Origin of the sequence: Streptomyces sp. NPDC052101, from assembly GCF_040680235.1 — a bacterium.
Taxonomy (GTDB): Bacteria; Actinomycetota; Actinomycetes; order Streptomycetales; family Streptomycetaceae; genus Streptomyces.
Genome location: NZ_JBFAWH010000005.1, coordinates 171,121 through 226,718, shown reverse-complemented (window position 1 = coordinate 226,718; position 55,598 = coordinate 171,121). Strand labels below are relative to the sequence as shown.

The following is a 55,598-nucleotide window of genomic DNA, read 5'->3' as shown; positions in this document are numbered from 1 at the left end:
CAGGACCGCGACCCCGCCCTCGCTCGCGACCGGGTTGCCGCGGGGCCGGATGACGTCGTCGTCGTGCACCCGCGCGCCGTCCAGCTGCTCGCGCAGGCTGTCGTACGACACCGTCGGCCGGTCCAGGTGGAGCAGGTCGGTGATACGGGACAGGAAGCCGGGCAGGCCTCCCGCGAAGTGGAAGTCCTCCATCAGGTACCGCTGTCCGCCGGGGCGGACGTTGGCGAGGACGGGCACGGTCCGGGCGATGCGGTCGAAGTCGTCGAGGGTGAGCTTCACCCGGGCGCGGCCGGCCATGGCGATCAGGTGGATCACCGCGTTGGTGGAGCCGCCGAGGCCGAGCACGGTGGTGACGGCGTCCTCGAAGGCCTCACGGGTGAGGATCTCGGACAGCCGCCGGCCGCGGCGGACCAGTTCGACGACGCTCAGGCCCGCCCTGGCCGCCATCCGGTCGTGTCCCGAGTCGACCGCCGGGATGCTGGACGCGCCCGGCACGGTCACCCCGAGCGCCTCGGCGGCGGCGGTCAGCGTGGACGCCGTACCCATGGTCATGCAGTGGCCGGGCGAGCGGGCCAGGCCGCTCTCCAGCTCGGTCAGCTCGCAGTCGCCGATGAGGCCCGCGCGCCTGTCGTCCCAGTACTTCCACATGTCGGTGCCGGAGCCGAGCACCTCGCCGCGCCAGTGGCCGGGGAGCATGGGACCGGCGGGCACGAAGACGGTCGGCAGGTCCACGGAGGCGGCACCCATGAGCAGCGCCGGGGTCGTCTTGTCGCAGCCGCCCATCAGCACCGCGCCGTCGACGGGGTAGGAGCGCAGCAGTTCCTCGGTCTCCATCGCGAGCAGGTTGCGGTAGAGCATCGGGGTCGGCTTCTGGAAGGTCTCGCTGAGGGTGGAGACCGGGAACTCCAGCGGGAAGCCGCCCGCCTGCCACACCCCGCGCTTGACGGCCTGCGCGCGGTCCCGCAGATGCGCATGGCAGGGGTTGATGTCGGACCAGGTGTTGAGGATCGCGATGACCGGCTTGCCGAGGTGCTCCTCGGGGAGGTAGCCGAGCTGGCGGGTGCGGGCGCGGTGGCTGAAGGAGCGCAGGCCGTCGGTGCCGTACCACTGGTGGCTTCTGAGTTCCTCCGGCCGCTTCATATGGGCCATCCGGCGGCGATGGCGGCGACCTCGGCGCGCTCGTCCTCGGGCAGGGGCCTGCTCGGCGGGCGGACGTCGCGGCGGCAGAGGCCGAGCGCGGCGAGGGCCTCCTTGACGACGGTGACGTTGTTGGCGGAGCCGTGGGCGGCACGCAGTTCCTCGAAGCGGCGGATCTGCTCCCAGACCTTCATGGCGGCCGGGTAGTCGCCGGATCGAAGCGCTTCCATCATGTTCAGCGAAACGGCCGGGGCGACGTTCACGAGCCCGGAGGTGAAGCCGGTGGCGCCCGCCGAGAAGTAGGCGGGGGCGTACGGCTCGGCGAGGCCGGCGACCCAGACGAAGCGGTCGAGGCCCGCGTCCCGTGCGAAGCCCGCGAACCGTGCGGCGTCCGGTACGGCGTACTTCACGCCGAGGACGTTCGGGCAGTGGTCGGCGAGTTCGGCGAGGCGGGCGCCGGGCAGCTGGCTGTTGCGGATGTACGGCACCACGCCCAGCTCGGGGACGGCCTCGGCGATGGCCCGGTGGTAGTCGACCCAGCCGGCGGCCGAGACGTAGGGGTGCACGGGCTGGTGGACCATGACCATAGGGGCGCCGAGGTCGCGGGCGTGCCGGGCGGAGGCGATCGCGGTCGGCAGGTCGTGGCCGACGCCCACGAGGACCGCGGCGCGGTCGCCGGCCTCCTCGATCGTCAACTCGGTGACCAGACGGCGTTCTTCGGGCGTGAGGGCGTAGAACTCCCCGGTGTTGCCGCCCGGGGTGAGGGTCCTGATCCCGCCGTGGAGCAGGCGACGCAGCAGGGCCCGGTGGGCGCCGGTGTCGACGGAGCCGTCCTCGGCGAAGGGAGTCACCGGGATGGCCACCACGTCGGCCAGGGCCGCCCGCCCGGTCTCGAACGTCACACTGCTCATGAACGGCCTTCCGCTGGGTGGGACCGGGTGTCCTCGGTGTCCTCGGTGTCCTCGGTGTCCTCGGTGTCCTCGGTGTCCGAGGGGAAAGCTCGCCGTACGAACGAGGCGATGTGGTCGTGCAGGGCGCTCGCGGCGCCGTCCGCGTCACCGTCGAGCGCGAGCCGCAGGATCTCCCGGTGCTCGGCGGCCTCCCGCTCCCAGGAGGGATCGGCGGCCCAGGCCACGGCGGAGACCAGGGCGGCCTGGTCGCGGACCTCGTCCAGCATCCGGCCGAGCAGCGGGTTGCCGCAGGGCAGATAGAGGGCGCGGTGGAACTCGCGGTTGGCGAGGGAGCGTTCGGCGGTGTCGGTGGCGGCGTCGGCGCGGGTCAGTGCGGAGCGCGCGGCGTCGAGGGACGCGCCTCGCCCGACGGCCCTTCTCAGCGCCTCCGGCTCCAGCAGCAGCCGCACGTCGTAGACCTCGCGTGCCATGTCCGCGTCCACCATGCGCACCGTGACGCCCTTGTACTGGCTCATCACGACGAGTCCGGTCCCGGCGAGTGTCTTCAGCGCCTCGCGCACCGGGGTCTTGGACACCCCGAACTGCGCGGCCAGCTCCGTCTCGACCAGAGCCTGACCAGGCGTCAACTGCCCGGTCAGGATGCGGTGTTTGATCGCGTCCAGCACGAACTGCGTGCGGGACGGGATCGGGGTGGGCACAGAGGTCATGCGGCCCTCTCGGATCTCACAATCGCGTCTCATATATGACGTACGAAGTACGACGCGTTGAAGGTAGGAGGGGGCACGTGGTTCGTCAATGCCTCTGACAAAAGGAAGTCGGCGCGTCAGAAGGTGCGGGTGTCGCCTTCGCGGGCGGTGCCGGTGGGCCGCCCGGAGACGGCGGCGGCGCGGGCGGTGGCCTCCTCACGGGTGAGCGTGGGCCCGACGTGGGCGATGAGCAGCTCCCGGACCCGGGCGGCGCGGGCGGCGCGGCCGGCGTCCTCCGGGGTCAGGTGGACCTGTTCGCCATCGCGATGGGCGTCGATGTCGGCCTCGCACAGGAACAGGTCCGCACGGGCGGCGAGTTCGGTGAGTGCGGGGCACGGCCCGCTGTCCCCCGAGTACGCGAGCACGCTGCCCTGGCACTCGGCGCGCAGCCCGTACGCCTCGGTGTCGTGGGCGACGGCGCGGGCGGTCAGCCGGAGGTTCCAGTGCCGCACGTCGAGGCCGTCGTACAGGGCCCGGAAGTCGAAGACGCCCTTGAGGAAGTCGACGTCCGCCCGCCCGAGGAAACCGGCCAGCCGGCGGGCGCAGTCCTGCGGCGCGTACACCGGGATCGGCGCGGCCGGGGTCATCCCGCCGTACGCGAAGGCGTAGGCGGCACAGAGCAGATCGGCGCTGTGGTCGGCGTGCAGATGCGAGATCCAGATCGCGGTCAGCCGCGCCGGATCCGTGTGCCGCTGCAACTCGGCGAACGTACCGGGCCCGGCGTCCAGCCACACCTCGGCGCCCCCGCCGGACAGCAGATAGCCGGAGCAGGGCCGGCCGGGGCCGGGATGCGGGGAGGCCGTGCCGAGGACGGTGAGGGTGAGCGGCATGGGAGGGAGCGTACGACAGCGCGCGCCCGGTCCAGGGCCGCTCGGGCAAGTGGAACCCGGGGCCTAGGTGCACCGCGTCACGGCGCGGGAAGCGTGAACGCCAGGTACAGCACGGCCAGAGGCGGCAGCAGGGCGCCCAGGGCCACCCAGACCCGCGCTGCCGACCAGCGGCGCTTCCAGGGCAGCAGCCAGGCCGTGAGCAGGGCCGCGGCGGAGACCGGGAAGCCGTAGAAGATCAGCCCGAAGATCCAGGACAGCGCGGTGTTCAGCGCGGCCGAGCAGTCGTCGGGCCCGCAGCTGTCCGTGGCCATCACGGACAGCCCGCCGAACATGACGGCGGCCGGACCGAGCACGACCGCGAGGGCCGTGGCGACGGTCGGGGCCACCCAGGCATGGGGATCCCGGTCCGCCCGGTCGAGCGGTCCCGGGAGCGGCGCGAGGTGCTGTGTGGTCATACGAGCAGTGAACCGGTGCGGAGGGGGCCCGCACACGGGTCCATGTACTCAGCCGCACCCGGTCGGGCTACTCAGTCACCGGCCCCACCCCGGGTCCCGTCCGCTCAGGCCCAGCGCACGGTCCAGCAGCGGGGCGTCCTCCGGGACCGGGACGACGGGGCCGAAGAGCCGGCCGTCGCGGTCCGTGTTCTCGGCGGCCATGAGGAGGAACACATGGGCCGAGTCCAGGGCGGCGGGGTCGGGGTCGTAGGGCCGGCCGACGGCGCGGGCCAGGTCCCAGCCGTGGATGACCAGTTCGTCGGCCACGACGGCACCGGCGACCTCGCCCGGCAGGTCCACCCCGCCCGCGCGGGTCATGCCGGTCCAGGCGTCCGGGTCGCGCCAGGCGTCGGCGAGTTCGTCGAGGGCCTTGGGCAGTTCCTCGCGCCAGCCGGGGCCGATGTCCGGGACGGCAGCGGCCGGATCGCTGTCGGTCGTCGTACCGAGGTCCTTGCGGGCGGCGTCACGGAACGCCATGGAGAGCATCTGGATATGGGCCAGCAGGTTCCGAACCGCGTGCTCCGGGCACGGTGTGCGGGCGGCCAGCTGCTCGTCGGTCACGGACTCGGCGAGCCGCGCCAGGATCCGGGTCTGCGGGCCGAGGTCGACCATGGTCATGTCTCACTCCTCGATGTTGCGCTCCTCGTACGAAGGGCTGACCGGCCGGTGCGCGAAAACTCATCGGTGCCGCGCAGCCGCCGCCGTGATCGCCCGCCGCCGAGGCCGCCGCCGCCGAGGCAGGCGGCGCCCGCGCAGAATCGGGGCGAGGTAGCGCATGCCGCCGGCAGCAGATTCGGGTCGGTGGACGCCCCGGCGGCATTGCCGACAGCTTCCGGCGGATTGCCGCCGCCGGCCCCTCAGCGGGCCGACAGCGCCTCGCGCGCCGCGGCGAGGTCGGCGTCGGAGGCCAGCCCGGCGTGATAGAGCCGCAGTTCCGTCGCGCCTCGCGCACGCGCGCGTGCCGCGTCCGCCGCCAGCGTGCCGGGGCTGCCGCCCATGCCGGAGACGACGGTGAAGTTGGCGGCCAGCACCGTCTCCTCACGGGCCTGCTCGGCGAAGGGCGACAGCAGGGCCGTACCGCCCGCGCAGGGCACCACCACGCCGTCGGCGACGGAGAGGACGCGGGCGGGGTCGACGCCGGCGTTGGCCCCGCAGTGGTAGGAGACCGGGTCGGCGTGCAGCAGGACCTGGAAGCCGGCCGGCGCGGCGGCGCGCACGGCGGCGACGGCCCGTTCCTGGAGGGTGCCGGCGGTGTCGTCGCGCCACGCGCGCGTGCGGACCGCCGCCTCCTCGCCGAGCAGCTCGGCGACCGTCGGCCAGCCCTCGTCGTCCGCCGCGCCCCGCCACAGCGGCCCCAGCGCGGCCCGTACGGAGGCCGCCAACTCATCGGCGTCCAGGCCGCGTTCGCCGTACCCGGCGCGGCAGGAGGGGCAGAAGCACAGGGACATCAGGTACTGCCCGGCCTCGCCGAGAGCGACGCCGGAGATCTTGTCGTGGGCGTGCAGATGCTGGAGCCCGTACCAGCCGAGGGACTCCAGCTCGGTGCCGCGCGCGCCGGGGCGTACGGCGGCCTCGGCGGCCAGGTCGACCAGGTACGCGCGCGTGGCGGGCTGGGCGATGCAGGGCGCCCAGGGGTAGGGGTCGCCGTAGGCGTTGACGACGGAGGTGTCCGGATGTTCGGCGCCCAGGCGGGAGTTGTGGGCGAGGACGACCCAGGTGTGCACCTCCAGACCGGCCTCCGCGAGGGCCCGCGCGGCCTCGCCGTAGGCGTCGCCCGGGGCCCAGTGTCCGGCGGGGTGGGGACGCAGGCCACGGCCCGCCCAGCGGGCGCCCGGCGGGTAGAGGACGGCCGCGTACTCGGGGGTGACGATGCGATGGCGGGGGTGGCGGGGGGTCAGGGCGCGGGTGGAGTGGTAGGCGGCGGCGAGGGTCACCTGCTCCACGCCGAGCCCGGCGATGCGCGCCGGGGCCTCGGGGTCCCCGTTGACGTCCCAGGGATAGACGAACGCCGATGCCTTCACGCACCCTCCTCCAGCAGTGCGTATCCCCGCTCGATCAGCCGGGCGAGCTGTTTGACGTGGTCCTCGGCCGGCTCGTGCAGCGGGGGCCGGACCTCGCCGACGTCCAGGCCGCGCAGCCGTACGCCCGCCTTGACGAGCGAGACGGCGTAGCCGCGGCCTTGGGCGCGCAGCTCGACGAAGGGGCGGTAGAAGCCGTCCAGCAGGCGCCGGACGGTCGCCGTGTCGCCCGCTTCGAGCGCCCTGTGGTACGCGAGGGCGATCTCGGGGGCGAAGCAGAAGACGGCCGAGGAGTACAGGGTGATGCCGAGGGCGCGGTAGGCGAGCTGGGTCTGCTCGGCGGTGGGCAGGCCGTTGAAGTACAGGAAGTCGCCGGGGACCTCGGTGCGGACGGCGCTGACGATCCGCTGCATGAGGTCGAGGTCGCCGAGCCCGTCCTTGAGGCCGATGATGCCGTCGGTGCGGGCGAGTTCGACCACCGTGTGCGGGGTGAAGACGGCGTTGTCGCGCTGGTAGACGATCACGGGAAGAGCGGTGGCCGCGGCCAGCTCCCGGTAGTGGCGCAGCAGCCCCTCCTGGCCGGCCAGCACGAGGTACGGCGGCATGGCGAGGAGGCCGTCGGCGCCGGCCGCCTCGGCGAGACGGGCGTAGCGGACGGCGAGCGCGGTGCCGTAGCCGGCGCCCGCGACGACCGGGACGCGTCCGTCGGCCGCCTCGACGGCCGCCCGGACGCAGGCCTCGAACTCCTCCGGCAGCAGCGCGTGGAACTCCCCGGTGCCGCAGCAGGCGAACACGGCGGCGGCACCGGCGGCGACGCCCCGGCGGACATGGGTGCGGTAGACGTCGAGGTCGGGGGTGCCGCCCTGGCCGTAGGCCGTGACCGGGAAGAAGAGCGGCCCGCGCGGCTCGCGGAGCCGGGCGGCGAGAGGGGCTGGCGTCACGGGCTCTCCCTTGGGACACGCCGGTGCATGTCTCTGATCCATGTCCATATTTCTGAACGCGACCACGCTACGGGCCCTTCTTGTGGCAGGTCAAGCAGGCGAATCCGCAACACCCGGAGCGAATTCACGGAGATCACGCGACACTTGACCGGGCGCGACGAAATCCTTAGCGTGTCCACGTATGTGAATGTCGGCCGCAAGGAGAACCGAGGATGCCCGCTCCCCGCACCGTTCTGCTCACCGGCGCCGCCGGCGGGCTCGGCACCCTGATGCGGTCCCTGCTGCCGGAGTACGGCTACACCCTGCGCCTGTTCGACATGCGCCCCGTCGAGGGCGAGCCGGACGCCATCACCGCCGACCTCGGCGACCGGGAGGCGCTGCGCGAGGCCGTGCGGGGCGTGGACGCGGTCCTCCACCTCGCGGGCATCTCCCTGGAAGCCCCCTTCGAGAAGATCCTGAAGGCGAACATCGAGGGCACCTACAACCTCTACGAGGCCGCCCGCGAGGAGGGCGTCCCCCGGATCGTCTTCGCCTCCTCCAACCACGCCGTCGGCTTCACCCCGGCCCCGCGCGCGGGCGAGCCGCTGATCCCGGTCGACACCCCGCGCCGCCCGGACACCTTCTACGGCCTGTCCAAGTCCTTCGGCGAGGACCTCGCCCAGCTGTACTGGGACAAGCACGGCCTGGAGACCGTGTCCGTGCGCATCGGCTCCTGCTTCCCGGAGCCGACCGGCGTGCGCATGCTCTCGGTGTGGATGAGCCCGACCGACGGCGCCCGTCTCTTCCATGCGGCCCTGACCGCCGAGAACGTCGGGCACACGGTCGTCTACGGCTCCTCCGCCAACACCCGGCTGTGGTGGGACCTGGCGAGCGCGCGGGCGCTCGGCTACGAGCCGCAGGACGACTCCGAGCCGTACGCCGGGAAGCTGATCGCCGAGCAGGGCGAGCTGGACCCGCAGAACCCCGCGCACAGCCACCTCGGCGGGCACTTCGTGAACGATCCGCCCGTCTGGCCGTACTGAGCGCTCCGGACTCCGTACCGGGCGCTTCGGGCGGCGGGTCACTACGGGCGGCGGGAAGATGGCCCTGGGGCGGCCGAAAACGAACCCCCACGCACGCGGGCGGGCACCGAACGGGCCCGCCCGCCGCCGTTTCGGGCATCCGGGACGCCCGCTCCCACCCCGCCCGCCGCGACCGCCGCAGGTCCGCGCCGGGCACCCCACCGGGCATACGGGCACAGACGGGCAGGATCGGACCGCCAGCAGGCCTGGTCAGCGCCGCGGACCCGCTGTAGAAATTTGCCGCGGGGCCCGAACGGGCAGCTCCACGGGAAGGCGGTGACGACATGAGCGTGAGGACGGCCGAAGAACGCCGGCGCGCGATCGTGCTGGCCGCACGTGCGACCGGCTCGGTCGACGTCACCGCGCTGGCCGAGGAGCTGGGCGTGGCCAGGGAGACCATCCGGCGCGATCTGCGCACCCTGGAGGACCACGGCCTGGTGCGGCGTACCCACGGGGGCGCCTGTCCGGTGGAGAGCGCCGGCTTCGAGACGACGCTCGCCTTCCGTGCCACCAGCCATGTCCCCGAGAAGCGCCGGATCGCGGCCGCCGCGGCCGAGCTGCTCGGGGACGCGGAGACGGTCTTCGTGGACGAGGGCTTCACCCCGCAGCTCATCGCCGAGGCGCTGCCGACCGACCGGCCGCTGACCGTGGTCACCGCCTCGCTGCCGGTCGCGGCCGCCCTGGCGGAGGCCGAGCAGGTCTCGGTACTGCTGCTCGGCGGCCGGGTCCGGGCCGGCACGCTGGCCACCGTCGACCACTGGACGACGAAGATGCTGGCGGGCTTCGTCGTCGACCTCGCCTACATCGGCGCCAACGGCATCTCCCGCGAGCACGGCCTGACCACGCCCGACCCGGCGGTCAGCGAGGTCAAGGCGCAGGCGATACGGGCCGCGCGGCGCGCCGTCTTCGCGGGCGTGCACACCAAGTTCGGAGCGGTCAGCTTCTGCCGGTTCGCCGAGGTCGGCGCGCTGGAGGCGATCGTGACGAGCACCCTCCTGCCGACCGCCGAAGCCCATCGCTACTCCCTGCTGGGCCCGCAGGTCATCCGGGTCTGAAAAACAAACTCGCCCCTATAGGGGCCCTTCACACCAATAAGTGCCCCTTATATCCCGATAAATCCAGGAGCGATCCATGCGAACCCAGAGCCGACGGAGGCCACCGCGAGCCACGCTCGCCATGGCCGCCGCAGGGACGCTGCTCGCCCCGCTGCTCTCCGGCTGCTGGGTCGGTGCGGGCGGGTCCGGTTCCGGCGGCGATTCCATCAACGTCCTGATGGTCAACAACCCGCAGATGACCGAGTTGCAGAAGCTGACCGCGGCCCACTTCACCAAGGAGACGGGCATCAAGGTCAATTTCACCGTCCTGCCCGAGAACGACGTCCGCGACAAGATCAGCCAGGACTTCGCCAACCAGGCCGGGCAGTACGACGTGGCCACCCTGTCCAACTACGAGATACCGATCTACGCCCGCAACAGCTGGCTGCACGAGATGAACTCGTATGTGGCGAAGGACCCGTCGTACGACGAACAGGACGTCCTGCGACCCATGCGCCAGTCGCTCACCGCCGACGACGGCAAGCTCTACGGGCAGCCCTTCTACGGCGAGTCGTCCTTCCTGATGTACCGCAAGGACGTGTTCGCGGCGAAGGGCCTGACCATGCCCGCCCATCCCACCTGGCAGCAGGTCGCCGGCCTCGCCGCGAAGGCGGACGGCGCGCAGCCCGGCATGAAGGGCATCTGCCTGCGCGGGCTGCCCGGCTGGGGCGAGCTGATGGCCCCGCTCACCACCGTGGTGAACACCTTCGGCGGCACCTGGTTCGACAAGCGGTGGAAGGCCCGTCTCGACTCCCCCGAGTTCGAGAAGGCGACGAAGTTCTATGTCGACCTCGTCCGTGCGCACGGTGAGTCCGGCGCCGCGCAGTCCGGGTTCGCCGAGTGCCTGAACGACATGACCCAGGGCAAGGTCGCCATGTGGTACGACGCCACCAGCGCCGCCGGCCTGCTGGAGGCCCAGGGCTCCCCGGTCAAGGGCAAGCTCGGCTACGCCCCGGCCCCCGTCGTGCGGACCCCGTCCTCCGGCTGGCTCTACACCTGGGCCTGGGGCATCCAGAAGGCGTCCCGCAACCCCGACAAGGCCTGGAAGTTCGTCTCCTGGGCGTCCAGCAAGGGCTATGAGCAACTGGTCGGCCGGACCAGCGGCTGGCCGGACGTCCCGGCGGGCAAGCGGGCGTCGACGTACACCAACGCCGACTACCGCAGGTCGGCGGCCGCCTTCCAGGAGATGACCAAGGAGGCCATCGAGAGCGCCCGCCCGAACGACCCGGGCGTGCAGCCGCGGCCCGCGCCCGGCATCCAGTTCGTCGGCATCCCCGAGTTCACCGATCTCGGCACCAAGGTCTCCCAGGAGATCAGCGCGGCCATCGCCGGACGCCAGTCCACGGGCTCGGCCCTCAAGAACTCGCAGGCGCTCGCCGAGAAGATCTCCAAGGAGTACGAGGGACGATGACAGCGACGACCACGGCCCGCCTCGCGGCCACCCCCACACGCATGATGAAACCACCCTCGGCCCGGCTGCGCGCCTGGGCCACCCGAGCGCCGCTGCTGCCGGCCCTCGTCTTCATGATCGCGGTGACCCAGCTGCCGTTCGTGGCCACGCTGGTGATCTCCTTCTTCGACTGGAACGCCCTCTACCCCAAGGCCCGCCACTTCACCGGCCTCGACAACTACCGCCAGGTGCTGACCGACGCCGACCTGCGCCACTCGGTGTGGACGACCGTGCTGCTCACGGTGGGGGTGGTGCTGGCCAGCCTGGTCCTCGGGCTGCTGCTCGCCCTGCTGCTGGACCGCAGGTTCCGCGGCCGGGGTGTCGTACGCACCCTGCTCATCGCCCCGTTCCTGGTGGTGCCGGTGGCCGCGGCGCTGCTCTGGAAACATGTGCTCTACAACCCTGAATACGGCCTGCTCAATGGGTTGTTGCACTATGTGGGCGGCCCACAGCCCGACTGGATCTCCCGCACCCCGCTGCTCGCGGTCGAGGCCTCCCTGGTGTGGCAGTGGACGCCGTTCATGATGCTGATCCTGCTCGCCGGGCTGCAGAGCCGGGACCAGCAGCAGATCGAGGCCGCGCGGGTCGACGGCGCGAACGACTGGCAGGTCTTCCGCCATCTGACACTCCCGCACCTGCGCCGCTACCTCGAACTCGGCGCGCTGCTCGGCTCGATCTACATCGTGCAGAACTTCGACGCGGTCTTCACGATCACCTCCGGCGGCCTGGGCACCGCCAACCTGCCCTACACCGTCTACCAGAGCTTCTACCAGGCCCATGAGAACGGCCTCGCCTCGGCCGCCGGCGTCCTGGTCGTCATCGGCTCGATCATCATCGCGACCTTCGCGCTGCGCGTGGTGTCGTCCCTGTTCCGCGAGGAGGTGTCCCGCGCATGAACGCCGTACTGCGCCGCAACGGGCTGGGTCTGATGGCCTGGCTCGCCGGGATCGTGTTCTTCCTGCCGATCGCGTGGATGACCCTGACGTCCTTCCACTCCGAGGCGGACGCGGCGACCAACCCGCCGTCCTTCGCCGCCTCCCTCACCCTGGACGGCTACCGCGAGTTCTTCGGCAGCGGCGGCGGGGCGAGCCCCTGGCCCGCGCTGATCAACTCCACCGTGGCGTCGGTGTTCTCCACACTGTGTGTCCTCCTGCTGGCCCTCCCGGCGGCCTACGCGCTCTCGGTCCGGCCGGTGAAGAAGTGGACGGACGTGCTGTTCTTCTTCCTGTCCACGAAGATGCTGCCGGCCGTGGCGGGCCTGCTGCCGATCTATCTGTTCGCCAAGAACGCCGGGATGCTCGACAACATCTGGCTCCTGGTCATCCTCTACACCTCCATGAACCTGCCGATCGCGGTGTGGATGATGCAGTCCTTCCTCGCCGAGGTCCCGGTGGCGGTGATCGAGGCGGCGCAGATCGACGGCGCCCGGCTGCCGACGATCCTCGCGCGTGTGGTCGCCCCCATCGCCCTGCCCGGCATCGCCGCGACCGCCCTGATCTGCTTCATCTTCAGCTGGAACGAGCTGCTCTTCGCCCGTGTGCTCACGGGCGTGGTCGCCGAGACCGCCCCCGTGTTCCTGACCGGTTTCATCACCAGCCAGGGCCTGTTCCTGGCCAAGGTGTGCGCCGCGTCGCTCGTCATCTCCCTGCCGGTGCTCGCCGCGGGGTTCGCCGCCCAGGACAAGCTGGTCCAGGGCCTGTCGTTGGGAGCCGTGAAATGAAGGCCGCCGTCATCGAGTCCGTGGGCCGCGCCGTCGTCGCCGAGGTGCCGGACCCGACGCCGGGCCCGCGCGAGGTCGTCGTGGAAGTGGCCGCCTGCGGCCTGTGCGGCACCGACCTGCACATCCTCCAGGGCGAGTTCGCGCCCAAGCTGCCGCTGGTTCCCGGGCACGAGTTCGCGGGCGAGGTGGTCGGGGTCGGCAGCCAGGTCACCGAGGTCGCGGTCGGCGACCGGGTGGCCGTCGACCCCTCCCTGTACTGCTACGAGTGCCGTTACTGCCGTACCGGCCACAACAACCTGTGCGAGCGGTGGGCCGCGATCGGCGTCACCACGGCGGGCGGGGCGGCCCAGTACGCACTCGCCCCCGTCGCCAACTGCGTGAAGCTGCCCGAGCATGTGCGCACCGAGGACGCGGCCCTGGTGGAGCCGCTGTCCTGCGCGGTACGCGGCTACGACGTCCTCAGCTCCCGCCTGGGCGCCCATGTGCTGATCTACGGCTCCGGAACCATGGGGCTGATGATGCTGGAGCTGGCCAAGCGGACGGGCGCGGCGAGCGTGGACGTCGTCGACGTGAACCCGGCGCGGCTGGAGACGGCGCGGCAGCTGGGGGTGTCCGCCTCGGCGGCGAGCGCGGACGAGCTGGACCGGCCGCACGGCTGGGACGTGGTCGTGGACGCCACGGGCAACGCGGCGGCGATCCAGGACGGCCTGGACCGGGTGGCGAAGGCCGGAACGTTCCTGCAGTTCGGGGTGGCCGACTACGCGACCCGTGTGACCATCGACCCGTATCGGATCTACAACCAGGAGATCACCATCACTGGCTCCATGGCGGTCCTCCACAGCTTCGAGCGGGCGGCCGAGCTGTTCGCGAACGGGGTACTGGATCCGCAGGTCTTCATCAGCGACCGGATCCCGCTGGAGCGGTACCCGCAGGCGCTGGAGCAGTTCGCGGCGGGGGTGGGGCGGAAGATCGTGGTCGTGCCCTGAGCCGATCGGGGGCTGGGTAAGGGAACGGTAAAGCGGTGTCGTTCGTTCACCCGGCATGACAGCTATGACCCCTGGCTCGAACATCCCTCTCTCCACCGCGCGTGTGACGGTGGACGTCGCCGCCCCCGTGCGACTCGACGTGTCGGGCCTGCTGCTCACCGCCGACGGCAAGGTGCGCTCGGACGAGGACTTCATCTTCTACAACCAGCCGGCGGGACCGGGCGTGGCCTACGCGTCCGGCGGCGGCGCGAAACCGGACGCGATCACGGTCGACACCGCCGCCGTCCCGCCGGACATCGAGAAGATCGTGGTGACGGCCAGCCCGGACGCGGCCGGCCAGACCTTCCAGGGCATCGAGCCGACGGCCACGATCCGCGACGCGGACGCCGGCGCGGTGCTGGCCACGTTCACCCCGCCCCAGCTCGGCGCGGAGACGGCACTGGTCGTCGTGGAGATCTACCGCCGGGGCGGCGCCTGGAAGGCCCGCGCGGTGGGCCAGGGGTACGCCGACGGACTGGCCGGCATCGCCACGGACTTCGGGGTGACGGTGGAGGAGCCGGCCGCCGCGCCCGCCGCCCCGCCGCAGCAGCCGGCGGCCCCGCCGACGCCTCCCGCCCAGGCCCCCGTCACACCGCCCGCACCCGCGATGCAGACCCCGGTCACCCCGCCCGCTCCCCCGGTGCCGCCCGCCCCGGCGCCCGGTGCCGGGAAGGTCAATCTGGACAAGGGCCGGGTCAGCCTGCAGAAGAACCAGACCGTGTCCCTGGTCAAGGGCGGCCGGCCGCTGCTCTCCCAGGTGCGGATGGGGCTCGGCTGGGAGCCCGCCTTCCGCGGCAGGGACATCGACCTGGACGCCTCGGTCATCGCCTACGGCGCGCAGCGCAACCCCATCGACAGCTGCTACTTCGGCAAGCTGACGATCCTGAACGGCGCGATCCGGCACTCCGGGGACAATCTCACCGGTGAGGGCGGAGGCGACGACGAGGTGATCACCGTGGACCTCGGCCGGCTCCCCCAGGAGGTCACCGGCCTGGTCTTCACGGTGAACTCCTTCTCCGGCCAGAAGTTCACGGAGGTGGCCAAGGCGTACTGCCGCCTGGTGGACGCGGCCACCGGCGAGGAACTGGTCCGCTTCGACCTCACCCACGCCGAGCCCCAGACCGGCGTGATGATGGCCAAGCTCATCCGCCAGTTCTCCGGCGAGTGGGACATGACGGCCATGGGCGACTTCGTCAAGGCCCGGACGGTACGGAACATGGTGGAGCCGGGAGCGAGGGCTCTGTAGCCCCTTGAGGTGCGGGCGCGTGGGAGCTGATCGCGCAGTTCCCCGCGCCCCTCCGGGAGGCGGCAGTGCCGCCCGCCTCGTGGAGCCACCGCCTGCCGGGGCACTAGGCCCTGTCGTCAAACTCCCGTCATCCGCCCGGAGGGCGGGGTCGGCGGCGTTTGGTGCGTGCGTGGGGGAGTGCGTGCCAAACGCCGCCGAGCAGGCGGGAGTTTGACGACAGGGCCTAGGCCCGCAGCCCCTCCATCAGCAGCGTCAAGTACCGCCGGATCTCCCGCCCCTGCCCGTCCGCCAGTTCCGACGCCGTCGCCATCCCGTGCGCGAGCCGCAGCACCTCGATCGGCTCCACGTCGGCCCGCAGGGCACCCACCGCCCGGGCCGCCTCCACCAGCCGCTTCGCCGCGCCCTGCACCGATGCGCCGCACGCCGTCCGCGCGACCGAGCCGCCGTCCGCGACCGCCGAGCCCAGCAGCGGCTTCAGGCCCCGCACCTGGATCGTGGCCACGCACAGCTCGCTCAGCCACGCCATGAGCGCCTCGCCCGGCGGCAGTTCCCGCGCCAGCTCGTCGGCCCGCGTCCCCAGCGCCTCGAAGCGGTCCACATACGCGGCCTGCAGCAGTTCCTGCCGGGTCGGGAAGTGCCGGTAGAGCGTGCCCGCGCCGACGCCCGCGCGCTTGGCGATGTCGTCGAGCGACGCGTTCTCCCCATGCTCGGCGAAGGCCTCCGCCGCCGCCTTCAGCAGTCGCTCGTAGTTGCGCCGAGCGTCCGCGCGCATGGGCCTGACCTGCGGCATCCAGATACTCCTTGCCAACCGGGGATCCTCTTCGCAGCTTATCGAGCATCCGTCACGCAGGACCGGGGTGGCGCAGCACGGCGCCGGTGCCCAGGTCGATCGTGGCCCGAGTGCGCATGGGGCCGTCACCGCGGCGGGAGAGCACGTCGATCTCGCTCACGCGCGCGTGCAGCACGCCGAGCCGGGCGGCGCATTCGGCCGCGAGCACGCGCGGGACACGGGTGCGTCCGAGCGAGAGGTGCGGGGTGAACCGCGGGAAGCGCTCCGCGCAGTACGGGAAGGGCTCCGCCAGCGCGCGCCGCAGCTCCGTCCAGGGTTCCAGGCCGGCCGCAGCGGGGTCGAGCCATACGGTGGCGTAGGAGCGGTGGCGGAAGGCGCGGACGCCGCTGAGCCGGATGTCGAACGGCTCGCAGCGGGCGGCCGAGGCGGCCAGCAGCGGGAGCGCCGCCGGGAAGTCCTCCTCCGGGACGAAGCCGTAGACCAGGTTCACATGGGGTGGCCAGCGGCGGATCTGCGGGTCGTGCGCGGCGCGGATGCGCTGGATGGCGGGCCAGAGTTCGGCCGGGGGAAGCCACGCCACTGCGGTCCGGGGCGTGGGGCCCGACTCCAGGCGACCGAGGCCTTCGGCCGGGCCCGGCGACGGGGGATGGCAGGGCGTCGGGGGGCAGGGCACACCGCCATCATGGCCCCGCCCGCCGACAGCCGCCGTCACTCAGTCGAAGTGTTCACGGCGACGCGGACGTCGGAGAAGCGCTTGTGCTCGTGCTCGGCCTTGTGGTGCTTGTGGTGCTCGTGCTCGGCCTTGTGGTGCTTGTGGTGCCTGTGGTGCTTGTGACCCGGCTTCTTCCCGTGGTGCTCGTGACCGGGCTTCTCCTCGTCCTCCTTGTGCCCCGGCTTGGACTCGTCCCCCTTCTGCCCCGGCTTGGACTCGTCCTCCATCTGGCCCGGCTTGGACTCGTCCTCCTCCTGGCCCGGCTTGGACTCGTCCCCCTTCTGCCCGGGCTTGGTCTCGTCCTCCTTGTGACCCGGCTTCGAACCGTCCTCCTTGTGGTCGTGCTTTCCTCCCGGGTGCTTGTGACCATGGTGGTGCTTGTGATCATGCTTCCCCGGCTTCTCGTGGTCGTGGTCCTCCGAGGGGCGTGAATGCTCGTGCTCGTGCGCGTCCGAATGCGGCTCCGCCGTGACCACGGCGGTGGCCACCGCGGCAGCCACTGCGGTGACCTGGTGCGGACCGTCGTTGTCGTCGGCGAAGCCGGTGCCGGCACCGAAGGCGGACAGCCCCGTGACCACTGCGGCCACGAGCGCGGCGCGCTGGAACGTGCGCATGATTTGACCCTTTCTCACCTGACTATGAAGCAGTTTGACTACTCAGAGTGAGAATAGACGCACGGATCGTAAGAATTTGCGATCTGCGGCCGGGCGCGCCCCGTGTCGACCGCGAGACGGGCACAATGGCCCCGCCCGAGCTAGAACAGGGCGCTGTAGGCGTTCAGCGCCGGCTGGCCACCGAGGTGGGCGTAGAGCACGGTGGAGTCCCTGCCGATCTCACCGCGCCGGACGAGGTCGATGAGCCCGGCCATCGACTTCCCCTCGTACACGGGGTCGGTGACCATCCCCTCGGTGCGCGCGGCCAGCCGCATCGCCTCCAGGGTGGACTCGTCGGGGATGCCGTACGTGCCCGCGTGGTACCGCTCGTCCAGCTCGATGTCCGACTCGGCCAACTCGCCCTTGACACCGATGAGTTCAGCGGTGGCGCGGGCGATGCGCGTGATCTGCTCACGGGTGCGGGCCGGTGCGGCGGAGGCGTCGATGCCGAGCACCCGGCGCGGACGCCCGCCCGCCTCCTGAAGGGCCCGGAATCCGGCGACCATGCCCGCCTGCGTGGACCCGGTCACCGAGCACACGATCACCGTGTCGAAGAAGACCCCCGACTCCCGCTCCTGCTGGGCGACTTCGCAGGCCCAGTTGGCGAAGCCGAGCCCGCCGAGCGGATGGTCGGAGGCACCGGCCGGGATGGCGTACGGCTTACCGCCGGCCGCCTCGACGTCTCGCAAGGCCTGTTCCCAGCTCTCCTTGATCCCGATGCCGAACCCGGCCCGCACCAGCCGCACCTCTGCCCCGGCGAGCCGGCTGATCAGGATGTTGCCGACCTTGTCGTACACGGAGTCCGGCCACTCGACCCAACTCTCCTGCATCAGCACGCACTTGAGACCCGCGCGGGCGGCCACGGCCGCGACCTGACGGGTGTGGTTGGACTGCACGCCGCCGATCGAGACGAGCGTGTCGCAGCCCCGGGCGAGCGCGTCGGCGACCAGGTACTCCAGCTTGCGGGTCTTGTTCCCGCCGTAGGCGATCCCGGAGTTGCAGTCCTCCCTCTTGGCCCACAGCGCGGCGCCGCCGAGATGTGCGGTCAGGCGCTCCAGGGGGTGCACCGGGGAGGGGCCGAAGAGGAGGGGGTAGCGGGCGTAGGACGACAGGGACACGGGGCCTCCAGGGTCAGTCGGGGTCGGCCAGGGCGGTGAGCGTGCGCCAGATCTCCTCCGTGATCCGGACCGCGCCGTCCACGTCGCCGTCGACGCAGGCCTCGATCAGCCGCTCGTGCAGCCCGGCTGAGCGGCACGAGCCTCCTTCACCGAAGCGCTGCCGCTCCAGGCGGCGGATGAGCGGGGTGTAGCGGGCGACGGTGGCGGCGGCCGCGCGATTGCCGGCGGCCCGGATCAGTACGTCGTGCAGGTCGTCGTCGGCACGTAGCGCCTCGTCCACATCGCCCGCGCGTACGGCGGCGGCGAAGCGGTCGTTGGCCGCGCGCATCTCCTCGACGTCCGTCCGCCGCAGCCTGGGTACGGCGGTCCGGGTGGCCAGCTCGTGCATCGCGCCGACCACGGCGGCCGCGTCCCGGACGTCGGCCGCGACGAGCGGGGTGACCCGGGTGTAGCTCTGCGGCTTGCTCTCCAGCAGCCCCTCGTCCACCAGCCGGGAGAAGGCCTCGCGCACCGGCGCCCGGGACAGCCCCAGCTGCTCGGCGAGATCGGCGTCGCGCACCACCGCGCCGGGTTCGATCTCCCCGGCCACGATGGCGTCCCGGATGGCGGCGTAGGCGCGGTCCCGCAGGAGGGCGCGGGGAACGGGTCGTAGGGCCTGCATGGACTGAAATGTTAGATGTCAGCTCCTCGCGGCGCCAGGCCCTGTCACGAGGACGGTTTCTGTGCCCTCGCCGTCCTCGGCGGGGTCCCGGTCCACGCCGAGCAGCAGCTTGAGGGTGAGGGTGCGGCGCCCGGTCGGTCGCGGCGAGGGCCTTCGGCGCGCCGACGAGCGCGCCGCCGCTGCCCGCCAGGGCGACCCCGGTACCGGGGAGGGGGGCGGACCTCGGTTCGGTGCACACGCTCTCGCCGCGCCCTGAGCGGGAGTTGAGCGCCGGGCTGCTTCAGAGGCCCATGTTCGAGAATCCGTATGAGCCGACCCATGGCCGGCTCAGGAGACTTTCAACCGGGACCTTCAACCACCGTGCTGGGAGCGGGCCTTGAAGGCCGCCTTCCGTGCCTCCTTCGCCACCTTCTTGTCCGGGTGCAGCCGTCCCATCGCCTCCAGGACGTCCGCCGTCGCCGGGTGCTCCACCCGCCAGGCGGTCGAGAAGAACCCGCTGTGCTGCGCCGCCAGGCCCTCCACCAGCGCCTGCAGTTCCTCGGAGTTGCCCTCGGCGGCCAGCTGCGCGGCCACCGTGTCGACGGTCAGCCAGAACACCAGCTCCTGGGACGGCGCCGGCACCCCGGCGGCGCCCCGTTCGCTCAGCCACACGCGGGCCAGGCCGCCCAGTTCGGGGTCGTCCAGCACCTCCCGCAGGGCCGGCTCGGCCTCCGTGCCGATCAGGGACAGGGCCTGCTGGCAGCGCAGCCGGCGCAGCGGCGCGCCCGCGTCGGCACCCCGTGCCGCGGCCAGCAACTCCCTTGCCGCGTCCAGCGGTTCGCGTCGCGCGAGCCACTGCTCGGTCTCGGCCTGCGCCGCCGCCTGCCCGAACCCGGCCGTGCCGGCGAGCAGCACGTCCGCGCCCTTGTCGGCGAGTTCACCGACGGCCGGCGCCGCGAATCCGGCCTCCAGCAGCCGGGCCCGCAGTCCGTAGGCGCCGAGCGGGGTGAGCCGGACCATGCCGTACCGGGAGACGTCGGTGTCGTCCACCGGCGCGGCGGGCTCCTCGTCGGCGTCGGCCATGAGGGCCTCGTCCACCGGCTGGTAGTCCACGAGCCCGACCGGCTCCAGGGTCCGGAACTGGTCGTCGAGCCGCATCATCGCGTCGGAGACCTGCTCCAGGACGTCGTTGGTGGGCTCGCCCATGTCGTCGGGGACGATCATGGACGCGGCGAGCGCGGGCAGCGGGACGGGGCCGTCACCGGGGCCGTCCTCACTCACGGTCAGCAGATAGAGATTGCCGAGGACGCCGTCCAGGAACTCGGCCTCGGCCTCGGGGTCCCAGTCGAGTGACGAGAAATCGATCTCGCCGCCCTCGCCCAGGGCGCCGACCAGATCATCCAGATCGGGGACGCCCGCATCGGCGATGACGGTCTCCAGCGCGGCGAGCCACACGCCGAGCACCTCGGCCGGCGAGCCCCCGGTGAGCAAATTCAGGTCATCGCCCGCGCGGACGGTCCCGGCCTCCTCGTCGACGATCTCGACCAGTCCCGCGTCCAGGGCGACCCGCCAGGCCTCGCCGGCATACCCCGCGGCGTCGTCGCCGCTCAGTCCGAGCAGTTCGGCGGCGGCCGGAAGCTGCTCCTCGACCAGTTCGCCGCCGGCGTCCACGCGGGTGCCGGGTCCGGCCCAGCGGGCGAGGCGGGCGGCGCGGGAGAGCAATGGCGTGGACAGCGCGGCGCGTGCCAGCTCCGCTTCGGGGTGCAGCCGTACGGGCGGCAGGGGGGAGCTGTCTGACATCGGCTGGTTCTCCTCGGACCGTGAACGGGCTCAGCCGCTCAGCCTAGACGGATTTCCACCCATGCCGCCCGGTTCATCTCCCCGTCGGCCGCCGTACATGGCCGAAACCTTGACAACTCCCGTCGCCAGGCAGGAGATTGACGCGCGTAGAAGTTGGGGGGACAACTGTTCACTCGGCTCTATGCGTGTCACGGAGGGCTACGAGCCCCACACGCTCCCGTTCCGCCCTCGTTCCGGCACTTTGTCATGTCCCTGGAGGGAACCCTTGCCGAGCAGGTCTTCCGCGCGCCTTGCCGCGCTCACCGTCGCCGCCGTCTGCAGCGCGGCGTCCGCCGTCGTCCTCACCTCGCCCGCGCACGCCGACACGGTGCGCATCCACGACATCCAGGGCACGACCCGGATCTCGCCGTACGCCGGGCAGCAGGTGACGGACGTGCCGGGCATCGTCACGGCCACCCGCGCGTACGGCTCCTCCAAGGGCTTCTGGCTCCAGGACCCGAACCCGGACGACGACCCGCGCACCAGCGAGGGCGTGTTCGTCTTCACCGGCTCCGCTCCGAAGGTCGCGGCCGGCGACTCGGTCACGGTGACCGGCACGGTCTCCGAGTACGTCCCCGGCGGCACCTCCTCCGGCAACCAGTCGGTCACGGAGATCACCAAGCCGACGGTCACCACCGTGTCCACCGGCAACGCGGTCCCGGCTCCGGTCGTCATCGACGAGGACTCGGTGCCGGACGAGTACGCCCCGGCGGGTGACACCGCCGCCGGCGGCTCGATCAACGGCCTGACCCTGGACCCGTCGACGTACGCCCTGGACTACTACGAGTCCCTGGAGGGCATGAACGTCCAGGTCGCCGACGCCGGAGTGGTCACCGCGACCGACCCGTACAGCGAGCTGTGGGTGACGGTGAAGCCGTGGGAGCACAGCAACCGCCGCGGCGGCACGGTCTACGGCTCCTACGGCTCGCAGAACACCGGCCGACTGCAGATACAGTCGCTGGGCTCGACCGCCGACTTCCCGAAGGCGAACGTCGGCGACACGCTCGAAGGCACCACCACCGGCCCGCTGGACTTCAACCAGTTCGGCGGCTACTCGCTCGTCGCGAGCCGGCTCGGCACCCTGAAGAGCGGCGGCCTGGAGCGGGAGACCACGCGGAAGCAGTCGGGCCGCGAGCTGGCGATGGCGACCTACAACGTCGAGAACCTCGACCCGTCGGACAGCACCTTCGACAAGCACGCCGCCGCGATCGTGAACAACCTGCAGTCGCCGGACATCGTGTCCCTGGAGGAGATCCAGGACAACAACGGCGTCACGGACGACGGGACGGTCGACGCGAGCGTCACCGTGAACAAGCTGATCGACGCGATCGTCGCGGCGGGCGGCCCGAAGTACGACTGGCGCTCGATCAACCCGGTCAACGACCAGGACGGCGGCCAGCCGGGCGGCAACATCCGCCAGGTGTTCCTGTTCAACCCGCAGCGGGTGTCCTTCGTGGACCGCGCGGGCGGCGACTCCACCACGGCGGTCGGTGTCACCAAGGAGAACGGCAAGGCCGAGCTGACGGTCTCGCCGGGCCGGATCGACCCGGCGAACGCGGCCTGGAAGGACAGCCGCAAGCCGCTGGTGGGCCAGTTCGTCTTCCGCGGCAAGACCGTCTTCGTGATCGCCAACCACCTGGTCTCCAAGGGCGGCGACCAGGGCCTGACCTCGCAGTACCAGCCGCCGACGCGCAGCTCGGAGATCCAGCGCCACGCGCAGGCGACCGAGGTGAACGCCTTCGTCAAGGACATCCTGGCCGTCCAGAAGAACGCGAACGTCGTCGCGCTCGGCGACATGAACGACTTCGAGTTCTCCGGCACCGCGAAGATCCTCGAGGGTGACGGCGAACTGTGGTCGGCGATCAAGTCGCTGCCCAGGAGCGAGCGTTACACCTACGACTACCAGGGCAACGAGCAGGTCCTGGACCAGATCCTGATCAGCCCGGCGATCCGGCGCGGCTGCGACTTCGAGTACGACAGCGTGCACGTCAACGCGGAGTTCAACGACCAGATCAGCGACCACGACCCGCAGGTGCTGCGCTTCCGCCCGTAGCCGGCAGGACGGCAGAGGCGCTCAGGACTGGCTGAACACCCCGTTCAGCCAGTCCTGCCAGGCGCTCTCGTTCCCCTGGGCATCGGCGTCCGGCGCGAAGTCGTGGACGCTGATGCCGAGCGGGGCGCCCCAGTGGCCGCGCCCGAAGAAGCGGATGAGCGCGTTGTCGGTGCGCAGGCCGATGAAGTACGGGTTGCGGTAGTCGAGTACGGCGTCCAGGGCCCGCCCGCCGGGCCCCCGCAGGGCGACCTTCGTGCCGGCGGCCGCGTCGTCCGCCAGGCCGAGGGCGTGGCCGACGGCGGCGAGCGCCTCCCGGGTGCCGGAGGCAGCGGGCCCGTTCAGCTGGGCGAAGGCGACCGGGCGGGGCGCGAAGTGCGTGAGGTACTCGCACAGGGTGTGCAGATAGAAGTTGTTGTGCTTGCTCGCGCCGTCGTACTGGTTGTTCCAGTCCTCGGTGAAGATGCCGCTGTGGACATAACGCACCCAGGCGCGGCGGCCCTCGTCACGGGGCTCGATGGTGTAGTCGAGCTGGTTGAGGGACTGGGTCGGGAATCCGACGTCCTCGCTGCGGTTGGTGTAGCGGTGGGGCGGGTCCCAGGCGGTGACGGTGGATCCGAAGGGGCCCGAGCCGCCCACCCGGGGCTCCGGCGGGTCCATGGGCCACAGATAGCCGCCGGTTCCGGTGGTGATCGCCTCCCAGACCTTCTCCGGAGGGACGTCGACCTCAAACTCGCGGACGATCTCGAATTCCTTGGACATGGCGGGGCTCCTGCTCAGCTTTCGACGGGGGGCTGGTCCTTGACCGCGGGGTGGAGGGCGACGACGATCCGGTGGTCGCGACCGTCCTCGGCGTCGGGGGTGTCGTACTTGCGGATCAGCGCGCTCACGCCCGCCGTCAGCTCCTGGACGAAGGCCGCGCGGTCGGCGGCGCAGGCGAAGCGGACCTGGCCGTCCAGGGCGTAGGTCGCGAGCCGCTTGCGAGCCTTGGCGGCGCCGGTGATCAGCGCGCCGACGTCCCGCACCAGGCGGGCGCCGAGCGCGAGCAGCCAGCGCGCGGAGAGCTGGTCGCGGAAGCGGTCCGGGTCCGGCTGCACGGCGGGCAGGGCGGCCGGCGAGATGACGTACGACGCGGCGGTCGCGCGCATCAGCCGCTCGGTGACATTGCCCTTGCGGCGCTCTCCGGCCAGCTCGACCAGGCCGTGCCGCTCCAGCGTCTTGAGGTGGTAGTTCACCTTCTGCCGGGGCAGTCCGACCTTGCCGGCCAGCATCGCCGCCGAGGCGGGTTCGACGGCCAGCTCGGCGAGCAGCCGGGCCCTGATGGGGTCCAGCGACACGGCCGCCGCCTCGGGGTCCTCGATCACGGTCACGTCCAGCATGCGCCCACCCTCCCACCGAAAACTTTTTTTGTCCAGACGGGCAGAGTTGTCGGCGAGAGGCTGAGCGGGAGGACGGCGCCGTCGTGCGGTGACCTCGGTCAGGGGTGCCGGTGCCGGCGCCGGGCGACGACCGCCGTCACCGCGGCCGCCCCGAGCATGCCGGCGAGGACCTGCCCCGGACGGTGGGCGGCGCTCTCGCGCAGCTGTACGGTCATGGCGCCGGCCTTGTCCCTCAGGTCGGCGGCCCGCACCTGGGCCCGGTCCTTCCATTCGGCCCCGCCCGCGCCGAAGTGACTCCTGGCGCGCTCGAACTGCCGACGCAGCTCGTCGGGGCCCTTGGCACCCGAACCATGCGGATTCCTGTGCGTCATCGGTGTGCCCTTTCCCCGAGGGCGGCGAGGGCCCGGGCCGTCAGCCCTGCCCCGCTCCCCCGGTTCCACGTTCCCCGAGGCGGGCGAGTTGGCTCTGGAACCAGTCGAGGCGAGCCTGCAACAGGGCTGCCTCCGCGACGAGTTCGGGGACACCCGGCTCCGCGCCGCCCGCCGGCGCGCAGGAGGGGAATCCCGTACCGCCGCTCCGCGCCACCACCCGCAGCCCTTCCCCGGCGAGCCGGGCGAAACCGGCGAGCGAGACGGACGTACGGCCGCGCACGCAGCCGACGCAGACCGGCGCGAGGGCCCGCCAGCCGGGTCTGCCCCAGTCGGCGTCGGCCAGCGCGGCGGCGGTGGTGCCGCAGGCGCACGGGCCGGCGGTGGCGGTGCGCACCCGCTGCCGGGCGTAGCGGAAGCCGCGCTCGAAGCGGATGTAGGCGCCGAGCACGGAGACCTCCAGCAGGAGTGCCGTCCGATGCTCGGCGGTGCACAGCATGGCCTCGGCGGCAGCGCGGTCATGGACGCAGTGGAAACCGCAGTCGCACAGCCGCGCGGGCGGGCGGTGCCGTCTGCCGTAGACGCAGGAGGCGTCGTCCAGCACGCCGTACGGCAGCGCGCCGCCGAGCGACACACCGGTGAACCCGGCCCGGGTGCCGTCCTGGGACAGCACCGGGTGGGCGATCTTGTATCCGGTCGGCGGCTCCGTCGGGCGTTCCGCCGGGAGCCGGAGTCTCATCGGACGGCCGGGACCTCTTCGCGGGCCGGCTCGGCCGGTTCGATGCGGGCGGTCTCCCGCGGGAGCAGGGTCTGCTCTTCGTGGCCGATCTCCTCGTGGAGCGGCCGCTCCTCGGCGACTCCGGTGGCCAGTGCCTTGCCGAGCTTCATGGTGCCTCCCATGACGGACGTCGGTGACCCTTGGGCCATAGTGACCCATGAAGGGCCGAGTTGGACACAGGACCTTCGGCCGCCACCCAGACATCTCAGCAATGCTTAGCTATACCACGTAGAAGAATTAAGTAGAGCTTCATCAAGATCGTGTCGAGACTACTCCTATGACGCGTACACGGACCACCGCCCGGCCCTTCGGCCGCACTCTCTGCGCGATGATCACGCCGTTCACCGAGGACGGCGCCCTCGACCTGGACGGCGCCCGGAAGCTGGCGGCGCGGCTGGTGGCCGAGGGCTGCGACGGCCTGGTGCTCAGCGGCACGACCGGTGAGTCGCCCACCACCTCGGACGCGGAGAAGGCGCAGCTGATCGCGGCCGTCCGGGAGGCGGTCGGCGAGCGGGTGCCCCTGGTCGCGGGCGTGGGCACCGCCGACACGCGGCACACCGTCGAGCTGGCCCGCGCGGCGGAGACGGCGGGCGCCGACGGGGTGCTGGTGGTGACGCCGTACTACAGCAGGCCGCCGCAGGAGGCGGTGGAGGCGCACTTCCGCGAGGTCGCCGACGCGAGCGGCCTGCCCCTGATGCTCTACGACATCCCGGGCCGCACCGGCACCCGGATCGAGCCGGAGACGATGATCCGTCTCGCCGCGCATCCTCGGATCGTGGCCGTCAAGGACTGCTCCTACGATTTCCTCGGCACCCAGAAGGTGCTGGCACACACGGACCTGGCGTACTACGCCGGCTGCGACGAGCATGTACTGGCGCTGTACGCGGTCGGCGCGGCGGGCTGTGTCAGCACGGTCGCGAACGCCGTCCCCGGCCGTATCGCCGCCATCCTCGACGCGTTCGACACGGGCGACACCGCTCGGGCGACCGAACTCCAGCTGCGGGCAACGCCGTTGATCGAGGCGATGATGGGCGCGGGCCTGCCGGGCACGGTCACCGCCAAGGCCCTCCTCGCCCGTCTGGGCCTGCCCGGGGGCCCGGTACGCGCACCGCTGCTGCCCGCCGGCCGGGAGCCGGCCGACGAACTGCTGGCCCGGTACGAGACGCTCATGGCCGCTTGATCGGCGGCCGTCGGCCCTGCCGTACGGTGTCCTCGTGAGCCGCCCCCTGCTGTTCCTGGACATCGACTTTACCGACCGCGGGTAGTGCCGCCCGTGATGTCTGTCTGGGCCTGTGACGAAGGCGTCGTGGGCTCGTTTACCGACCGGGACCGGGACGTCTGTCATGTTCCGGAGTCGGTACGGAGGACAAGTGGTACGGCACGTCGTGATCGGAGACCTGAGGGTCCAGCAGATCGAGCGGAAGGACGGGCGGAGATCATGGACGATCGTCTGGCCCGAGGGCACGCTCCACACGGAGGCGGACCGGTTCCTGCGTGAGCACGAGGGCTCGGGCACGCAGAAGACCTACGCGTACTACCTGGTGGATCACCTGCGGTGGCTGGAGCGCGAATGCTTGGCCTTCGAAACGGTCCAACTGCGCGATCTGGAACGGTACATGGGGATTGTCGGCGCCAAGGTGCGCATGCCCCTCGGAGAACCGTGGCGGGTCGGCAAGCGCCCCTACGGCCGCTCGGCACTGTCGACCGCGGCGGCCTGCTTGAAGGGCTTTTACCTGCACCAGGCCTCCCTCGGCGTCAACGGCGAACTCGGCAAGAAGCTCGACAAGTCCCGGCTGCCGTCGCGGGTGGACCGCCGCCGCTCGTTCTTCGGTCACGTGAAGTCGCCACTGTCCACGAACCCGCTGGCGCCGAAGGGGCCGCACCGTCGACACCCGAAGATGCTGCCGGACGGGGCGAGGGAGAGGCTGCTGGAGACAGTGGACGCTGCCCGGGACCGGCTGGTCGTCGACTGGCTCGCCGACGGGGGTCTGCGGATCGGCGAGCTCTGCGGGCTGCACCTGGTCGACCTGCACCTGCGGGACAACGCTGCCTGCGGCGAGTGCCGCACCCCGCACCTCCACGTCTGCCACCGGCCCGGCAACCCGAACCGGGCCGAAGCCAAGACAAAGCACCCGTGGCAGGTCGAGCGCGGGACGGTCACCGGAGGGCTGATCAAGCGAGTCAGCCCGGCGATGGTGCACTCCTACTTCGAGTACATCACCACCGAGTACCCACACGACGCTCGGCACGGCATGCTCCTGGTCCAACTGCACGGCGCCGATACGGGCCAGCCGTGGGCACCGGTCGGCGCCCGCCGGATGCTCGGCCGGGCCGGGAAACGCGCTGGTCTGGGGCTGGTGAAACCTCATGCCTTCCGGCACACCTTCACCTCGGCGGTTCTCGATGCCGCAGAAGGCAACACCCTGATCGCCCGAGACGCAGGCGGCTGGGCCTCGGCCGCGATGGTCGACGAGGTCTACGGTCACGTCGACATCCATGATCCGGTCTTCGACGCCGCTCTGCGCACGGTCTGGGGTGAGAGCCGATGAAGCGCCGGGACGCGTTTCTCCTGCCCTTGCTGACCACGCATCAGAATCACACGCGGATCGGCAGGGATCGCTTGGAGATCCTCACCGCGCTGACAGGCGCGCCCTCCTTCGATCCTCTGTTCCGCGACGACATCGTCCAGATCCCGCCAGGGCACCAGACCTATCGATGGTTTTGCCGGGTCACCGACTGCCAGCGCGCCACTGGCCTCGGCGACTTCTGCCACGCCCATCGCCAGGAGTGGCTCGCGGCCGCGAAAGAAGGTGTCAGCAGGTCAGCCTTCCTCAGCGCTGCTGAACCATTGAGCCAGACAACCGAGCATGACGGGAATCTGACCTGTCTGATCTGCCCCGGGCGACCCGCGCGGGCGGGCCAGTACCGTCTCTGCAAATATCACCTCCAGAAATGGAGTCGGACGCAAGCCGGCCAAGAAGCCACACCGGACTTCGATGGGTGGGCCGCCGAGCAAAGCCCTGCTCCGGGGTTCGGGACCTGCACGGTGCTCGTCTGTCCTCTGCTGGCAGAGTCACGGCTGGGACTGTGCCAGCGACACGCTCACGCCTACCGGAGAGCGGGTTCTCCCGGCGGCGCGTCCATTCCGGGCGGATCGTGGCGTGACGGCCGAGCCGCTGTCAGCTACATCGACCACGTCCAGTTCCGAGCGTGGTGCGACAAGGAGATCGCGGTCTCCGTGCCCGCTCAGCTGAATTTGCGCGGGCTTAGGCCGCTGCCGCGAGCAGAAATCCAGTGGGGGTTGTTCACTCACACACAGCGGTCGCGTCCGGCCCGCTGGGATGTCACCGCGCTCCGCATGGTAGTGAACACCTGCCGCGAGCAGGATGCGACCTCGATTGTCGATCTGGACCTTGCTTGCTTGAGCAAGACCGCCAGCGGGATCGCGAAAGAGATCCTCCATGAGTTGCGCCTGGTCTATTTCACTCCTGAGGAGGCCAAAGAGGCCGGATTCCTTGAAACGAGGCACTTCGGTATCAGCTATGAGAACCGGCTCGGGCACGTCAGCCTCACCGCGATCTCTCAACGATGGCTGCGGGACATCACGTGGGACTACTTCGCCGAACTCCTGCGCTCCCCGCGCTGCCCCAACAGCGCCCACACGCTGGACCACATTCGTCAGGCGATGACCGAGTTGAGCGCTTTCCTCGAGGTCGACGCCCCCGGCGGGGGCCGCGACCCCGCAGTCCTGGCGAAGGGACACGCCGACCGCTTCGTCGCAGATCAGCGACATCGCGAGCGCCATGCACTCCCGTCTCTGGCCACGGTCCGGGTCGACGGGAAGCCGAGCATCGTCACGACCGGCACGCGATCGGTGGTCTTCAACCACACCCGCAAGATCCTCCGCAAGGCGATGGACGATGGCGTTACTGACGCCATCGGCTTGGCCAGGGAGTTCGTCATAGCGTTGCCGAACGCCGGCGGCACCGCCTACCAGAAGCGGCGACGTCCCTTCGCCGACGAGGCGGCACGCGCACTGGCCGACGAACACAATCTCGCCGAGTTCACACGCGTCCACGATCCGGATGACGAGGGCGCTCGGGACATCTGGGAGATCCTCGTGGTCACCGGACGGCGGTTGGGGGAGGTCATCGAGCTCCGCTGGAACTGCATCAGCCGACTCAGCGGACTTGCGTTGCTCTGGCATGACCAGACCAAAGTCGGCAACTACGACGCGGCCATCCGCATCCCCGAGTCGCTCTTCGAGCTCATTGCCGAACGGCAGCGTAAGACGCTCAGCCGGTTCGCCGATGAACACGGCTACACCCCCACGGGCAAGGAACGTGACGGGCTCGCGCTGTTCCCCACCAGCTACCGCAGCACCGATGGGACGATCGCACTGAGCAGACCGTGGTTCTACAGCCGTTTCCGTCCCTGGGTCGACGCCATGGACATCGGCCATTGCGTCCCCCACCAGGCCCGCCACACCCTGGCCACCAGCCTCCTCCGCCAGGGCGCCACCCTCACCCACATCCGCCGCTATCTCGGACACGTCTCGGACCGGATGGCCGAGCACTACGTCCATCTCTCCAACACTGACCTGGAGAACGTGCTCCAGCATGTGTGGGTCGCCGGCCCCGGCACGGCCGCTCCTGGTGAGCTCCTCGCAGGGGACTCGGCCGAGGCGCTCACCAAGGAGCAGGCCCTGGCCATCGCGGTCGACCTGGCCCGCCGCAGCACTCCGGCCGAGGGCGGCTTCTGCACCTTCCAGCCGGTCGTCGACGGTGGTGCCTGTCCCTGGAACCTCGACTGCCACAACTGCGACAAGTTCGTCCTCTCCGGCGCGGACCTCCTCTACTGGCGGCGCAAGCGCGAGCAGTGGCGGCTGCTGGCCGAGGGCGCCCCGGACGACGCCACCGCGGACTACCTCCACCGCTACTTCGAGCCGACCGCCCGCGCCATCGACGGCTTGGAGAAGGCCCTGGCCGGCCTTGGCCTCCTTGATGACGCGCTCGCCCTGGACCTGCGCAAACCACAGGACTACTTCCATCGCGTGTGGTCCACCGCCTTTCGCGCCGTCGATCTCGCCGACGCGGGCAGCAAGGAGCAGGACGAGTACAGCGATGCGTGCACAACAGACGGCGACGATCTCGAACAGGACATCGCATGAAGACCGCCAGCGTTCCAGCACCCCGCACGGCAGCCGCCCTGGCGGCCCGTCGTCACAAGACCGAGAACGCCCTCCAGCGAGTCCACGAGGCCATCGCCCGCCTCCGGCGCGAGAAGGCACAGATCAGCGTCGCCGCCGTCGCCCGACGCGCAGACGTCTCCCGCACCTTCCTCTATGACAACCCCGAGGCGAGGACCGCCATCGCCTCGGCCATGGTCGACGCCGGCGCACGCCGGTCCCGGACGCTCGCCGAGCAGGATGACGAGCGCGAGGCGACCTGGCGCGAACGCGCACTCAACGCGGAGGACGCCCTCAAGGCCGCTCACGCCGAGATCCTCACCCAGCGGACCCGCATCGGTGAACTCATCGGCGAGATCCGGGACTTGCAGGCCGAATGGACCGAGGAGGCCATCCAGCGGATCACCACCGAGAACACCACCCTCAAGCAGCGAGTCCGCCAGCTCAGTGCCGACAACCGCACCCTCGACGAACGGCTCAAGGCTGCCCGCTCCAACCTCCGCTTCCAAGACCGGCGCCTCGCCGACCTCGAAGCACAGATCACCAACCTGGGGCCAGCACACTCCGCGGCAGATGCTGAATCAGCCGCTCCGGGCGAGAAGCGCGGCCCGTGACACCATGCGGACATGCATTTCGAGCTCGCCCCACCCATCGGCGTGGGACCTCTGCAGATTGGCATGTCGCGCCAGGCTGCGAACAGCGCACTGGACTCGCTGCGGGAACCAGCGGCTCTCTCCCCGTCCGATCAGGGCGGTCAGCACATCTTCCGGCCGAGCGGCCTGATGATCAGTATCGGATGCGTGCGTGACCGGCTGGAGGCCGTTGAGCTGGGACGCCCTTCTGGACCGTCTGACGTCGTGTTCTTCCGTGGAATCGACGTCTTCGGCCTGCCGGCCCGCGAGGTCGTGACCCGAATGTCGGAACTCACGGCCATCGTCGCCGACGACGAGGACCCCGCGTCATTCGTTGCGCCAGAGCTGCTGCTCAGCTTCTGGCGCCCCTTCGACGGCGACGATCAACCGGACGACGAGCAGGGCTACTACTTCAACTCCGTGTTGCTGGCCCGGCCCGGCTACTACGACGGCCCCAGCCAGGGCTAAGCCCGGACCAACCATGTGATCTTGCACCGCCGAAACCCTTCACGGCCCGTCCATCGTCCCGGTGGACGGGCCGCCCCATGAGACCACCCGGACGAGCTACAGCAACGTTGCCCAACTCGCCATTGCGGACATGTAGTCTATGAATCGTCGCAGTTCAGAGCCGGTATTCGAGCTCCTGCGGTCGGTAAAATCGACGGCCCCCTCAACCCGTACGCGGCCCAGGCGGAACGCCGGCCCGAGGGCTATACGACGATCCGGGTGCCCCTCGGCTACCGGCGTCCCCTGCGGGTCTGGCTGAACCCGGAGCACGGCCCGGCGCTGCTGCGGCTCGGCTACGAGCTGGTCTGGGCGACGAGCTGGATGGAGGAGGCGAACGTCTGGATCGCGCCGGTCGTCGGCCTGCCCACCGACCTGCCGTACGTCGACTTCGGCAGCGGCCTGTTCGCCGAGCGCCCGGACGGCGTCCACTGGAAGACGGAGGCGATCGTGGCGTACGCCGGGGGCCGCCCGTTCGCCTGGGTGGACGACGAGCAGAGCCCGGCCGACGTCTCCTATGTGGCGGCGCACCATTGCGCCCCCGCTCTCCTGCACCATGTCAACCCGCGCGTCGGCCTGCGCGAGGGCGACTTCACGGCGCTGGCACGGTTCGCCACGACCCTGCCCGCATGACGGAGCGCCCTCCACCGCGCGGTGAAGGGCGCTCCGGGCGTGCGAGACGTCAGTTGTGGCTGTGCAGGATGTCGTTCAGGCCGCCCCAGACCGCGTTGTTCGGGCGGGCCTCGACCTTGCCGGTGACCGAGTTGCGGCGGAAGAGGATGTTGGAGGCGCCGTTCAGCTCGCGGGCCTTGACGATCTGGCCGTCGGGCATGGTGACCCGGGTGCCCGCGGTGATGTACAGGCCGGCCTCGACCACGCACTCGTCGCCGAGCGCGATGCCGACGCCCGCCTCGGCGCCGATCAGGCAGCGCTCGCCGATGGAGATGATCACGTTGCCGCCGCCGGACAGGGTGCCCATGGTGGAGGCGCCGCCACCGATGTCGGAGCCGTCGCCGACCACGACACCCGCGGAGATCCGGCCCTCGACCATCGACGTGCCGAGCGTGCCGGCGTTGAAGTTGACGAAGCCCTCGTGCATGACCGTGGTGCCCTCGGAGAGGTGCGCGCCGAGGCGGACCCGGTCGGCGTCGGCGATGCGCACGCCCTTGGGGGCGACGTAGTCGGTCATCCGCGGGAACTTGTCGATCGAGGTGACCTGCAGATGCAGGCCCTCGGCGCGGGCGTTCAGCCGCACCTTCTCGATGTCGTCCACGGCGACCGGGCCGAGCGAGGTCCAGGCGACGTTGGCGAGGAGGCCGAAGATGCCGTCCAGGCTCTGGCCGTGCGGCTTGACCAGACGGTGCGAGAGCAGGTGCAGACGCAGATAGGCGTCGTGCGCGTCGATCGGCTTCTCGTCCAGCGAGGCGATGACCGTGCGGACCGCGACCACCTCGACGCCCCGGCGGGCGTCCGGGCCGACCGCCTTGGCCGCGCCCTCGCCCAGCAGCTCGGCCGCCTGCTCGGCGGTCAGCCGCTCGGTGCCGGCCGGGCCCGGCTCCCCGGCCAGCTCGGGGGCCGGGAACCAGGTGTCGAGAACGGTGCCGTCGGAGGCGAGGGTGGCGAGGCCGGCGGCGACGGCGCCGGAGGTGCGGGAAGCAGAGTCGGTCATGCGAGCAAACCTAACGTGGGCGAGGTGGTCAGGGCGAACCGCGTCTCACCTGCCGAGCGCGGCTTCAGGGGATCAGCCGAGCGAGCGCGGCGCGGGCGTACTCCTCGTCGTACGAACCGCCCGTCAGCAGCACCTGCAGACAGATCCCGTCCATCAGCGCGAGCAGGGCGCGGGCCGTGACCGGGTCGGTGCGCCGGGCCAGCAGCGCCGCCGCGTCCTCGGTCCACTCGGCGGCGACGGGGCGCAGCGCGGGCCGGCGCAGCGCCGCCAGATACAGCTCGTACTCCAGCTCCACGCCCGTACGGTCGCCGCCCAGCCACTCGCCGAGCGCGCGGGCCAGGTCCGCGGCGAGATCTCCCTGCCGGTGCTCCGGCAGATGCTCGGCCAGCACCCTGGCGAAGGTCTCGTTCGCCTGCCGCAGCGCGGCCACCATCAGCTCTTCCAGGGTGGCGAAGTGGTACGTGGTGGAGCCGAGCGGGACATCGGCCTCGGCGGCGACCGAGCGATGGCTCAGACCGGCGATGCCGTCCCGGCCGACCACGCGGATCGCCGCGTCGATGAGGCGCCGGCGCCGGTCGGGGTCGTAGCGGCGGGGCATCAGTGGCTCGCCCCTCCCAGGTTCAGCACCACCACTCCCCCGATGATCAGCAGGATCCCGGCGACCTTGACGGCGCTCAGTCCCTCGCCGAACAGCAGCAGGCCGAGGACGGCAATGGTCGCGGTGCCCACCCCGGACCAGATCGCGTACGCCGTGCCGATCTGGACGGTCTTCAGCGTCTGGGCGAGCAGCGCGAAGGAGACGAGGTAGCCCAGGGCCGTCACGAGCGAGGGCCAGAGCCGGCTGAAGCCCTCGCTGTACTTCATCGCCGTCGTCGCGGCGACCTCGGCGGCTATGGCGCCGGCGAGCGTCAGATATCCCATGTGTACGAGCGTACACATCGCGCGGAGCGCGAAGCAGCGGTGCCCCTCACTCCACGCCGCCGGGGGCCGGGACGAGCTGGACCGTCGTGTCCAGGCCGCCCTTCTTCCGTACGGGTACGAGGTTCCTCAGCCCGGGCATGCGCAGCCTGGCCCGGACGGAGAAGGAGCCCACGACGGGCGCGTCGGCCGGCGCGCTCACCAGGAGCCGCAGTTCCCGGTTGGTGTGCAGATAGCTGTCGTCCTTGGCCATGAAGTCCCAGTAGGCCTTGTGGAACCCGGTGCCGGAGGCCGTCACGGTCGGGAAGTGCACGGTCCGCCTCCTGACCAGCTCCGGCCGGGCCTCGACATCGACGGCCGAGAGCACGGTGGCGAACTTCAGCCCCGCCCCGAGCCGGGCCTCCACCTCGACGGCGGTCTCCTCCACCTCGCTCGGGACCATGTCCTGGATGACCGCTCCCGGCGTCGCGCTCAGATCGACCACCAGACGCGACCACACGAAACGGCACTCGGGGTGCGCGTGGACGACGAGCATCAGGCCGATGTCGTACACGGCGCCGCCGGGAACCGGACCGTCGTCCGCGCCGGGGGCACGCTCGGGGGTCCGGATCGCGATGCCGATCCGGTTCTCATGGCCGAACAGCCTCAGGACCTGTTCGCCGGAGACGGCGTACGCGGACCGGTCGGCTTCCTCCTCGTCCACTTCGAGCGCGAATGCGTCGACCAGGGTGAAGTCGTCGTCGTACACGGGCAGTCGTGTCCCCTCTGTCGTCAGAGCCATGAACCGGCCAGTGTGAAGGCGGCCCAGCGGTCGAAGCGGTCGTTCTCCTCGCGGAGCGCGAGTGCGGCCTCGCGCAGGGCGTGTGCCTTCGAACCGGCGTGGTCGAGCGCGCGGTAGAACGCGGTCATCAGGCGGTACGCCGAGGTGTCCGGGACCTTCCACAGGCTGACCACGACCGAGTGGGCGCCAGCGAACAGCAGCGCGCGCAGCAGCCCCATGGGGTCCTCGGAGCGGTCGGCCGCGTAGACACCGCTCTCGCAGGCCGACAGGGTCACGAGGTCCGGGCCCGACGCCCGGACCCCGAGGATCTCGCGGGCGCTCAGCAGCCGGTCGGCCATGCGTATGCCGGAGGCCAGCGGATCGCCGGCGGTGAAGGCCGCGTGGGCCGCGACATGGACGGTCCCGTCCGTGGCCAGCGCTTCGAGCAGCGCGCCGGCCGTGGCCCGCGCCCCGATGCGGGAGCGGACGCCCCAGCGCCTGGCCAGCTCGGCCGCCTCGCGCCGGGCACCGGCCAGGTCGCCGGTGGGGTCGCCGAAGACCGCGTACGTCCGTCCGGCCGAGCGGCGCTCGACCAGGCGCCGCGAGCGCAGCAGCGACGCGCTCGGGCTGAGCACCAGCGGGTTGCGGGCGAGCAGCACGTCCTGGCCCAGCCGGACCGCGCCGAGCGGCACATTGTGGACCGGTCCCGCGGGGCACAGGACGACGGTGTCCCCCGGCTCGCAGAGGTCGGCGAGGGGGGCGACGACGCCCGCCAGCTCGTGCTGGAACAGGTCCTCCATGTCCGTCGCCAGCTCCCTGACCCGCGCGGCCGAACCGAAGTTGGCCGCGGCGAACCTGGCCAGCCGCGTACGGTCCACCCGTGCCGTGGCGACGCGCACATGGCGGTCGGCGCCGGCCACGGCGAGCAGGGCGAGCCGCTCGTCGTCGAGGAAGAGCATGTTCACCGCGACCACCCGGCCGCCCGGGCCGGGCGGCGCCGCGCGCAGCAGCGCGGCGACCTCGGCGTGCGAGGTGGGGCGGGCCTGCCGGGCCGCCACGTACGGTGCGGCATCCGGCGACCCGGCCGCCATGTCCCGCCAGACGTCGGCCAGTTGCCGCTCGACGGCCCGGTGCGCCGCCCAGAATCCGCTGTCCCGGCCCGGAGCGGCGCGCAGCGTCCGGCGCCGCTCCAGCAACTCGGCCTCGCGCTCGGCCAGATCGGCGGGGACGCCCCGGGGCGGGGTGAGCACCGCGTCACCGACCATGTCCAGGAAGGTGCGCGCGCGGAGCGTCTCCAGCGTCCGCCAGGCGGCGTCCGCGTGCTGCGGAGCGTCCGTCTCCCGGGCGAGGGCCAGCTGTGCGCGGGCCAGCGCCACGAGGGTCTGGCCGCGCTGCTCCTGGACCGCGATCCGGGACGCCTCGTCGACGGCCCCGGCGCGTACCTCCTCGGCGATGCCGGTCGCGACCCGGAGCAGCGCGCACAGGTCGGTGAGGTGCCCGCGCTCCTCCAGGATCTCGGCCGCCTCCAGCAGGATCGGCCATGCGTCGGCCGGCGCCGCGACCCGCAGCCGGCGGCCGTCCGTGGTGGTCCAGGTGTGCGGATCGCCCGGCTCGGCGGGCAGGCTGCAGTACTCCAGGGCCTGCAGGAGGTGGGCCATGGGGTCGCCGAGGCCGGGGTGGCGGCGCAGGACGTGTGCGGCGGAGACCTCGACCCGGGCGAGCCGGTTCCGTTTGGGCGCCGTCTCGTCCGCGAACAGGGCCCGGGCCCTGTCGAGCGTGGCGAGGGCGGTCCGCGGCGTGCCGAGCCTGCCGTACGCCTCGGCCAGGTAGCAGTAGGCGTTGCTCCTCAGCTCGGCCACGTACATCTGGGTCTCGGCGCTCTCGGCGAGGCTCGCCGCCCGCTGAAAGTGGTCCAGTGCGACGTTCGGTCGGTCGCTGTCCAGGTGGAACCTGCCGCGGAGAATCAGTTCCTCGATCTCGCCGTAGGCGCTCGGATCGTCGTTCCGGTGCGCGATGGCGAGGTCGCTGTAGTGCTGTGCGCCGTTCTCGTCCCCGACCTGCCAGGCGAGGTGGGCCAGTTGCGTGTAGAGGTCGTCACGGAAGTCCCCGCCCGCCCCCAGGATCCGTTCGGCGAGCGGCCGTTCGGTGATCCCTTTCCGGTGTCTGACCTCCTCCTCGGCCAGGAAGTGCCGCTCGGCGTCGCGCAGCAGGCTGTAGGCGTGCTCGACGGCCCCGCGCATCGTCTCCACCCGGGCGAACCCCCGGAGGGCGACGGCGACATGCTGGTCCTTTCCGTAGCCCAGCCGACTCTGCCGCGGATCGAAGGTCGCGGGCAGCGTCCGGGTCAGCCGCAGCTGGGTCTCGGCCCAGAACGCCGCCTGCCCGAGGTCGTGATCCCGGTCGCGGTAGCAGATGGACAGGGCCTGCGCGGCGATGATGACCGGCTCCCGGAAGTCCGGTGCGGTGCCGGCCAGCCAGGGCTCCCAGGACGCCGTGTCATGGGCGAGGTTCCGCTGGAAGAAGCCCGCGAGGTCCGGATCCTCGCGGACCTTGGACAGCAGCAGGTCGCCGAAGGAACCGGGGTTCCCGTGCGTCGTGGTCATCGGTCACCGGCCCCATCGCTCCAGGTGGGCGAGGGCCGCCCGGGCGCCGCCGTACTCGGGATCGAGGGCGAGGGCCTGCTCGTAGCACTCCTTCGCGCGCCGGCGGTCGTTCCGCCCCTTGAGCAGCGCGTCGCCGAGGAACCGGTACGCCTGGGGCGTCGGCCTGATGGCGATGGACTCGGTGAAGTGCGCGGCGGCCGCATGGAACTCGCCGAGCATGTAGTAAGCGTCGCCGAGGCCGAGGTGGGCGTACTCCAGGTTCGGATCGGCGGCGAGTGCCTGCTGGTACGCGGAGACGGCCTCGCGGTAGGTGCGCCGGGCGAACAGGCGCTCGGCCCGGGCCAGATGTTCCTCGGCGGCCGACCGCGGGCGCAGGTCGGGCGGCAGCAGCGCGATGACCTGGGCGTACAGCTCCGGTTCCGTGCGGGCGATGTCGGCGAGGAACTCCGCCCCCTGCTCCCGGGGGAGCCCGCGGACTATCGCCGCCCTCATGTGCGCGGCGATCGCGTCCTGGCCCTGCGCGGCGAGGCCCGGGTCGATGGTCAGGCTGCCGCGGTCGTACACGGCCCGCGGCTCGGGTGTCCTGCGCTCCGCGACCTGCGACGGCGGAGGCATCGCCGACTCCGGCAGGTCACCGCCGAGGGCGCGCAGTCTCCTCACCCAGGCGGGCCCGTCCGGATCCCCCCTGGTGATGCACAACATCGCCAGAAACTGGACCAGTTCGAGGTGCTCCGGTCCCGGCCGGTCGCCGACGCGGGCGACGAGGGCCTCCTTGGCCTCGCTCCAACGCCCCACATCGGAGAGGGACTTGGCCAGCTGAAGGGTGGTTCCGGGCCGGCGGTCGCCATGGGCGATCAGGTCGCACAGCAGGTGGATGCGGGGCTCGGGGGCGTGGACCTCGCCGAGCATGGCCACCATGGCGTCCAGTTCCCCGGTCGAGTCGGCGGGCAGACCGCGCAGCGACTGGATCCAGCGTGCGATGGCCGCCACCCGGTCGGGCCGGTCCAGCGCGGCGACCATGGCGCTTCTCAGCGTGTGCAGGTCGTCCTCGGTGACGGCGGGCAGCTCGGCGGGCGGGGCGCCGCCCGCCATGAGGTCACGGGTGACCTCGAGGACCAGCAGGTGGTGGCGGACTGCCGGGGCCACCCGGTCCGAGCAGTCCCGGTCGGCCGCCGCCAGTGCGCCGAACGCCTCGGTGAGGCGCCGGTGGGACCGGTCCTCGCTCTTCGGCTCCAGCCTGCTCGCCTCGGCGGCCAGCGCGGAGAGGCATTCGGGGACGGGCCGGCCGAGGTCGCGGTAGGCCAGCCGGGCCAGTTCGAAGTGGCGCGTGCCCTCGCCCAGGGACCGCTGGGCGTACCCCACGAGGAAGTGCCCCGCGGCCTGTGCCTCCGTGCTGTGGATACCGAGGGTGGCCAGCACCCTGCCCAGCTCCTCCAGGTCCCGGTGGTCGTCCAGGACGCCCGTACGCGCCCGCTCGATGAGGTGGGGCAGGTACCGCGCCAGCTCCCCTCCGTGCGCCTCGGCATGGGCGGCCAGCTCTCCCGACGCCGCGGCCGCGAGCGCCTCCCGGATCACACGCTCGGCGGGCCCGCTCCGGTCGGCCGGTCCGGGTGACAACAGGCCCGCCCACTCCCTGCCGATCTGTACGAACAGCACTGTCTTCCCCCGTCGTTGAGAACAGTGGCCGCAAAGAACCCTGACTTCACTCTACGGTCCGGGGTGCCGGGCGGAGCCTCGACGACGGGATGTGCGAAGACGACGGGACAGGCGAAGGCGACGGGACATGCCAAACGGCCGTACCGCGAACGGTACGGCCGTCTGTTGAAGCGGGGTCAGACGTTGAACCCGAGCGCCCGGAGCTGCTCGCGGCCGTCGTCCGTGATCTTGTCGGGGCCCCACGGGGGCATCCAGACCCAGTTGATGCGCAGTTCGCTGACGAGGCCGTCCGTGGCGGACTTGGCCTGGTCCTCGATGACGTCCGTCAGCGGGCAGGCCGCGGAGGTCAGGGTCATGTCGATCGTCGCGATGTTCGCGTCGTCGATGTGGATCCCGTAGATCAGACCGAGGTTGACGACGTCGATGCCCAGTTCGGGGTCGACGACGTCGTACAGCGCCTCGCGGAGTTCTTCCTCCGAGGCCGGCTTCATCTCAGCGGTCTCGCTCATGCCGTCTTCCTTTCGGCGTCGGCGCCACCCAGCGCCTGGGCCGTCGCGTCCTTCCACGCCATCCAGCTCAGGAGGGCGCACTTGACCCGGGCGGGGTACTTGGAGACACCCGCGAACGCGACCGCGTCCTCCAGGATGTCCTCCATCGCGTCGTCCGGCTCGATCCGGCCCTTGGACTGCATCAGCTCCAGGAAGGTCTCCTGGATCTTCTGCGCCTCGGTCAGGTCCTTGCCGACCAGCAGCTCGTTGAGGACCGACGCGCTCGCCTGGCTGATCGAGCAGCCCTGCCCCTCGTACGAGACGTCCGCGATCTTCGTGCCGTCGTACTTCACGCGGAGGGTGATCTCGTCGCCGCATGTCGGGTTCACATGGTGCACCTCGGCGTCGCCATCCCTCAGACCACGCCCGTGCGGGTTCTTGTAGTGGTCCAGGATGACTTCCTGGTACATCGAATCCAGCTTCACGGTCTCAGCTCACGTCCCTCAGCCGAAGAAGTTCCGAACGTGCTCCAGCCCCTCGACCAGTGCGTCGATCTCGGCCGGCGTGGAGTACAGATAGAACGACGCTCGCGTGGTCGCAGGAATTCCGTAGCGGAGGCAGACGGGCCGTGCGCAGTGGTGGCCGACACGGACCGCGATGCCCTGCTCGTCGAGGACCTGGCCCACGTCGTGCGGGTGGATGTCACCGAGGGTGAAGGAGATCGCCGCGCCCCGGTCCTCGGCCGTGGTCGGGCCGATGATCCTCAGGTCCGGGACCTCGGCCAGGCGGCGCACCGCGTACTCGGTGAGCGTGTGCTCGTGGGCGAGGATCTTCTCCATGCCGATCGAGTTCAGGTAGTCGATCGCCGCGCCCAGGCCGACGGCCTGCGCGATCGGCGGCGTGCCCGCCTCGAACTTGTGCGGCGCCGGAGCGTACGTGGACGAGTGCATCGAGACGGTCTCGATCATCTCGCCGCCGCCCAGGAACGGAGGCAGGTCCTCCAGCAGCTCCTGGCGGCCCCACAGGACGCCGATGCCGGTCGGGCCGCACATCTTGTGGCCGGTGAAGGCCACGAAGTCGGCCTGCAGGGCCTGCACGTCCAGCGGCATGTGCGGGGCGGCCTGGGAGGCGTCGATGCAGACGAGAGCGCCGACCTCCTGGGCGCGGCGCACTATGGCCTCGACCGGGTTGACCGTGCCCAGGATGTTCGACACCAGCACAAAGGAGACGATCTTCGTCTTCTCCGTGATGATCTCGTCGATGTTGGTGAGGTCGAGGCGGCCGTCGTCGGTCAGGCCGAACCACTTCAGCTTCGCGCCCGTGCGCTGCGCGAGCAGCTGCCACGGCACGATGTTGGAGTGGTGCTCCATCTCCGTGATGACGATCTCGGTCTCGTGGTCCACCCGGTAGGGCTCCTCGGCCCAGCCCAGCATGTTCGCCACGAGGTTCAGCGACTCGGAGGCGTTCTTGGTGAAGATCACCTCGTCGCGGCTCGGCGCGTTGATGAACTCCGCGACCTTGTCGCGCGCGCCCTCGTACAGCGCCGTGGCCTCCTCGGCGAGCACATGCACACCGCGGTGGACGTTGGCGTTGTAGCGCTCGTAGTACTCGCTCAGGGCGTCCAGTACCTGGCGCGGCTTCTGCGAGGTCGCCGCGTTGTCCAGGTACACGAGCTTCTTGCCGTCGTGGACCAGCCGGTCCAGGACGGGGAAGTCCTTGCGGATCGCCTCGGTGTCGAGGAGGCCCGGCAGCTGTGTCACGCGGATACGCCACCCTTCGTGTATGCCTCGTAGCCCTCGTCCTCCAGCTTGTCGGCGAGCTCGGCACCGCCGGACTCGACGATCCGGCCACCGGAGAAGACGTGGACGAAGTCGGGCTTGATGTAGCGCAGGATGCGCGTGTAGTGCGTGATCAGCAGGGTGCCGACCTCGCCGGTCTCGCGGACGCGGTTGACGCCCTCGGAGACGATGCGAAGGGCGTCGACGTCGAGGCCGGAGTCGGTCTCGTCGAGGATCGCGACCTTCGGCTTGAGCAGTTCGAGCTGGAGGATCTCGTGGCGCTTCTTCTCACCGCCGGAGAAGCCCTCGTTGACGTTGCGCTCGGCGAAGGAGGTGTCCATGTTGAGGCGCTCCATGGCCTCCTTGACCTCCTTCACCCAGGTGCGCAGCTTGGGGGCCTCGCCGCGGACGGCGGTGGCGGAGGTGCGCAGGAAGTTGGAGACCGAGACGCCGGGGACCTCGACCGGGTACTGCATCGCCAGGAACAGGCCGGCGCGGGCGCGCTCGTCGACGGACATCTCCAGGACGTCCTCGCCGTCGAGCAGCACGGTGCCGCTGGTGATCGTGTACTTCGGGTGACCCGCGAGCGAGTAGGCGAGGGTCGACTTGCCCGAGCCGTTGGGGCCCATGATGGCGTGCGTCTCGCCCTGCTTCACGGTGAGGTCGACGCCCTTGAGGATCTCCTTCGTGGCGTTGTCGGCCTCGACGGTGACGTGCAGGTCTCGGATTTCAAGCGTTGCCATGGGTGCCTCAGGACTCCTGGGTGAGGGAGACGAGAACGTCGTCCCCTTCGATCTTTACGGGGTATACGGGGACGGGGCGCGTGGCCGGGAGGCCGGACGGCTTGCCGGTGCGGAGGTCGAAGGCGGAGCCGTGCAGCCAGCACTCGATCTGGCAGTCCTCCACCTCGCCCTCGGAGAGGGAGACGTTCGCGTGGGAACAGATGTCGTAGATCGCGAACACCTCGCCCTCGGTCTTCACGACCGAGACCGGCGTGCCGTCGAGTTCCACCCGCTTCGGGGTGTCCTCCTCCAGCTCACTCAGCCCGCAGGCGCGTACGAACGACGTCATGCGACCGACGCCTCCAGCTCCTCCTCGATCTTGGCGAGCAGCCGCTCCTCGATGTCGGCGACACCGATCTGCTGGACCAGCTCGGCGAAGAAGCCGCGGACCACCAGGCGGCGGGCCTCATGCTCCGGGATGCCGCGGGCCATCAGGTAGAAGAGCTGCTCGTCGTCGAAGCGGCCGGTCGCGGAGGCGTGGCCGGCGCCGACGATCTCGCCGGTCTCGATCTCCAGGTTCGGCACCGAGTCGACGCGCGCGCCGTCCGTGAGCACCAGGTTGCGGTTCATCTCGTAGGTGTCCGTGCCCTCGGCCTTGGCCTCGATGAGCACGTCGCCGATCCAGACCGCGTGCGCGTCGTCGCCCTGGAGCGCGCCCTTGTAGACGACGTTCGACTTGCAGTGCGGGGTGTTGTGGGTGACCAGCAGGCGGTGCTCCTGGTGCTGCCCGGCGTCGGTGAAGTACAGGCCGAACAGCTCGGCCTCGCCACCGGGGCCGGCGTACTCCACGCGCGGGTGAAGTCGTACGACGTCACCGCCGAAGGTGACGACCACGGACTTGAAGGAGGCGTCCCGGCCGACCAGCGCGTTGTGCTGGGCGACGTGCACGGCCTTGTCGTCCCAGTCCTGGACGGAGACGACGGTCAGCTTGGCGCCGTCACCGAGGACGTAGTCGACGTTGGCGGCGAGCACCGCGTCACCGGTGTGGTCGATGACCACGACGGCCTCGGCGAAGGCGCCCAGCTCGATGACCTGGTGGCCGAAGGCGGTGCCGCCCTCGCCGTGCACCGCGATGCGGATCGGCTCGGTGAGGACGGCCTCCTTCGCGACGGTGACGACCGAGGCCTTCTCGAAGGCGGAGTACGCCTGCGCGGCCACGCGGTCCACCGGGGTGCCCGCCTTGCCGATCCGCGCGTCGTCGCGGCCGACCGTCTCGACGGTGACGCCCTCGGGGGCCTGGACGTCGACCTTCACGCCGTCGCCGTTCGCGACCGCGGTGCCGTCGTGCAGACCGCGCAGGCGCTCCAGCGGGGTGAACCGCCACTCCTCCTCGCGGCCGTGCGGGACCGGGAAGTCCGCCACGTCGAAGGACGGGGGCGCGCTCATGCGCGAGACGACGGTCGACTCGGCGGCGACCGCGATCTGGCCGGCGGTGGTGGAGCCCACCGATGGGGAGTTCTGGGCCTCAGCCATGGCTGTCGTTGTGCTCTCTTCCTGCGTCAAGAAATCTGGAGGCTGCTCTGGCGGGTGGCGTCAGCCGACCGCGCCTTCCATCTGCAGCTCGATCAGCCGGTTGAGCTCCAGCGCGTACTCCATGGGCAGCTCCTTGGCGATCGGCTCGACGAAGCCGCGCACGATCATCGCCATCGCCTCGAACTCGGTCAGACCGCGGCTCATCAGGTAGAAGAGCTGGTCCTCGGAGACCTTGGAGACGGTCGCCTCGTGGCCCATGGACACGTCGTCCTCGCGGACGTCCACATAGGGGTACGTGTCGGAGCGGGAGATGGTGTCGACGAGCAGCGCGTCGCAGAGCACGTTGGACTTGGAGCCCGCGGCGCCCTCGCCGATCTCGACCAGGCCGCGGTACGAGGTACGGCCGCCGCCGCGCGCCACCGACTTGGAGACGATGTTGGACGAGGTGTTCGGCGCCATGTGGACCATCTTGGAGCCGGCGTCCTGGTGCTGGCCCTCGCCCGCGAAGGCGATGGAGAGGGTCTCGCCCTTGGCGTGCTCGCCCATCAGGTAGACGGCCGGGTACTTCATCGTCACCTTGGAGCCGATGTTGCCGTCGATCCACTCCATGGTCGCGCCCTCGTAGGCCACGGCGCGCTTGGTGACCAGGTTGTAGACGTTGTTCGACCAGTTCTGGATGGTCGTGTAGCGGCAGCGGGCGTTCTTCTTGACGATGATCTCGACGACCGCGGAGTGCAGCGAGTCCGACTTGTAGATCGGGGCCGTACAACCCTCGACGTAGTGCACGTAGGCACCCTCGTCGACGATGATCAGGGTCCGCTCGAACTGGCCCATGTTCTCCGTGTTGATGCGGAAGTAGGCCTGGAGCGGGATCTCCACGTGGACGCCCGGCGGGACGTAGATGAAGGAGCCGCCGGACCACACGGCGGTGTTCAGCGACGCGAACTTGTTGTCGCCGACCGGGATGACGGTCCCGAAGTACTCCTTGAAGAGCTCCGGGTGCTCCTTCAGCGCGGTGTCGGTGTCGAGGAAGATGACGCCCTGCTCCTCCAGGTCCTCGCGGATCTGGTGGTATACGACCTCCGACTCGTACTGGGCGGCGACGCCGGCGACCAGGCGCTGCTTCTCGGCCTCCGGGATGCCCAGCTTGTCGTAGGTGTTCTTGATGTCCTCGGGCAGGTCCTCCCAGGACTCCGCCTGCTTCTCCGTGGAGCGCACGAAGTACTTGATGTTGTCGAAGTCGATGCCCGAGAGGTCCGAGCCCCAGTTCGGCATGGGCTTCTTCTCGAACAGCTTCAGACCCTTGAGGCGCAGCTTGGTCATCCACTCCGGCTCGGACTTCTTGTCCGAGATGTCCCGGACGACGTCCTCGTTCAGGCCGCGCCGGGCGGAGGCACCGGCCACGTCGGAGTCGGCCCAGCCGTATTCGTACTTGCCCAGGCCCTCGAGCTCAGGGTGGGCAGTCTCCGTGGGGAGAGTCATGCGGGGTTCCTCCCGGCCGTGCTTGCAGGTGCGTCAGTGGAATTCTGGGGGGTGATCTTCGGGATAAACGTTGTGCAGACGCCGTCGCCGTGCGCGATGGTCGCCAGTCGCTGGACGTGGGTACCCAGCAGCTCGGCGAAGATCTCCGTCTCCGCCTCGCACAGCTGCGGGAACTGCTCCGCGACATGGGCGACCGGGCAGTGGTGCTGGCACAGCTGCTCGCCGACCGGTGCGCTGCGCGCCGTAGCAGCGTACCCGTCCACGCTCAACGCCTTGGCCAGTGCTTCGGCGCGCTTGTCCGGGGTGACGGCCTCGATCGCCTTGCGGTAGGCGCTCGCCTGGGCGGTGATCCGGGCGCGGGCGAAGGCGGCGACCGCCTCCGGGCCGCCGCCCTGCTCGGCGATCCAGCGGAGCGCGTCCGCGGCGAGCTTGTCGTACGACTGGTCGAAGGCGTCGCGGCCGCAGTCGGTGAGTGCGAAGACCTTGGCGGGGCGGCCGCGCGTGCGCGCCCCGTACACCCGCTGCTCCCGCGCCTCCACGACGTCGTCGGCGACCAGCGCGTCCAGGTGGCGTCGGACGGCCGCCTGGGTCAGTCCCAGCCGGCCGGCGAGTTCGGCGACGGTCGACGGGCCGTGGTCCAGGATGGACCGCGCGACCCGGTTGCGCGTGGAACGCTCACCGGTCGCGAACTCCTCCTGCGGGACCCCCAGGGGGGTCTCCCGAGCCTCGCCGACGTTTTTCACAACGCCATTGTTGCGTAATTCTTCAGAGCCTGACAAGCGCCGTCCGGATCATCGAACGGTGCCTTGCGTCACTTAGGCATACCTAATCTGACCTGCGAAAACGATCTTTGATCGATCATTCGGCAAGGCTGTGAACAGGCAATTCGATGGCGCCCGGCGGCGCAGCTCCCCTCGGTGGGGGCGGCGGACGTACGGCTGTTTCCCATGGCGGACGCCGTGGCGTATCCGGAGCGGTGGCTGCCCGTGCTCCGGCCCCGTGCGGAGGAGTTCCCGCACCCGGGCGTCTGAGCGGTGCGGCGTCTCCCTAGACTCTGGACCCATGCGAAGTGAGCCCGTGGTCCAGGTCCAGGCCCTGGTGAAGCGGTACGGCACGAAGACCGCGGTGAACGGCCTCGACCTGGTGGCCGGGACGGGTGTGACCGCCGTACTCGGTCCCAACGGGGCGGGGAAGACGACCACGGTCGAGACCTGCGAGGGGTACCGGAAGCCGGATGCCGGCACGGTGCGCGTCCTGGGCCTCGACCCGGTGCGCCAGTCCGCCGAGCTGCGTCCCCGTATCGGTGTCATGCTCCAGTCCGGCGGCGTCTACTCCGGTGCCCGGGCGGACGAGATGCTGCGGCACGTGGCGAAGCTGCACGCCCACCCGCTGGACGTGGACGGGCTCATCGAGCGCCTCGGGCTCGGCTCGTGCGGCCGGACCGGCTACCGGCGGCTGTCCGGTGGCCAGCAGCAGCGGCTCGCGCTCGCCATGGCCGTCGTGGGACGCCCGGAGCTGGTGTTCCTGGACGAGCCGACGGCCGGGCTCGACCCGCAGGCCCGCCGGGCCACCTGGGACCTGGTGAAGGACCTGCGCGCCGACGGCGTCTCGGTGATCCTCACCACGCACTACATGGAAGAGGCCGAGCAGCTCGCCGATGACGTCGCGATCATCGACGGCGGCCGGGTCATCGCCCAGGGCTCCCCGGAGGAGCTGTGCAAGGGCGGCGCCGAGAACACCCTGCGCTTCACCGGCCGCCCCGGCCTCGACGTGGGCTCCCTGCTCAAGGCGCTCCCGGCCGACTGCACGGCCGCCGAGCTGACCCCGGGCAGCTACCGGGTCGTCGGCAAGGTCGACCCGCAGCTGCTGGCCACCGTGACCTCCTGGTGCGCCCAGCACGGAGTGATGCCGGACCGGATCTCGGTGGAACGGCACACGCTGGAGGACGTCTTCCTGGAGCTGACCGGCAAGGAGCTGCGCTCGTGACCGTTGGTACGTACGCCCCGAAGCCGGGTGCGGCGCCGCTCCCCCGCATGATCGCGGCACAGGCGGCCCTGGAGACGAGGATGCTGCTGCGCAACGGCGAGCAGCTGCTGCTGACCGTGGTCATCCCGACCCTGCTGCTGGCGCTCTTCAGCTCCGTGGACATCGTCGACACCGGCAAGGGCAAGGCGGTGGACTTCCTCGCCCCCGGCATCCTGGCGCTCGCCGTGATGTCGACGGCGTTCACCGGGCAGGCCATCGCGACCGGCTTCGAGCGCCGCTACGGCGTGCTCAAGCGGCTCGCCTCCTCGCCGCTGCCCCGCTGGGGCCTGATGACCGCGAAGACGGCGTCCGTGCTGGTCACGGAGGTCCTCCAGGTGATCCTGCTGACGGCGATCGCCTTCGCGCTGGGCTGGCACCCGCACGGCAACGCGGCGGCAGTCCTCCTGCTTCTGATTCTGGGTACGGCCGCCTTCTCCGGGCTCGGTCTGCTGATGGCGGGGACGCTGAAGGCGGAGGCGACGCTGGCCGCCGCGAACCTGGTCTTCCTGCTGCTGCTCGTGGGCGGCGGGGTCATCGTGCCGCTCGACAGGTTCGGCTCGGGCGCGCAGGCCGTGCTCGGGCTGCTGCCCATCTCCGCGCTGTCGGACGGCCTGCGGGACGTGCTCCAGCACGGCGCCGGGATGCCCTGGGCCGACCTGGGGATCCTGGCCGTGTGGGCGGTCGTGGGGCTGGCCGCTGCCGGGAAGTTCTTCCGCTGGGAGTGAGGGCACGGCGGACCCTCGTGAAAGCGTGCACAAGCGGCGGCCTACGATGGTGCGCGTGCCCAAGCTGAACCCCGCCGACGCCGCAGCGGCCGTGCGCAACCCGCTCGCCTTCATCGCCGAACGCTGGACCCCGTCCCCCCGGACCGTCCAGCGGGCGGCCCTCGCCGCGCTCGTGATGTCGGTGGTCATCGTCATCACCGGCGGCGCCGTACGCCTGACCGGCTCCGGCCTCGGCTGCCCGACCTGGCCCGAGTGCACCGACGGCTCGCTGACGCCGACGACCGCGCTGAGCTACCACAGCGCGATCGAGTTCGGTAACCGGATGCTGACGTACGTGCTGTGTGCCGCGGTCGGCTGGGCGATCATCGCCGCACGCTCCGAGAAGCCGTACCGGCGCAGCCTGACCCGGCTGGGCTGGACGCAGTTCTGGCTGGTGATGGGCAACGCGATCCTCGGCGGCATCGTCGTGCTCGTGGGCCTCAACCCGTACACCGTCGCGGCGCACTTCCTGCTGGCGACGGCACTGACCACGGTCGCCGCGGTGATGTGGCAGCGCACCCGCGAGGGCGACGCCGCGCCCCGGCCGCTGGTCGGCAAGGCCGTGCAGCAGCTGGTGTGGTTCCTGGTGGTCGCGTCCCTGCTGCTCATCGCGGCCGGCACGGTGGTGACCGGAGCCGGGCCGCACGCGGGTGACACCAGCGAGGTCAAGCGGATCCCCATCGACTGGGAGACGGTGGCCAAGCTGCACGCGGTGCTCGCCTGGATCGTGGTGACGCTGACGTTCGCGCTGTGGTTCGTACTGAAGGCGGTGGACGCGCCGAAGGGTCCGCTCGCCCGCACCCGCGATCTGTTCCTGATCCTGCTCGGCCAGGGCGTGATCGGTTACGTGCAGTACTTCACACATCTGCCCGAGCTGCTGGTGGGCCTGCACATGTTCGGCTCCTGCCTGGTGTGGATCGGCGTGCTGCGCGTGCTGCTGTCGCTCCGGGAACGCCCGGAGGCCGGCCTCGACCTGCCCGACGCGTCGGCCGGGGTGACGGTGGGCACGCGCGCGTGAGTCACCCGTAGGTGGTGACCAGCGCGTCGATCGCCGGGCCGAGGTAGGCGCGGGTCAGCTCCGCGCGCCGGGCGAGCCAGTCCTGGACGGCCGGGGCGGGAGCGTCGTCGTAGCGCCGGCGGGTGATGTCCGCGACGACCTCGGCGGGCGCGCCGAGCGCCGGAAGCCCGGCCAGGGCCTCCCGCTTCGAGATAAGCCGCCCGTCCCGCAGGGTCACGGTGGCCCGGGCGAAGGTCAGCAGCCCCAGGTCGACCCACACGTCCTGCCGCCACAGCCGCGCCTTGTCCACCGCCGGGCGCCAGTAGTCCCGCTGGTCCCGTACCACGAAGTCGCTCAGCTGCCGCTCCGGCACCGCCGGGAGCAGCCCGGCCGGCGGCTCGCCGTGCAGCACCCGGCCGAAGTCGTGCAGCTCGCGCCGGGTGACGGGGGTGACCGGGCGGCGCATCACGTGTCCGTGCGCCCAGGTGAGGTGCGAGCGGTCCGGGGCGTCCAGGACGGCCGGGGTGAGATAGCTGCAGTGGAGCTTGGCCGCCAGCGGCAGGGTGCGCAGCCTCCGGTGCACGGCCACCACCCGCCGCACGGTCCCGAGGCGCACCGGGCCCGGCAGCACGGCGATCAGGTCCAGGTCGCTGCGGCCCTCCTGATAGTCACCGCCGGCGAGTGAGCCGTGTGCCCATAACGCGCGCGGTCGCAGGGGCAGCAGTTCTTCCAGGAACCGGTCGAGCAGCGATGCGGTCGGCATCCGCCCAGTCTGGACACCTCATCCGAGTCCGTAAACCCGGCGCGCGTTGTCCGCCGCGACCATCCGGGCCACCCGCTGGCCGTCCCCCAGGGACCAGGCGCCCTCGGCGACCCAGGCGCCCAGGACCCGGCCGAGGGCCTCGCGGAAGAGGCGCGCGCCGACGACGTGCAGTTCAGGCAGTCCATGGGCGCCGGTGGAGAAGAGGATCTTGCCGAACGGGGCCAGCTCCAGGATCTCGGCGAGGACGGTGGCCGCGCGGGCGCCGGTGCGCACGAGCGCGGCGCCGGAGTCGGTGTAGACGTGCGGGAAGACGCCGGCCAGGTGGGCGGCGTGCCGGTGGTACGGGTAGCCGTGCAGCAGGATCAGATCGGTGCCGAGCCCGGCCGTGGCCCGTACGAAGTCGGTGAGCAGCACCGGGTCGGTGCGGTCGATGCGGGAGCCCGGCTCGCCGAGCCCGGCGTGCAGTTGCAGGGGCAGGCCCGAGGCGACGGCGATCCACAGCAGATGGCGCAGCAGCACGGGGTCCGTGAGCGCCCCACCGACCCGCCGCCCGGCCAGCCAGCGGCCCGCCGCGCCCCGCACCTCCCCCGGCCCCGGCGGTTCGGGCGCGAGGGCCAGGCCGTGTCTGAGGCCCGCGACGGAGGTGAAGGCGACCGCGTTCGCGGCGGCTCCGTGCACGGACTCGGCGAGGTTGGCCAGGAAGGACTCGACGGTGCCGGAGGTGTCGGCGACCTGCTCCGCGAGCAGCTCCAGCCGGACGATCTCGCGGGCCTCGGCCTCGCCGGTGGAGGCCATCTCGGCGGGGCCGGTGAGGTCGCCGGGCAGGCCGGTGTCGACGAGGTAGGTGGTGATGCCGCTGCCCCGCAGCAGCCTGCGGCCCGCTTCAAGGGCGCCCAGTTCGCGACGGCGGGCGAGATATCTGGCGGGCGGGCAGTGGGGTTCCAGGCCGAGCAGGGGCGGGCACCAGCGGCGTACGGCGAATCCCGTCTGGGTGTCGAAGAGCGTGGTGCCGGGCGCGGGTGGGCCCTCGGTTCGGGCGAGTTGGGCCTCGAACGTGCCGAGGCCCAGCTCCGTCCGTAGTACGCCGTGGCAGTACTGGTCCACGAGGGACGGCGTTTCGATCATCCCGACCCTCCCGCGTGCGCTGGCTTTGACCGGCCTAACGGGTGAACGGGGTTCGAGGTCGCGGATGAACTCGGGACTGTTCGTAGTTCGGCGACTGCGGGTCGTTCTCGGTTACTCGCGCCGTTCCCCGCGCCCCTTCGGGCGCGCTGATCAACCGCCGATCTGAATGCCGGCCATGCGCTTCCACTCGTACGGGCCCGTCTGCACCTTGGCGGCGAACTCCCCGTCGAAGGATTCGTGGACGGTGATACCGGCCTTCTCCACCGCCTGCTGGGCGATCTCGGTGCTGGGAGCCACGAGGTCGCCCCAGCCGCCGTCCTCGCCGACCAGGACGATACGGGCGCCGCGCTCGCCGATGTGGGCCACCTGGCCCTCCGCGCCGCCGTGTGCCTTGGCGAAGGCGCTGATCTGGTGGGCGAGCTTGGCCGCCTTGCGCTCGGCCTTCGGGTCAACCTGCTGCGTGTCTGCCATGCCCAGGATGCTACTCACGAGTAGATCGGCTGGCGAGAGCAGGCCTCTGTGACGTACGCCCGGCGTGTGTCAGCGCAGGAACGGGTCCACCGCGACCGCGACGAAGAGGATCGACACATAGGTGATCGACCAGTGGAAGAGCCGCATCTCCTTCAGCTTCGCGCCGGTCACCTCGGCATTCGCCCGGTTCTGCAGGCCGTGCGCCTCCCAGAGCCAGAAGCCGCCGGCCGCGAGCGCGACCACCGTGTAGAACCAGCCGGTGTAGCCGAGCGGGGTGGGGAGCAGCGAGACCAGGACCATCACCCAGCTGTAGATGACGATCTGCCGGGCGACGACCTTGTTGGAGGCGACGACCGGGAGCATCGGCACGCCCACGCGCGCGTAGTCCTCCTTGACCTTCATGGACAGCGGCCAGTAGTGCGCCGGCGTCCAGAAGAACATGACGAGGAAGAGGATGATCGGCGCCCAGGACATCGAGTTCGTGACCGAGGACCAGCCGATCAGCACCGGGAGGCAGCCGGCGATACCGCCCCACACGATGTTCTGCGACGTACGCCGCTTGAGGATCATCGTGTAGACGACGACGTAGAAAAGGAGCGCTCCGAGCGAGAGCCAGGCGCTCAGCCAGTTGACGGTGAATCCGAACAGCAGCGTCGAGACGACCGCGAGGGTGATGCCGAAGGCCAGGCACTCACGCGGGCTGACCATGCCGGTCACGAGCGGCCGCTGCGCCGTGCGGTCCATCAGGGCATCGATGTCCCGGTCGATGTACATGTTCAGCGCGTTGGCGCCGCCCGCGGACAGATAGCCGCCGATGCAGGTGAGCAGGACCAGCGTCAGGTCCGGCACACCCTGCTGCGCCAGGAACATCACCGGAACGGTGGTGATGAGCAGCAGCTCGATGATCCGCGGCTTGGTCAGCGCCACGAACGCCTTGACACGGGCCCCGAACGGCCGGTGAACCGGGCCCTGGCTCGCACCACCCAGCACGCCCGCTGGACGTGATTCGACGGCCGTCACGCACACCCCTGACAGAGACATCCCAGCAAGCCTCCCCGTGTGAAGTCCCGGTAAAGGCTCGCGCGTACCACGCCACTTTAGACGTTGCCCATACCCCGGCCTTCGCGGGGGTGGGGTCGTGTTGGCGCACGCCCCATAAGAGGGGTCCCACCTCTCGATTGAGCGCTCAGATGACCGGCCCCGTATTCATGTGCCAAATGGCGTGTCGGCCAGTCGGGAGGCGGATCGCACAGACTCCCGGCAGTCTGGAATGACTCGAAAAAACGCACGTGCTTACGGGGGTAGGCTCGGCAGCGGCCGGCGGGCAGAAGCACGCCGGCGGCCGGGTGGGCGTATGCCCCGACGACCGGCGAACGACATGTGGAGAGGAGCCCTGACCCAGGGTGAGCACCAAGCCGACCACCACAGATCTTGAGTGGACCGACCTGGACCAGCGGGCCGTGGACACCGCCCGTGTTCTGGCCGCCGACGCCGTACAGAAGGTCGGCAACGGCCATCCCGGTACGGCGATGAGCCTGGCTCCCGCCGCCTACACCCTCTTCCAGAAGGTGATGCGGCACGACCCCGCCGACCCCGAGTGGGTCGGGCGCGACCGCTTCGTGCTGTCCGCCGGCCACTCGTCCCTGACCCTCTACACCCAGCTCTACCTGGCCGGCTTCGGCCTGGAGCTGGAGGACCTGGAGTCCTTCCGCACCTGGGGCTCGAAGACCCCGGGCCACCCGGAGTACGGGCACACCAAGGGCGTCGAGACCACCACCGGTCCGCTCGGCCAGGGCGTCGCCAACGCGGTGGGCATGGCGATGGCCGCCCGCTACGAGCGCGGCCTGTTCGACCCGGACACGTCGCAGGGCGAGTCCCCCTTCGACCACTTCGTCTACTGCATCGCCGGTGACGGCTGCCTCCAGGAGGGCATCTCCGCCGAGGCCTCCTCGCTCGCCGGCCACCAGAAGCTCGGCAACCTGGTCCTGCTGTGGGACGACAACCACATCTCGATCGAGGGCGACACCGAGACGGCCGTCTCGGAGGACACCGTCAAGCGGTACGAGGCCTACGGCTGGCATGTGCAGCGCGTCGAGGCCCAGGACAACGGCGACCTGGACCCGGCCGCGATCTTCGCCGCGATCCAGGAGGCCAAGAAGGTCACGGACAAGCCGTCCTTCATCGCGATGCGCTCGATCATCGCCTGGCCGGCCCCGAGCGCCCAGAACACCGAGGCCGCGCACGGCTCGGCGCTGGGCGAGGAGGAGGTCGCGGCCACCAAGCGCGTCCTCGGCTTCGACCCGGAGCAGCACTTCGCCGTCGAGGACGCGGTGATCACCCACACCCGCAAGGCCCTGGAGCGCGGCGCGCAGGCGAAGGCCGAGTGGGAGAAGTCCCTGCAGCTGTGGCGGGACGACAACCCGGAGCGGGCCGCCGAGTTCGACCGCATCGCGGCGGGCGAGCTGCCCACCGGCTGGGAGGAGAAGATCCCGGTCTTCGAGCCGGGCAAGGGTGTCGCCACCCGTGCCGCCTCCGGCAAGGTGCTGCAGGCGCTCGGCGCGGTGATCCCCGAGCTGTGGGGCGGCTCCGCCGACCTCGCCGGGTCGAACAACACGACCATCGACAAGGAAAGCTCCTTCCTGCCCGAGGGCAACCCGCTGCCCGAGGCCAAGCCGTACGGCCGGACGATCCACTTCGGTATCCGCGAGCACTCGATGGGCGCGGAGATGAACGGCATCGCCCTGCACGGCAACACCCGTGTCTACGGCGGTACGTTCCTCGTCTTCTCCGACTACATGCGCAACGCGGTGCGTCTGTCGGCCCTGATGCACCTGCCGGTGACGTACGTGTGGACGCACGACTCGATCGGCCTCGGCGAGGACGGTCCCACGCACCAGCCGGTCGAGCACCTGGCCTCGCTGCGCGCGATCCCCGGTCTGAACGTCGTCCGCCCGGCGGACGCCAACGAGACAGCGATCGCCTGGCGCGAGATCCTCGGGCGCTACACCAAGGAGTTCGGCAAGGGCCAGCCGCACGGCCTCGCGCTCACCCGCCAGGGCGTGCCGGTGTACGAGCCCAACGAGGACGCCGCCAAGGGTGGCTATGTCCTGTTCGAGGCCGAGGGCGGCCAGGCGCAGGTGATCCTGATCGCCACCGGTTCCGAGGTGCACGTGGCCGTCGAGGCGCGTGAGCAGCTGCAGGCCGAGGGCGTTCCCACGCGTGTCGTGTCGATGCCGTCCGTCGAGTGGTTCGAGGAGCAGGACCAGGGGTACCGGGACTCCGTGCTCCCGCCGTCGGTCAGGGCCCGCGTGGCCGTGGAGGCGGGCATCGGGCTGACCTGGTACCGCTATGTCGGGGACGCCGGCCGCATCGTTTCCCTGGAGCACTTCGGTGCTTCCGCCGACGGCAAGGTGCTCTTCCGCGAGTTCGGCTTCACTGCCGAGAATGTGGCCGCCAAGGCCCGGGAATCCCTCGCCGCCGCCCAGCGCTGACGCTCATATATACGACACGTAGGAGATGTAATTCCATGACAGACGCACTCAAGCGCCTCTCCGAGGAAGGCGTCGCGATCTGGCTGGACGACCTGTCGCGCAAGCGGATCACGTCCGGCAACCTCGCCGAGCTGATCGACCAGCAGCACGTCGTGGGCGTCACCACCAACCCGACGATCTTCCAGAAGGCGATCAGCGGCGGTGACGGCTACGAGCAGCAGGTCACGGACCTCGCCGCCCGCAAGGTCACCGTCGAAGAGGCCATCCGCATGATCACCACGGCGGACGTGCGCGACGCCGCCGACATCCTGCGCCCCGTCTTCGACGCCACCGGCGGTCAGGACGGCCGGGTCTCCATCGAGGTCGACCCGCGCCTCGCGCACCACACCAAGGCGACGGTCGCCGAGGCCAAGCAGCTGGCCTGGCTGGTCGACCGCCCCAACACGCTGATCAAGATCCCGGCCACCAAGGCGGGCCTGCCGGCGATCACCGAGGTCATCGGCCTCGGCATCAGCGTCAACGTCACGCTGATCTTCTCCCTGGAGCGCTACCGCGAGGTCATGGCCGCCTATCTGGCCGGCCTGGAGAAGGCCAAGGAGCGCGGCCTGGACCTGTCGCTGATCCGCTCCGTGGCGTCCTTCTTCGTGTCCCGCGTGGACAGCGAGATCGACAAGCGCCTGAACGGCATCGGCACCGACGAGGCCAAGGCGCTGCGCGGCAAGGCCGCCGTCGCCAACGCGCGCCTCGCCTACGAGGCGTACGAGGAGGTCTTCTCCTCCGACCGCTGGAACGCGCTGGAGAACGCGGGCGCCAACAAGCAGCGTCCGCTGTGGGCGTCGACCGGTGTGAAGGACCCGGCGTACCCGGACACGCTGTACGTCACCGAGCTGGTCGCGCCGAACACGGTCAACACCATGCCGGAGGCCACGCTGGAGGCCACCGAGGACCACGGTGAGGTCACCGGCGACACCGTGGCCGGCACCTACGAGCAGGCGCGTGCCGACCTGGACGCGCTGGAGAAGCTCGGCA

At 70.9% G+C, this 55,598-nt stretch carries 56 protein-coding genes and 1 pseudogene (2 of these 57 only partly in view); 20 read left to right on the top strand and 37 right to left on the bottom strand.

Features of this window, described 5'->3' with window-relative positions; translation table 11 throughout:
* From araD to AB0L75_RS12755, 8 genes are all read right to left on the bottom strand, one after another.
* Positions 1-1,149, bottom strand: partial view of an L-arabinonate dehydratase gene (gene araD / locus AB0L75_RS12790; protein WP_365179493.1) — the 5' portion only. The gene continues 582 nt to the left of window position 1, outside the view; the window shows 1,149 of its 1,731 coding nt (coding positions 1-1,149); the start codon lies at positions 1,147-1,149; its stop codon lies off the left edge, out of view.
* Positions 1,137-2,048, bottom strand: a complete 912-nt coding sequence (locus AB0L75_RS12785) for a dihydrodipicolinate synthase family protein (protein ID WP_365179490.1) — start codon at positions 2,046-2,048, stop codon at positions 1,137-1,139. The genes araD and AB0L75_RS12785 overlap by 13 nt, the downstream gene beginning before the upstream one ends.
* Positions 2,045-2,755 carry a GntR family transcriptional regulator gene (locus AB0L75_RS12780; protein ID WP_365179487.1) on the bottom strand — a complete coding sequence of 237 codons (711 nt, stop codon included), beginning with the start codon at positions 2,753-2,755 and terminating at the stop codon, positions 2,045-2,047. The genes AB0L75_RS12785 and AB0L75_RS12780 overlap by 4 nt, the downstream gene beginning before the upstream one ends.
* A 116-nt stretch (positions 2,756-2,871) precedes the next feature.
* Positions 2,872-3,624, bottom strand: a complete 753-nt coding sequence (locus AB0L75_RS12775; RefSeq protein ID WP_365179484.1) for an MBL fold metallo-hydrolase — start codon at positions 3,622-3,624, stop codon at positions 2,872-2,874.
* A 77-nt stretch (positions 3,625-3,701) separates the two neighbouring features.
* Positions 3,702-4,079 carry a hypothetical protein gene (locus AB0L75_RS12770; RefSeq protein WP_365179481.1) on the bottom strand — a complete coding sequence of 126 codons (378 nt, stop codon included), beginning with the start codon at positions 4,077-4,079 and terminating at the stop codon, positions 3,702-3,704.
* 75 nt (positions 4,080-4,154) lie between these two features.
* On the bottom strand, positions 4,155-4,736 hold the full coding sequence (locus AB0L75_RS12765) for a TIGR03086 family metal-binding protein (RefSeq protein WP_365179478.1): 582 nt from the start codon (positions 4,734-4,736) through the stop codon (positions 4,155-4,157).
* Between the two features lie 239 nt (positions 4,737-4,975).
* The gene (locus tag AB0L75_RS12760) at positions 4,976-6,139 is read right to left on the bottom strand and encodes a hypothetical protein (protein WP_365179475.1); all 1,164 of its coding nucleotides are present in this window, start codon (positions 6,137-6,139) and stop codon (positions 4,976-4,978) included.
* Entirely contained in the window at positions 6,136-7,077 is a 942-nt protein-coding gene (locus AB0L75_RS12755) for a 5-dehydro-4-deoxyglucarate dehydratase (protein WP_365179472.1), read from the bottom strand. Before AB0L75_RS12755 ends, AB0L75_RS12760 begins: the two co-directional genes overlap by 4 nt.
* Before the next feature lie 212 nt (positions 7,078-7,289).
* On the opposite strand from AB0L75_RS12755, the gene AB0L75_RS12750 reads away from it, so the two are divergent.
* From AB0L75_RS12750 to AB0L75_RS12720, 7 genes are all read left to right on the top strand, one after another.
* On the top strand, positions 7,290-8,099 hold the full coding sequence (locus AB0L75_RS12750) for an NAD(P)-dependent oxidoreductase (RefSeq protein ID WP_365179469.1): 810 nt from the start codon (positions 7,290-7,292) through the stop codon (positions 8,097-8,099).
* Positions 8,100-8,422: 323 nt separating this feature from the next.
* The gene (locus AB0L75_RS12745; protein WP_365179466.1) at positions 8,423-9,193 is read left to right on the top strand and encodes a DeoR/GlpR family DNA-binding transcription regulator; all 771 of its coding nucleotides are present in this window, start codon (positions 8,423-8,425) and stop codon (positions 9,191-9,193) included.
* A 76-nt stretch (positions 9,194-9,269) separates the two neighbouring features.
* Positions 9,270-10,643, top strand: a complete 1,374-nt coding sequence (locus AB0L75_RS12740) for a sugar ABC transporter substrate-binding protein (protein WP_365179463.1) — start codon at positions 9,270-9,272, stop codon at positions 10,641-10,643.
* Entirely contained in the window at positions 10,640-11,578 is a 939-nt protein-coding gene (locus tag AB0L75_RS12735) for a sugar ABC transporter permease (RefSeq protein WP_365179460.1), read from the top strand. Before AB0L75_RS12740 ends, AB0L75_RS12735 begins: the two co-directional genes overlap by 4 nt.
* The gene (locus AB0L75_RS12730; protein WP_365179457.1) at positions 11,575-12,402 is read left to right on the top strand and encodes a carbohydrate ABC transporter permease; all 828 of its coding nucleotides are present in this window, start codon (positions 11,575-11,577) and stop codon (positions 12,400-12,402) included. Before AB0L75_RS12735 ends, AB0L75_RS12730 begins: the two co-directional genes overlap by 4 nt.
* A complete protein-coding gene (locus tag AB0L75_RS12725; RefSeq protein WP_365179454.1) occupies positions 12,399-13,388 on the top strand; it encodes a zinc-dependent alcohol dehydrogenase family protein in 990 nt (329 codons plus the stop codon). Before AB0L75_RS12730 ends, AB0L75_RS12725 begins: the two co-directional genes overlap by 4 nt.
* 64 nt (positions 13,389-13,452) lie before the next feature.
* Complete coding sequence (locus tag AB0L75_RS12720) at positions 13,453-14,673, top strand: TerD family protein (RefSeq protein WP_365179451.1); 1,221 nt, start codon at positions 13,453-13,455, stop codon at positions 14,671-14,673.
* Between the two features lie 223 nt (positions 14,674-14,896).
* On the opposite strand, the gene AB0L75_RS12715 is transcribed toward AB0L75_RS12720, so the two are convergent.
* From AB0L75_RS12715 to AB0L75_RS12690, 6 genes are all read right to left on the bottom strand, one after another.
* Entirely contained in the window at positions 14,897-15,463 is a 567-nt protein-coding gene (locus tag AB0L75_RS12715) for a helix-turn-helix domain-containing protein (protein WP_365179448.1), read from the bottom strand.
* A gap of 52 nt (positions 15,464-15,515) precedes the next feature.
* Complete coding sequence (locus AB0L75_RS12710; RefSeq protein WP_365179445.1) at positions 15,516-16,043, bottom strand: 2'-5' RNA ligase family protein; 528 nt, start codon at positions 16,041-16,043, stop codon at positions 15,516-15,518.
* A gap of 128 nt (positions 16,044-16,171) precedes the next feature.
* Complete coding sequence (locus AB0L75_RS12705) at positions 16,172-16,789, bottom strand: hypothetical protein (RefSeq protein ID WP_365179442.1); 618 nt, start codon at positions 16,787-16,789, stop codon at positions 16,172-16,174.
* A gap of 140 nt (positions 16,790-16,929) precedes the next feature.
* Positions 16,930-17,946: a 1-aminocyclopropane-1-carboxylate deaminase gene (locus AB0L75_RS12700; protein ID WP_365179439.1), complete on the bottom strand. Its 1,017-nt coding sequence runs from the start codon at positions 17,944-17,946 to the stop codon at positions 16,930-16,932.
* A 13-nt stretch (positions 17,947-17,959) separates the two neighbouring features.
* Positions 17,960-18,607 (bottom strand): GntR family transcriptional regulator, encoded by a 648-nt coding sequence (locus AB0L75_RS12695; protein WP_365179436.1) that lies wholly within the window; start codon positions 18,605-18,607, stop codon positions 17,960-17,962.
* Positions 18,608-18,958: 351 nt separating this feature from the next.
* Positions 18,959-20,386 carry a hypothetical protein gene (locus AB0L75_RS12690; RefSeq protein WP_365179433.1) on the bottom strand — a complete coding sequence of 476 codons (1,428 nt, stop codon included), beginning with the start codon at positions 20,384-20,386 and terminating at the stop codon, positions 18,959-18,961.
* A gap of 265 nt (positions 20,387-20,651) precedes the next feature.
* Here AB0L75_RS12690 and AB0L75_RS12685 point away from each other — a divergent pair, with 265 nt between their 5' ends.
* A complete protein-coding gene (locus AB0L75_RS12685; RefSeq protein WP_365179430.1) occupies positions 20,652-22,478 on the top strand; it encodes an endonuclease/exonuclease/phosphatase family protein in 1,827 nt (608 codons plus the stop codon).
* A gap of 21 nt (positions 22,479-22,499) precedes the next feature.
* On the opposite strand, the gene AB0L75_RS12680 is transcribed toward AB0L75_RS12685, so the two are convergent.
* The 5 genes from AB0L75_RS12680 to AB0L75_RS12660 form a co-directional block, all read right to left on the bottom strand.
* A complete protein-coding gene (locus tag AB0L75_RS12680) occupies positions 22,500-23,237 on the bottom strand; it encodes an SRPBCC domain-containing protein (protein WP_365179427.1) in 738 nt (245 codons plus the stop codon).
* Between the two features lie 14 nt (positions 23,238-23,251).
* On the bottom strand, positions 23,252-23,854 hold the full coding sequence (locus tag AB0L75_RS12675; protein ID WP_365179425.1) for a helix-turn-helix domain-containing protein: 603 nt from the start codon (positions 23,852-23,854) through the stop codon (positions 23,252-23,254).
* A gap of 98 nt (positions 23,855-23,952) precedes the next feature.
* On the bottom strand, positions 23,953-24,225 hold the full coding sequence (locus AB0L75_RS12670) for a hypothetical protein (RefSeq protein ID WP_365179422.1): 273 nt from the start codon (positions 24,223-24,225) through the stop codon (positions 23,953-23,955).
* A 40-nt stretch (positions 24,226-24,265) separates the two neighbouring features.
* Positions 24,266-24,961 carry a hypothetical protein gene (locus tag AB0L75_RS12665; RefSeq protein WP_365179420.1) on the bottom strand — a complete coding sequence of 232 codons (696 nt, stop codon included), beginning with the start codon at positions 24,959-24,961 and terminating at the stop codon, positions 24,266-24,268.
* Positions 24,958-25,110 (bottom strand): hypothetical protein, encoded by a 153-nt coding sequence (locus tag AB0L75_RS12660; RefSeq protein ID WP_365179417.1) that lies wholly within the window; start codon positions 25,108-25,110, stop codon positions 24,958-24,960. Before AB0L75_RS12660 ends, AB0L75_RS12665 begins: the two co-directional genes overlap by 4 nt.
* Positions 25,111-25,277: 167 nt before the next feature.
* Between AB0L75_RS12660 and dapA the strand changes: the two genes are divergently transcribed.
* From dapA to AB0L75_RS12630, 6 genes are all read left to right on the top strand, one after another.
* Positions 25,278-26,180, top strand: a complete 903-nt coding sequence (dapA, locus tag AB0L75_RS12655) for a 4-hydroxy-tetrahydrodipicolinate synthase (protein WP_365179415.1) — start codon at positions 25,278-25,280, stop codon at positions 26,178-26,180.
* A 190-nt stretch (positions 26,181-26,370) separates the two neighbouring features.
* Complete coding sequence (locus AB0L75_RS12650) at positions 26,371-27,549, top strand: tyrosine-type recombinase/integrase (RefSeq protein WP_365179412.1); 1,179 nt, start codon at positions 26,371-26,373, stop codon at positions 27,547-27,549.
* Complete coding sequence (locus AB0L75_RS12645; protein ID WP_365179409.1) at positions 27,546-30,170, top strand: site-specific integrase; 2,625 nt, start codon at positions 27,546-27,548, stop codon at positions 30,168-30,170. The genes AB0L75_RS12650 and AB0L75_RS12645 overlap by 4 nt, the downstream gene beginning before the upstream one ends.
* Positions 30,167-30,802: a DUF6262 family protein gene (locus tag AB0L75_RS12640; protein ID WP_365179406.1), complete on the top strand. Its 636-nt coding sequence runs from the start codon at positions 30,167-30,169 to the stop codon at positions 30,800-30,802. The genes AB0L75_RS12645 and AB0L75_RS12640 overlap by 4 nt, the downstream gene beginning before the upstream one ends.
* A 12-nt stretch (positions 30,803-30,814) precedes the next feature.
* The gene (locus tag AB0L75_RS12635; protein ID WP_365179403.1) at positions 30,815-31,288 is read left to right on the top strand and encodes a hypothetical protein; all 474 of its coding nucleotides are present in this window, start codon (positions 30,815-30,817) and stop codon (positions 31,286-31,288) included.
* Between the two features lie 165 nt (positions 31,289-31,453).
* Positions 31,454-31,957 carry a hypothetical protein gene (locus tag AB0L75_RS12630; protein ID WP_365179821.1) on the top strand — a complete coding sequence of 168 codons (504 nt, stop codon included), beginning with the start codon at positions 31,454-31,456 and terminating at the stop codon, positions 31,955-31,957.
* A gap of 49 nt (positions 31,958-32,006) precedes the next feature.
* Here the strand turns inward: AB0L75_RS12630 and dapD are convergent, their stop codons facing one another.
* The 14 genes from dapD to AB0L75_RS12560 all read right to left on the bottom strand — a co-directional run bounded on the left by dapD (position 32,007) and on the right by AB0L75_RS12560 (position 45,676).
* Positions 32,007-32,993 (bottom strand): 2,3,4,5-tetrahydropyridine-2,6-dicarboxylate N-succinyltransferase, encoded by a 987-nt coding sequence (gene dapD / locus AB0L75_RS12625; protein ID WP_365179400.1) that lies wholly within the window; start codon positions 32,991-32,993, stop codon positions 32,007-32,009.
* A 64-nt stretch (positions 32,994-33,057) separates the two neighbouring features.
* Positions 33,058-33,591: a TetR family transcriptional regulator gene (locus tag AB0L75_RS12620; protein WP_365179397.1), complete on the bottom strand. Its 534-nt coding sequence runs from the start codon at positions 33,589-33,591 to the stop codon at positions 33,058-33,060.
* Positions 33,591-33,914, bottom strand: a complete 324-nt coding sequence (locus AB0L75_RS12615; protein ID WP_365179394.1) for a multidrug efflux SMR transporter — start codon at positions 33,912-33,914, stop codon at positions 33,591-33,593. The genes AB0L75_RS12620 and AB0L75_RS12615 overlap by 1 nt, the downstream gene beginning before the upstream one ends.
* Positions 33,915-33,960: 46 nt before the next feature.
* The gene (locus AB0L75_RS12610) at positions 33,961-34,692 is read right to left on the bottom strand and encodes a hypothetical protein (RefSeq protein WP_365179391.1); all 732 of its coding nucleotides are present in this window, start codon (positions 34,690-34,692) and stop codon (positions 33,961-33,963) included.
* Complete coding sequence (locus AB0L75_RS12605; protein WP_365179388.1) at positions 34,683-37,274, bottom strand: CHAT domain-containing protein; 2,592 nt, start codon at positions 37,272-37,274, stop codon at positions 34,683-34,685. Before AB0L75_RS12605 ends, AB0L75_RS12610 begins: the two co-directional genes overlap by 10 nt.
* A 3-nt stretch (positions 37,275-37,277) precedes the next feature.
* Positions 37,278-38,930, bottom strand: coding sequence for a tetratricopeptide repeat protein (locus AB0L75_RS12600; protein WP_365179385.1), 1,653 nt, complete (start codon positions 38,928-38,930; stop codon positions 37,278-37,280).
* Between the two features lie 176 nt (positions 38,931-39,106).
* A complete protein-coding gene (locus AB0L75_RS12595) occupies positions 39,107-39,439 on the bottom strand; it encodes a metal-sulfur cluster assembly factor (RefSeq protein WP_361126148.1) in 333 nt (110 codons plus the stop codon).
* Positions 39,436-39,903 carry a Fe-S cluster assembly sulfur transfer protein SufU gene (sufU, locus tag AB0L75_RS12590; RefSeq protein WP_076092461.1) on the bottom strand — a complete coding sequence of 156 codons (468 nt, stop codon included), beginning with the start codon at positions 39,901-39,903 and terminating at the stop codon, positions 39,436-39,438. Before sufU ends, AB0L75_RS12595 begins: the two co-directional genes overlap by 4 nt.
* An 18-nt stretch (positions 39,904-39,921) precedes the next feature.
* Entirely contained in the window at positions 39,922-41,178 is a 1,257-nt protein-coding gene (locus AB0L75_RS12585; protein WP_365179381.1) for a cysteine desulfurase, read from the bottom strand.
* Positions 41,175-41,939: a Fe-S cluster assembly ATPase SufC gene (sufC, locus tag AB0L75_RS12580; RefSeq protein WP_365179378.1), complete on the bottom strand. Its 765-nt coding sequence runs from the start codon at positions 41,937-41,939 to the stop codon at positions 41,175-41,177. The genes AB0L75_RS12585 and sufC overlap by 4 nt, the downstream gene beginning before the upstream one ends.
* A 7-nt stretch (positions 41,940-41,946) precedes the next feature.
* A complete protein-coding gene (locus tag AB0L75_RS12575) occupies positions 41,947-42,267 on the bottom strand; it encodes a non-heme iron oxygenase ferredoxin subunit (protein ID WP_014671978.1) in 321 nt (106 codons plus the stop codon).
* Complete coding sequence (sufD, locus tag AB0L75_RS12570) at positions 42,264-43,451, bottom strand: Fe-S cluster assembly protein SufD (protein WP_365179374.1); 1,188 nt, start codon at positions 43,449-43,451, stop codon at positions 42,264-42,266. Before sufD ends, AB0L75_RS12575 begins: the two co-directional genes overlap by 4 nt.
* A gap of 60 nt (positions 43,452-43,511) precedes the next feature.
* The gene (gene sufB, locus AB0L75_RS12565; RefSeq protein WP_365179371.1) at positions 43,512-44,933 is read right to left on the bottom strand and encodes a Fe-S cluster assembly protein SufB; all 1,422 of its coding nucleotides are present in this window, start codon (positions 44,931-44,933) and stop codon (positions 43,512-43,514) included.
* Positions 44,930-45,676: a metalloregulator ArsR/SmtB family transcription factor gene (locus AB0L75_RS12560; protein ID WP_365179368.1), complete on the bottom strand. Its 747-nt coding sequence runs from the start codon at positions 45,674-45,676 to the stop codon at positions 44,930-44,932. Before AB0L75_RS12560 ends, sufB begins: the two co-directional genes overlap by 4 nt.
* A gap of 174 nt (positions 45,677-45,850) precedes the next feature.
* Between AB0L75_RS12560 and AB0L75_RS12555 the strand changes: the two are divergent.
* From AB0L75_RS12555 to AB0L75_RS12540, 4 genes and pseudogenes are all read left to right on the top strand, one after another.
* Positions 45,851-45,964 (top strand): annotated as a pseudogene (locus AB0L75_RS12555) (aminoglycoside N(3)-acetyltransferase); the annotation flags it as partial.
* Between the two features lie 31 nt (positions 45,965-45,995).
* A complete protein-coding gene (locus tag AB0L75_RS12550) occupies positions 45,996-46,919 on the top strand; it encodes an ABC transporter ATP-binding protein (RefSeq protein ID WP_365179365.1) in 924 nt (307 codons plus the stop codon).
* A 47-nt stretch (positions 46,920-46,966) separates the two neighbouring features.
* The gene (locus AB0L75_RS12545; RefSeq protein WP_365179819.1) at positions 46,967-47,683 is read left to right on the top strand and encodes an ABC transporter permease; all 717 of its coding nucleotides are present in this window, start codon (positions 46,967-46,969) and stop codon (positions 47,681-47,683) included.
* A gap of 46 nt (positions 47,684-47,729) precedes the next feature.
* Complete coding sequence (locus tag AB0L75_RS12540) at positions 47,730-48,740, top strand: COX15/CtaA family protein (RefSeq protein WP_365179363.1); 1,011 nt, start codon at positions 47,730-47,732, stop codon at positions 48,738-48,740.
* A gap of 1 nt (position 48,741) precedes the next feature.
* Here AB0L75_RS12540 and AB0L75_RS12535 read toward each other — a convergent pair whose 3' ends face one another.
* The 4 genes from AB0L75_RS12535 to AB0L75_RS12520 form a co-directional block, all read right to left on the bottom strand.
* Entirely contained in the window at positions 48,742-49,482 is a 741-nt protein-coding gene (locus tag AB0L75_RS12535) for a nucleotidyltransferase domain-containing protein (protein ID WP_365179359.1), read from the bottom strand.
* 18 nt (positions 49,483-49,500) lie between these two features.
* Positions 49,501-50,607: an amidohydrolase family protein gene (locus AB0L75_RS12530; RefSeq protein ID WP_365179356.1), complete on the bottom strand. Its 1,107-nt coding sequence runs from the start codon at positions 50,605-50,607 to the stop codon at positions 49,501-49,503.
* A 150-nt stretch (positions 50,608-50,757) separates the two neighbouring features.
* Positions 50,758-51,078: a hypothetical protein gene (locus AB0L75_RS12525; protein WP_365179353.1), complete on the bottom strand. Its 321-nt coding sequence runs from the start codon at positions 51,076-51,078 to the stop codon at positions 50,758-50,760.
* Positions 51,079-51,147: 69 nt separating this feature from the next.
* Complete coding sequence (locus tag AB0L75_RS12520) at positions 51,148-52,104, bottom strand: heme o synthase (RefSeq protein ID WP_365179816.1); 957 nt, start codon at positions 52,102-52,104, stop codon at positions 51,148-51,150.
* A gap of 377 nt (positions 52,105-52,481) precedes the next feature.
* Between AB0L75_RS12520 and tkt the strand changes: the two genes are divergently transcribed.
* Positions 52,482-54,569 carry a transketolase gene (gene tkt / locus AB0L75_RS12515; protein ID WP_365179350.1) on the top strand — a complete coding sequence of 696 codons (2,088 nt, stop codon included), beginning with the start codon at positions 52,482-52,484 and terminating at the stop codon, positions 54,567-54,569.
* 35 nt (positions 54,570-54,604) lie between these two features.
* On the top strand, positions 54,605-55,598 hold the 5' portion of the coding sequence (tal, locus tag AB0L75_RS12510) for a transaldolase (RefSeq protein WP_365179347.1). The gene runs 125 nt beyond the window's last position; the window shows 994 of its 1,119 coding nt (coding positions 1-994); the start codon lies at positions 54,605-54,607; its stop codon lies off the right edge, out of view.

Coding starts and splice junctions, on each gene's coding strand:
- AB0L75_RS12695 (WP_365179436.1), bottom strand. CDS start 18,607: ATGCAGGCCCTACGACCCGTTCCCCGCGCCCTCCTGCGGGACCGCGCC.
- AB0L75_RS12530 (WP_365179356.1), bottom strand. CDS start 50,607: ATGATCGAAACGCCGTCCCTCGTGGACCAGTACTGCCACGGCGTACTA.
- AB0L75_RS12620 (WP_365179397.1), bottom strand. CDS start 33,591: ATGCCCCGCCGCTACGACCCCGACCGGCGCCGGCGCCTCATCGACGCG.
- AB0L75_RS12535 (WP_365179359.1), bottom strand. CDS start 49,482: ATGCCGACCGCATCGCTGCTCGACCGGTTCCTGGAAGAACTGCTGCCC.
- sufC (WP_365179378.1), bottom strand. CDS start 41,939: ATGGCAACGCTTGAAATCCGAGACCTGCACGTCACCGTCGAGGCCGAC.
- AB0L75_RS12715 (WP_365179448.1), bottom strand. CDS start 15,463: ATGCCGCAGGTCAGGCCCATGCGCGCGGACGCTCGGCGCAACTACGAG.
- AB0L75_RS12750 (WP_365179469.1), top strand. CDS start 7,290: ATGCCCGCTCCCCGCACCGTTCTGCTCACCGGCGCCGCCGGCGGGCTC.
- AB0L75_RS12725 (WP_365179454.1), top strand. CDS start 12,399: ATGAAGGCCGCCGTCATCGAGTCCGTGGGCCGCGCCGTCGTCGCCGAG.
- AB0L75_RS12540 (WP_365179363.1), top strand. CDS start 47,730: ATGGTGCGCGTGCCCAAGCTGAACCCCGCCGACGCCGCAGCGGCCGTG.
- AB0L75_RS12705 (WP_365179442.1), bottom strand. CDS start 16,789: ATGCGCACGTTCCAGCGCGCCGCGCTCGTGGCCGCAGTGGTCACGGGG.
- AB0L75_RS12615 (WP_365179394.1), bottom strand. CDS start 33,914: ATGGGATATCTGACGCTCGCCGGCGCCATAGCCGCCGAGGTCGCCGCG.
- sufD (WP_365179374.1), bottom strand. CDS start 43,451: ATGGCTGAGGCCCAGAACTCCCCATCGGTGGGCTCCACCACCGCCGGC.
- AB0L75_RS12730 (WP_365179457.1), top strand. CDS start 11,575: ATGAACGCCGTACTGCGCCGCAACGGGCTGGGTCTGATGGCCTGGCTC.
- AB0L75_RS12745 (WP_365179466.1), top strand. CDS start 8,423: ATGAGCGTGAGGACGGCCGAAGAACGCCGGCGCGCGATCGTGCTGGCC.
- AB0L75_RS12680 (WP_365179427.1), bottom strand. CDS start 23,237: ATGTCCAAGGAATTCGAGATCGTCCGCGAGTTTGAGGTCGACGTCCCT.
- AB0L75_RS12635 (WP_365179403.1), top strand. CDS start 30,815: ATGCATTTCGAGCTCGCCCCACCCATCGGCGTGGGACCTCTGCAGATT.
- AB0L75_RS12720 (WP_365179451.1), top strand. CDS start 13,453: ATGACCCCTGGCTCGAACATCCCTCTCTCCACCGCGCGTGTGACGGTG.
- dapA (WP_365179415.1), top strand. CDS start 25,278: ATGACGCGTACACGGACCACCGCCCGGCCCTTCGGCCGCACTCTCTGC.
- AB0L75_RS12595 (WP_361126148.1), bottom strand. CDS start 39,439: ATGAGCGAGACCGCTGAGATGAAGCCGGCCTCGGAGGAAGAACTCCGC.
- AB0L75_RS12770 (WP_365179481.1), bottom strand. CDS start 4,079: ATGACCACACAGCACCTCGCGCCGCTCCCGGGACCGCTCGACCGGGCG.
- AB0L75_RS12735 (WP_365179460.1), top strand. CDS start 10,640: ATGACAGCGACGACCACGGCCCGCCTCGCGGCCACCCCCACACGCATG.
- AB0L75_RS12645 (WP_365179409.1), top strand. CDS start 27,546: ATGAAGCGCCGGGACGCGTTTCTCCTGCCCTTGCTGACCACGCATCAG.
- AB0L75_RS12605 (WP_365179388.1), bottom strand. CDS start 37,274: ATGACCACGACGCACGGGAACCCCGGTTCCTTCGGCGACCTGCTGCTG.
- AB0L75_RS12550 (WP_365179365.1), top strand. CDS start 45,996: ATGCGAAGTGAGCCCGTGGTCCAGGTCCAGGCCCTGGTGAAGCGGTAC.
- AB0L75_RS12775 (WP_365179484.1), bottom strand. CDS start 3,624: ATGCCGCTCACCCTCACCGTCCTCGGCACGGCCTCCCCGCATCCCGGC.
- AB0L75_RS12675 (WP_365179425.1), bottom strand. CDS start 23,854: ATGCTGGACGTGACCGTGATCGAGGACCCCGAGGCGGCGGCCGTGTCG.
- AB0L75_RS12575 (WP_014671978.1), bottom strand. CDS start 42,267: ATGACGTCGTTCGTACGCGCCTGCGGGCTGAGTGAGCTGGAGGAGGAC.
- AB0L75_RS12610 (WP_365179391.1), bottom strand. CDS start 34,692: ATGGCTCTGACGACAGAGGGGACACGACTGCCCGTGTACGACGACGAC.
- AB0L75_RS12660 (WP_365179417.1), bottom strand. CDS start 25,110: ATGAAGCTCGGCAAGGCACTGGCCACCGGAGTCGCCGAGGAGCGGCCG.
- AB0L75_RS12690 (WP_365179433.1), bottom strand. CDS start 20,386: ATGTCAGACAGCTCCCCCCTGCCGCCCGTACGGCTGCACCCCGAAGCG.
- AB0L75_RS12740 (WP_365179463.1), top strand. CDS start 9,270: ATGCGAACCCAGAGCCGACGGAGGCCACCGCGAGCCACGCTCGCCATG.
- AB0L75_RS12670 (WP_365179422.1), bottom strand. CDS start 24,225: ATGACGCACAGGAATCCGCATGGTTCGGGTGCCAAGGGCCCCGACGAG.
- sufB (WP_365179371.1), bottom strand. CDS start 44,933: ATGACTCTCCCCACGGAGACTGCCCACCCTGAGCTCGAGGGCCTGGGC.
- AB0L75_RS12545 (WP_365179819.1), top strand. CDS start 46,967: ATGATCGCGGCACAGGCGGCCCTGGAGACGAGGATGCTGCTGCGCAAC.
- dapD (WP_365179400.1), bottom strand. CDS start 32,993: ATGACCGACTCTGCTTCCCGCACCTCCGGCGCCGTCGCCGCCGGCCTC.
- AB0L75_RS12785 (WP_365179490.1), bottom strand. CDS start 2,048: ATGAGCAGTGTGACGTTCGAGACCGGGCGGGCGGCCCTGGCCGACGTG.
- AB0L75_RS12525 (WP_365179353.1), bottom strand. CDS start 51,078: ATGGCAGACACGCAGCAGGTTGACCCGAAGGCCGAGCGCAAGGCGGCC.
- AB0L75_RS12780 (WP_365179487.1), bottom strand. CDS start 2,755: ATGACCTCTGTGCCCACCCCGATCCCGTCCCGCACGCAGTTCGTGCTG.
- AB0L75_RS12640 (WP_365179406.1), top strand. CDS start 30,167: ATGAAGACCGCCAGCGTTCCAGCACCCCGCACGGCAGCCGCCCTGGCG.
- AB0L75_RS12765 (WP_365179478.1), bottom strand. CDS start 4,736: ATGACCATGGTCGACCTCGGCCCGCAGACCCGGATCCTGGCGCGGCTC.
- AB0L75_RS12665 (WP_365179420.1), bottom strand. CDS start 24,961: ATGAGACTCCGGCTCCCGGCGGAACGCCCGACGGAGCCGCCGACCGGA.